This window comes from Vibrio sp. 1151_11 (genome assembly GCF_029478525.1).
GTDB lineage: Bacteria > Pseudomonadota > Gammaproteobacteria > Enterobacterales > Vibrionaceae > Vibrio > Vibrio anguillarum.
The window spans coordinates 230,685-287,047 of record NZ_SHMN01000003.1 but is presented as its reverse complement, the minus strand read 5'-3'; the positions used below and the strand labels follow the sequence as shown (position 1 = coordinate 287,047).

Annotated in this window: 51 protein-coding genes (1 of these 51 only partly in view); 23 read left to right on the top strand and 28 right to left on the bottom strand. The window is 45.2% G+C overall.

The window, feature by feature from the left end:
* Positions 1-196 precede the first annotated feature (196 nt).
* The 5 genes from EXZ60_RS04355 to EXZ60_RS04335 form a co-directional block, all read right to left on the bottom strand.
* Entirely contained in the window at positions 197-625 is a 429-nt protein-coding gene (locus EXZ60_RS04355; RefSeq protein ID WP_277435336.1) for an N-acetyltransferase, read from the bottom strand.
* Between the two features lie 84 nt (positions 626-709).
* Positions 710-1,570 (bottom strand): helix-turn-helix domain-containing protein, encoded by an 861-nt coding sequence (locus EXZ60_RS04350; RefSeq protein WP_277435335.1) that lies wholly within the window; start codon positions 1,568-1,570, stop codon positions 710-712.
* Between the two features lie 78 nt (positions 1,571-1,648).
* Entirely contained in the window at positions 1,649-2,467 is an 819-nt protein-coding gene (locus EXZ60_RS04345; RefSeq protein WP_277435334.1) for a GNAT family N-acetyltransferase, read from the bottom strand.
* A gap of 223 nt (positions 2,468-2,690) precedes the next feature.
* Positions 2,691-3,287, bottom strand: a complete 597-nt coding sequence (locus tag EXZ60_RS04340) for a tyrosine-type recombinase/integrase (protein ID WP_277435333.1) — start codon at positions 3,285-3,287, stop codon at positions 2,691-2,693.
* Positions 3,288-3,558: 271 nt separating this feature from the next.
* On the bottom strand, positions 3,559-4,569 hold the full coding sequence (locus tag EXZ60_RS04335) for a GGDEF domain-containing protein (RefSeq protein WP_088729417.1): 1,011 nt from the start codon (positions 4,567-4,569) through the stop codon (positions 3,559-3,561).
* An 82-nt stretch (positions 4,570-4,651) separates the two neighbouring features.
* On the opposite strand from EXZ60_RS04335, the gene EXZ60_RS04330 reads away from it, so the two are divergent.
* Positions 4,652-5,701 carry a linear amide C-N hydrolase gene (locus tag EXZ60_RS04330; protein WP_277435332.1) on the top strand — a complete coding sequence of 350 codons (1,050 nt, stop codon included), beginning with the start codon at positions 4,652-4,654 and terminating at the stop codon, positions 5,699-5,701.
* A 423-nt stretch (positions 5,702-6,124) separates the two neighbouring features.
* Here EXZ60_RS04330 and ompV read toward each other — a convergent pair whose 3' ends face one another.
* The 18 genes from ompV to EXZ60_RS04240 form a co-directional block, all read right to left on the bottom strand.
* Positions 6,125-6,898: an outer membrane protein OmpV gene (ompV, locus tag EXZ60_RS04325; protein WP_064625617.1), complete on the bottom strand. Its 774-nt coding sequence runs from the start codon at positions 6,896-6,898 to the stop codon at positions 6,125-6,127.
* Between the two features lie 375 nt (positions 6,899-7,273).
* On the bottom strand, positions 7,274-8,503 hold the full coding sequence (locus EXZ60_RS04320) for a beta-ketoacyl-ACP synthase (RefSeq protein ID WP_064625615.1): 1,230 nt from the start codon (positions 8,501-8,503) through the stop codon (positions 7,274-7,276).
* A complete protein-coding gene (locus EXZ60_RS04315; protein ID WP_017045136.1) occupies positions 8,500-9,225 on the bottom strand; it encodes a 3-ketoacyl-ACP reductase FabG2 in 726 nt (241 codons plus the stop codon). Before EXZ60_RS04315 ends, EXZ60_RS04320 begins: the two co-directional genes overlap by 4 nt.
* Positions 9,222-9,686, bottom strand: a complete 465-nt coding sequence (locus EXZ60_RS04310) for a hotdog family protein (RefSeq protein WP_088732684.1) — start codon at positions 9,684-9,686, stop codon at positions 9,222-9,224. The genes EXZ60_RS04315 and EXZ60_RS04310 overlap by 4 nt, the downstream gene beginning before the upstream one ends.
* Positions 9,664-10,899: a beta-ketoacyl-[acyl-carrier-protein] synthase family protein gene (locus EXZ60_RS04305; RefSeq protein ID WP_194568374.1), complete on the bottom strand. Its 1,236-nt coding sequence runs from the start codon at positions 10,897-10,899 to the stop codon at positions 9,664-9,666. Before EXZ60_RS04305 ends, EXZ60_RS04310 begins: the two co-directional genes overlap by 23 nt.
* Before the next feature lie 9 nt (positions 10,900-10,908).
* Positions 10,909-11,529, bottom strand: a complete 621-nt coding sequence (locus tag EXZ60_RS04300) for a DUF3261 domain-containing protein (protein ID WP_277435331.1) — start codon at positions 11,527-11,529, stop codon at positions 10,909-10,911.
* Complete coding sequence (locus EXZ60_RS04295; protein ID WP_277435330.1) at positions 11,526-13,874, bottom strand: MMPL family transporter; 2,349 nt, start codon at positions 13,872-13,874, stop codon at positions 11,526-11,528. The genes EXZ60_RS04300 and EXZ60_RS04295 overlap by 4 nt, the downstream gene beginning before the upstream one ends.
* Positions 13,846-14,457 carry an outer membrane lipoprotein carrier protein LolA gene (locus EXZ60_RS04290; RefSeq protein WP_017048106.1) on the bottom strand — a complete coding sequence of 204 codons (612 nt, stop codon included), beginning with the start codon at positions 14,455-14,457 and terminating at the stop codon, positions 13,846-13,848. The genes EXZ60_RS04295 and EXZ60_RS04290 overlap by 29 nt, the downstream gene beginning before the upstream one ends.
* Positions 14,454-14,894 (bottom strand): acyl-CoA thioesterase, encoded by a 441-nt coding sequence (locus EXZ60_RS04285; protein WP_017050416.1) that lies wholly within the window; start codon positions 14,892-14,894, stop codon positions 14,454-14,456. The genes EXZ60_RS04290 and EXZ60_RS04285 overlap by 4 nt, the downstream gene beginning before the upstream one ends.
* Before the next feature lie 8 nt (positions 14,895-14,902).
* Positions 14,903-16,447 (bottom strand): aromatic amino acid ammonia-lyase, encoded by a 1,545-nt coding sequence (locus EXZ60_RS04280; protein WP_094166007.1) that lies wholly within the window; start codon positions 16,445-16,447, stop codon positions 14,903-14,905.
* On the bottom strand, positions 16,428-18,158 hold the full coding sequence (locus tag EXZ60_RS04275) for a glycosyltransferase family 2 protein (protein ID WP_081244997.1): 1,731 nt from the start codon (positions 18,156-18,158) through the stop codon (positions 16,428-16,430). The genes EXZ60_RS04280 and EXZ60_RS04275 overlap by 20 nt, the downstream gene beginning before the upstream one ends.
* Complete coding sequence (locus EXZ60_RS04270; RefSeq protein WP_017045145.1) at positions 18,142-18,510, bottom strand: 3-hydroxyacyl-ACP dehydratase; 369 nt, start codon at positions 18,508-18,510, stop codon at positions 18,142-18,144. The genes EXZ60_RS04275 and EXZ60_RS04270 overlap by 17 nt, the downstream gene beginning before the upstream one ends.
* 22 nt (positions 18,511-18,532) lie before the next feature.
* Positions 18,533-19,915, bottom strand: a complete 1,383-nt coding sequence (locus EXZ60_RS04265; protein ID WP_277435329.1) for an AMP-binding protein — start codon at positions 19,913-19,915, stop codon at positions 18,533-18,535.
* Positions 19,916-19,922: 7 nt separating this feature from the next.
* On the bottom strand, positions 19,923-20,480 hold the full coding sequence (locus EXZ60_RS04260) for a hypothetical protein (RefSeq protein ID WP_017045147.1): 558 nt from the start codon (positions 20,478-20,480) through the stop codon (positions 19,923-19,925).
* Positions 20,480-20,737 carry an acyl carrier protein gene (locus EXZ60_RS04255; protein ID WP_017045148.1) on the bottom strand — a complete coding sequence of 86 codons (258 nt, stop codon included), beginning with the start codon at positions 20,735-20,737 and terminating at the stop codon, positions 20,480-20,482. The genes EXZ60_RS04260 and EXZ60_RS04255 overlap by 1 nt, the downstream gene beginning before the upstream one ends.
* Before the next feature lie 15 nt (positions 20,738-20,752).
* Positions 20,753-21,013 carry a phosphopantetheine-binding protein gene (locus EXZ60_RS04250; protein ID WP_019282451.1) on the bottom strand — a complete coding sequence of 87 codons (261 nt, stop codon included), beginning with the start codon at positions 21,011-21,013 and terminating at the stop codon, positions 20,753-20,755.
* 190 nt (positions 21,014-21,203) lie between these two features.
* The gene (locus tag EXZ60_RS04245; protein ID WP_029189783.1) at positions 21,204-21,977 is read right to left on the bottom strand and encodes a lysophospholipid acyltransferase family protein; all 774 of its coding nucleotides are present in this window, start codon (positions 21,975-21,977) and stop codon (positions 21,204-21,206) included.
* Complete coding sequence (locus EXZ60_RS04240; RefSeq protein WP_064625603.1) at positions 21,971-22,708, bottom strand: beta-ketoacyl synthase chain length factor; 738 nt, start codon at positions 22,706-22,708, stop codon at positions 21,971-21,973. The genes EXZ60_RS04245 and EXZ60_RS04240 overlap by 7 nt, the downstream gene beginning before the upstream one ends.
* Positions 22,709-22,859: 151 nt before the next feature.
* Between EXZ60_RS04240 and EXZ60_RS04235 the strand changes: the two genes are divergently transcribed.
* From EXZ60_RS04235 to EXZ60_RS04190, 10 genes are all read left to right on the top strand, one after another.
* Complete coding sequence (locus tag EXZ60_RS04235; protein WP_029189785.1) at positions 22,860-23,930, top strand: class I SAM-dependent methyltransferase; 1,071 nt, start codon at positions 22,860-22,862, stop codon at positions 23,928-23,930.
* A gap of 23 nt (positions 23,931-23,953) precedes the next feature.
* On the top strand, positions 23,954-25,198 hold the full coding sequence (locus tag EXZ60_RS04230; RefSeq protein ID WP_277435328.1) for an NAD(P)/FAD-dependent oxidoreductase: 1,245 nt from the start codon (positions 23,954-23,956) through the stop codon (positions 25,196-25,198).
* A 179-nt stretch (positions 25,199-25,377) separates the two neighbouring features.
* Positions 25,378-28,971 (top strand): transporter substrate-binding domain-containing protein, encoded by a 3,594-nt coding sequence (locus EXZ60_RS04225; RefSeq protein ID WP_277435327.1) that lies wholly within the window; start codon positions 25,378-25,380, stop codon positions 28,969-28,971.
* Positions 28,968-30,746 (top strand): EAL domain-containing protein, encoded by a 1,779-nt coding sequence (locus tag EXZ60_RS04220; RefSeq protein WP_017048098.1) that lies wholly within the window; start codon positions 28,968-28,970, stop codon positions 30,744-30,746. Before EXZ60_RS04225 ends, EXZ60_RS04220 begins: the two co-directional genes overlap by 4 nt.
* A 522-nt stretch (positions 30,747-31,268) precedes the next feature.
* Positions 31,269-32,900, top strand: coding sequence for an ABC transporter substrate-binding protein (locus tag EXZ60_RS04215; protein ID WP_141195622.1), 1,632 nt, complete (start codon positions 31,269-31,271; stop codon positions 32,898-32,900).
* A gap of 118 nt (positions 32,901-33,018) precedes the next feature.
* Positions 33,019-33,939, top strand: a complete 921-nt coding sequence (gene oppB, locus EXZ60_RS04210) for an oligopeptide ABC transporter permease OppB (protein WP_013856495.1) — start codon at positions 33,019-33,021, stop codon at positions 33,937-33,939.
* 15 nt (positions 33,940-33,954) lie between these two features.
* Positions 33,955-34,857: an oligopeptide ABC transporter permease OppC gene (gene oppC / locus EXZ60_RS04205; RefSeq protein ID WP_194575538.1), complete on the top strand. Its 903-nt coding sequence runs from the start codon at positions 33,955-33,957 to the stop codon at positions 34,855-34,857.
* Positions 34,858-34,879: 22 nt separating this feature from the next.
* Positions 34,880-35,851, top strand: coding sequence for an ABC transporter ATP-binding protein (locus EXZ60_RS04200; protein WP_010319733.1), 972 nt, complete (start codon positions 34,880-34,882; stop codon positions 35,849-35,851).
* Positions 35,848-36,840 carry a murein tripeptide/oligopeptide ABC transporter ATP binding protein OppF gene (gene oppF / locus EXZ60_RS04195; RefSeq protein WP_010319732.1) on the top strand — a complete coding sequence of 331 codons (993 nt, stop codon included), beginning with the start codon at positions 35,848-35,850 and terminating at the stop codon, positions 36,838-36,840. The genes EXZ60_RS04200 and oppF overlap by 4 nt, the downstream gene beginning before the upstream one ends.
* Before the next feature lie 180 nt (positions 36,841-37,020).
* Positions 37,021-37,971 carry a glutathione S-transferase family protein gene (locus tag EXZ60_RS04190; RefSeq protein ID WP_277435326.1) on the top strand — a complete coding sequence of 317 codons (951 nt, stop codon included), beginning with the start codon at positions 37,021-37,023 and terminating at the stop codon, positions 37,969-37,971.
* Between the two features lie 79 nt (positions 37,972-38,050).
* Here EXZ60_RS04190 and pta read toward each other — a convergent pair whose 3' ends face one another.
* Together pta and EXZ60_RS04180 are read right to left on the bottom strand one after the other, a co-directional pair.
* Complete coding sequence (pta, locus tag EXZ60_RS04185) at positions 38,051-40,195, bottom strand: phosphate acetyltransferase (protein WP_013856498.1); 2,145 nt, start codon at positions 40,193-40,195, stop codon at positions 38,051-38,053.
* A 172-nt stretch (positions 40,196-40,367) separates the two neighbouring features.
* Positions 40,368-41,564, bottom strand: a complete 1,197-nt coding sequence (locus tag EXZ60_RS04180) for an acetate kinase (protein ID WP_013856499.1) — start codon at positions 41,562-41,564, stop codon at positions 40,368-40,370.
* A gap of 348 nt (positions 41,565-41,912) precedes the next feature.
* On the opposite strand from EXZ60_RS04180, the gene yfbV reads away from it, so the two are divergent.
* The 4 genes from yfbV (at position 41,913) to EXZ60_RS04160 (ending at position 45,484) form a co-directional block, all read left to right on the top strand.
* Entirely contained in the window at positions 41,913-42,365 is a 453-nt protein-coding gene (yfbV, locus tag EXZ60_RS04175; RefSeq protein ID WP_017045157.1) for a terminus macrodomain insulation protein YfbV, read from the top strand.
* A 358-nt stretch (positions 42,366-42,723) separates the two neighbouring features.
* A complete protein-coding gene (locus tag EXZ60_RS04170) occupies positions 42,724-43,689 on the top strand; it encodes an ABC transporter substrate-binding protein (RefSeq protein ID WP_017048094.1) in 966 nt (321 codons plus the stop codon).
* 59 nt (positions 43,690-43,748) lie between these two features.
* On the top strand, positions 43,749-44,693 hold the full coding sequence (locus EXZ60_RS04165) for an ABC transporter permease (protein ID WP_013856502.1): 945 nt from the start codon (positions 43,749-43,751) through the stop codon (positions 44,691-44,693).
* Entirely contained in the window at positions 44,690-45,484 is a 795-nt protein-coding gene (locus tag EXZ60_RS04160; RefSeq protein ID WP_277435325.1) for an ABC transporter ATP-binding protein, read from the top strand. The genes EXZ60_RS04165 and EXZ60_RS04160 overlap by 4 nt, the downstream gene beginning before the upstream one ends.
* A 101-nt stretch (positions 45,485-45,585) precedes the next feature.
* Here EXZ60_RS04160 and dusC read toward each other — a convergent pair whose 3' ends face one another.
* Positions 45,586-46,542, bottom strand: coding sequence for a tRNA dihydrouridine(16) synthase DusC (dusC, locus tag EXZ60_RS04155; protein ID WP_088718024.1), 957 nt, complete (start codon positions 46,540-46,542; stop codon positions 45,586-45,588).
* A gap of 62 nt (positions 46,543-46,604) precedes the next feature.
* Here dusC and EXZ60_RS04150 point away from each other — a divergent pair, with 62 nt between their 5' ends.
* The 4 genes from EXZ60_RS04150 to serS all read left to right on the top strand — a co-directional run bounded on the left by EXZ60_RS04150 (position 46,605) and on the right by serS (position 50,828).
* Entirely contained in the window at positions 46,605-47,261 is a 657-nt protein-coding gene (locus EXZ60_RS04150) for an SEC-C metal-binding domain-containing protein (RefSeq protein WP_277435324.1), read from the top strand.
* A 174-nt stretch (positions 47,262-47,435) separates the two neighbouring features.
* Complete coding sequence (gene lolA / locus EXZ60_RS04145; RefSeq protein ID WP_047687948.1) at positions 47,436-48,038, top strand: outer membrane lipoprotein chaperone LolA; 603 nt, start codon at positions 47,436-47,438, stop codon at positions 48,036-48,038.
* A 30-nt stretch (positions 48,039-48,068) separates the two neighbouring features.
* A complete protein-coding gene (locus EXZ60_RS04140) occupies positions 48,069-49,418 on the top strand; it encodes a replication-associated recombination protein A (protein WP_094145614.1) in 1,350 nt (449 codons plus the stop codon).
* Positions 49,419-49,520: 102 nt separating this feature from the next.
* Positions 49,521-50,828, top strand: a complete 1,308-nt coding sequence (gene serS / locus EXZ60_RS04135) for a serine--tRNA ligase (protein ID WP_096036519.1) — start codon at positions 49,521-49,523, stop codon at positions 50,826-50,828.
* Positions 50,829-50,907: 79 nt separating this feature from the next.
* On the opposite strand, the gene bioA is transcribed toward serS, so the two are convergent.
* The gene (bioA, locus tag EXZ60_RS04130) at positions 50,908-52,197 is read right to left on the bottom strand and encodes an adenosylmethionine--8-amino-7-oxononanoate transaminase (protein ID WP_277435323.1); all 1,290 of its coding nucleotides are present in this window, start codon (positions 52,195-52,197) and stop codon (positions 50,908-50,910) included.
* 134 nt (positions 52,198-52,331) lie between these two features.
* Between bioA and bioB the strand changes: the two genes are divergently transcribed.
* Genes bioB through bioD form a run of 4 tightly spaced genes read left to right on the top strand, consistent with a single transcriptional unit; the run spans position 52,332 to position 56,008 of the window.
* Positions 52,332-53,384, top strand: a complete 1,053-nt coding sequence (gene bioB / locus EXZ60_RS04125) for a biotin synthase BioB (RefSeq protein WP_277435322.1) — start codon at positions 52,332-52,334, stop codon at positions 53,382-53,384.
* Positions 53,356-54,519, top strand: a complete 1,164-nt coding sequence (bioF, locus tag EXZ60_RS04120; protein ID WP_170888750.1) for an 8-amino-7-oxononanoate synthase — start codon at positions 53,356-53,358, stop codon at positions 54,517-54,519. Before bioB ends, bioF begins: the two co-directional genes overlap by 29 nt.
* 2 nt (positions 54,520-54,521) lie before the next feature.
* Complete coding sequence (bioC, locus tag EXZ60_RS04115; RefSeq protein WP_064625581.1) at positions 54,522-55,325, top strand: malonyl-ACP O-methyltransferase BioC; 804 nt, start codon at positions 54,522-54,524, stop codon at positions 55,323-55,325.
* Entirely contained in the window at positions 55,322-56,008 is a 687-nt protein-coding gene (bioD, locus tag EXZ60_RS04110) for a dethiobiotin synthase (protein ID WP_038148451.1), read from the top strand. The genes bioC and bioD overlap by 4 nt, the downstream gene beginning before the upstream one ends.
* Before the next feature lie 61 nt (positions 56,009-56,069).
* On the opposite strand, the gene dsbB is transcribed toward bioD, so the two are convergent.
* Positions 56,070-56,363, bottom strand: the 3' portion of a protein-coding gene (dsbB, locus tag EXZ60_RS04105) for a disulfide bond formation protein DsbB (RefSeq protein ID WP_176429497.1). 240 nt of this gene lie beyond the right edge of the window; the window shows 294 of its 534 coding nt (coding positions 241-534); its start codon lies beyond the right edge, outside the window — the gene reads right to left on this strand; the stop codon is at positions 56,070-56,072.

Genomic DNA, 56,363 nt, shown 5'->3' with positions numbered 1-56,363 from the left:
CTCACTGCTTTGTAAGTTGCTGGGTGCCAACTGGTGCCTTCGTGAAGGCTTGAGCCTAGTGCGGTGAAAGTTGCACGCTGGGTTCTTAGAGGGGCGACACTTGGTAACAGGTGTCGTCTACTCGACAAAGACGTGTTTGCCTAGATCGGCGTCAGCACGCCTCTGGACAAAAGTGAGCTAACAACAACTCCAGTGACTAATATCGATCCCACTTCATCATGCACTCAGGATGTCCCGTATGCTCATCCAACTGCTCACTGATGGTGATAAACCCTTGCTTTAGATAGAACTGATAGCTTGCGTGATTGGCTTTATATACAGAAAGAGTTAGAGTATTTCTTTGAGGCTTAACATGAGCGATTAACTCTTTACCAATACCTTTACATTGATGCTCTGGTGCAACAAAAATTGCCGCTAAAATGTCTTCGTATAGCGAGTAGAACCCTACAATCTCACCATTTTTTTCATATACATAAGTCTCTGAGGCAGGGATGTAGATATCACGCATGCTGGGAACTTGTGACTTCCAGAACTCTGGCGATACAAAACCGTGAGCCTTGATGGATGCATTAAGCCAAATTGTTAAAATGCGTTCAATATCTGTTGGCTTGAGTTTTCTAATCATTCCGATATTCCGTTGGTAAATTGTTTGGTATTGCCTGATATTATCCAAATTAAACGGTTCTGAGATTGAACATTTCCGACAATCTCAATCGTTGCTAGCTGTGATACCACCATAGACATCAATTGTTAACCCTCGCTCTTTTTCATAGGTTTTCGGCGTTAATCCTAACTGCTTTTTTAGGTAGCGGATTAAATGGGGTTGGTCACTAAATCCAAATCTGAACGCAATATCTACCCAGTCGAGAGCGTCTGAGTCTCGCTGATAAATATACTCTAACATCACCTCTAATCGATTCATGGATTGGCACTGCTTCAGCGTCATTCCAGTTACACGCTGAAAGCTTCTCTCTAAGGTTCGTTGTGAGCAAAAAAGCCGCTCTCCCAAATCAGAGATGGGGGTATTATCAAGATGCTTCAAAGCTTGCCGAGTAAGTTCACTGTGCTTATCTTCAGAGCACAGTTTGAGCCACGGTGTTAATTTCGTATCGAGTTGATCAACACAATTATTCGGGTCACTTTGAGCAAGAGGAATTAACTCATCTAAATCCAATAGATTATAAAGCCTGTCACCGCTTGCTACCTCTTCAACTTGATCGAGTAACATGGATTGCTCTAAAAGAGCCACTTGCTTCGAAAATTGGGGCAAGCTATACAAGGCTCCAGTATGAAATTTAATCCCAAGATGAACGAACGGATTGGTATGATCTAGTGCAACGGTTTGTTGATGGGGATAGAGCCAATGACTTCCTAATCCTATAGAAGCAGCCGAATTGAAATCATAACGATAGCGTTGATTTTTGGGCGAAATGATTAAGTGAGCACAAGGGTCAGGGTTAAGCTTCGGGAATGGATAGCTCTCGGCATTCGGTTGTTTTTCAATCAGCCAATAGCATTGAACATACTTAGCGACAGTTGGAGCTTTCGGTGATAATAACCAATGTAGCATCTAGAATTCCTATAACTTGATGAGGGCCGCCCATTTCAGAGCAGCCTAGCATAGCCAGAAATAGTTTGTGATTCGTTACTATAGTTCGAATTCAATCTGGACAATACGATTGACTGCCGTGAGACCCGCTCGTTTTATTGCCTTTTGCGCACCTACATTACTGCTCTCGGTAGAACAAATTGGCGTTAAGTTACGCTCATTGGCGCTTTTTACGAGCCAGTGAAGCACTTGAGTAGCAATGCCTTTCCCACGTTGTGACTGCGCGACAATCATGCCCAGATCGGCATATTCCGTTTGAAATTCGTCGAATAAGCGGCATTCACCTGCGGCAAGTAGTTCTGTTCCCTGCCAGTAACCAAATAGTTCTTTGCAATTGATTAGGTTGCTGTAATAGCCAGTTAACCATTCTTTGGGTGCTCCAATGTTAGTCGCAGCAAATTCAACAAACTGCTCCAATTGATCAGTGGATGCTTGCTGTAGTTCAACGTTACATTGGACGTTTTCATCGCTTTTTTCCATCTGCTGATACATCAACGCATTGACTGTAAACTGTGAAGAGTTATCCATGCACAGCGATAGATATTGAGTCTCAGCTGTGCTAACAAAAGCGCCTTTAACGTCACCAATGACAGAGCTGTTTCCATCAGTAATTAACGTAAATAAATCTCTTTGATCAGTGTTCGCCTCGGTGGATAGATAAAATTGCAGCATATAACCATCACCGTTGATACAGCAGTATCCGACAAGAGCACCTTGTTCATAGAACCCGTAGTGAGTCGCCATTGGTACAATACCGAAATGCCACATACCGTCTAAGGGTGCGGTGGATTGAGCAAAGTACACTTGTTTTAGGGAATGAATCTGTTCTAGGTTATCGATTGGTTTAATGTTTAACATCGTTTTTATCCTGCATGCTATACAATGACTCTTCAAGTGAGCATTGCTTTTCGATGTCACACATCATAGTTCTTGCTCTTAGCTAAAGATTGAATAAAAACGACAGTTTTCACTACGTATCATCAAAGCTTTATGCAGCCTTACCTATCCAAAATAAGAGAAGCTCTGAATTGTTTTGGGCCACAGGCTTTTCAGAAGAAAAGCCTGTGGCAGCTCCTGTCTGTCAGCAGTCTGTTTTCTCAGACAACCTCAGAGCGTCTTCTAGCTCAACGCCAAGGTATCGAATTGTGTTATCTAGCTTCGAATATCCAAGTAAGATCTGTACGGCCCTGATGTTTTTCGTTCTGGCATAGATTAAAGTGGCTTTGGTGCGGCGCATGGAATGAGTGCCGTAATAGTCAGCATTCAGTCCCAGTTTTGCAGCCCAATTCCTGATAATTGAACGATAGAATGAGTAGCTGATAGGTTGCCCAGTGCGTCGGCTACTCGGGAATAGAAAACTGCTTGCCTCTAGAGATGCTGCAAAAATCCATCGGCTAATACTTTGCTGTGTTCTCGGAGTAATCTCATAGTGGACATCGGTGCCAGTTTTTTGCTGGATGCACTGAACCCTTTCATAGATAACTCCTTGCGAAGAAACATCGTAAACGTGTAGTTTTAGCAAATCACTCGCTCTTAACTTGCTATCTATAGCTAAGTTCAGTAGTGCGAGCTGCATCAGATCATTTTCAATCTCTAGCCTAGTTCTGATCCGCCAGATCTCTTCAAGCTTAAATGGCCTTTTGATGCCACTGCATTTTCCAGATGATAACTTTCTCATGATGACCTCCTCTCAGTGTTTTTGGTCAACATGAAGTTTGGCAGTAACATTTAGTAGGGTTCAGGAAGATCTGAAACGTCGGTGGACATTTTTGCGTTAGAGATGCTAATAATTTAGTTTGAAACGGATAACTTTTGGTATTGAAAAAATGCTTGGTGAAGCCTCCAGCAATACTAGGGCCCGGTCAGATCTAGCCAAGCTTTCAACGGGCAATAGGATCAATGAATAAAAGTGTACTTTAGCCTCAAGTGACAGCAGAGAAGGTCGATGTTCAATCGTGTTGTGCAACAACCCTATTTCGCCCTTTTGATTTGGCATCATAAAGATTGGCATCTGCTTCACGCTGGATTTCATCGACATAACTCGACGTATGCGCCTCAGCCAAGCCAATACTGACCGTGACAGAGATCGCTCTCCCTAGATAGCGAACAGGCGTCCTATCAATTGCTTGACGAATGGCCTCCGCATTTTTGAGAGCATGTTGTTGAGAGACACCAGCTAACAGAATACAGAATTCCTCTCCCCCTTGGCGAAACACATTTTCTCCTCCCACCAAATGAGCCATCGTTTTCACCACAGACTGAAGTACGCAGTCTCCGCCATCGTGACCGTGTTCATCATTGATAGCTTTAAAGTGATCGATATCTAATACCAATAGAAAGTATGATGTTCCTTGAACTTTTAGCGCTTGGTAACGATGCTTCAATGCAAGGCGATTATTAGCTCCAGTCAGCGGATCAAGTGTGGCTAACTTACTTAGTTTGTTTTCCGTTGACTCGCGGTTGAACTCATACACATGTGCGATCGCCGAAATACTGAAATAACAAAAGGAGAAATTGATCATCATCGTCAACATGTCAAAGTACTGCTCTAGGTAAAATTGATAAATAATGTTGACGATCTGGATGAAAAACAAACATGCAGTCGCTACAAAGCCCACTTTGTAACCAAGCAACAAATAGTAAACAATAGGTAAAACCAGCGACCAAAAAAATACACCATAGACTGTTGGCTTGAGGAAAGTGCCACTAATGACGAGTAACGTCAGGCACAGTGACATAATGTGTTTATGGCCCTTGTATGCATTTCCCCTATCGATTTGGCGATAAACATGCCAAGAGTAAAGCGCATATAAGCCTTCCAACGTGCCGTATAGATAACTCTGGCTAATAGCAAAGTTACCGATAGCCAGCAAGGCGGCTAAACTTCCGATCCCGAGACTCATTCCTTTAAGCACTTTGAGGCGTAGTGTTAAGCTGCCATCGAGCTCGTTTATGTCCATATGTTCGTCCATGGGTTAAATGCCTATAAGTCTCATATATGATAACCTGATTAACTTATTGACAACAAGGATTTCAACGCATATGTGCACACGTATATTCAATAACTTAAACGATAAATTTCCAGTGACAGCGCGCAACATGGATTGGTATTGGCCCGTCAATACTTACTTTTACGCCTTCCCTGAGGGCACGGTAAACCGAGGTCTTAGCAGCGAGTCAGCGGCAAAAATCCATATTGCTCCGCAGCAGGTACTGCAATGGACATCTAAATACGCTAGTTTGACCACCGTCATGGGTAGCGACAAAAAGGGTTATGCCGCCGTAGACGGATTAAATGAAGCGGGGCTTGCAGTAAACGGCTTATATGATTCTCATGTCAGTTATGGTCCCACTGACGGTGAAGGTCAGTTCCTCAGCGCCAATCGCTGGGTTCAGTTTGTGCTCGACCGCTTTGCTAACGTCCAGCAAGCTATTCAGTATTTTGCCACTCACAGTATTACAATTGTCTCGGAGCTTTTACCAGACACCTCTAACACACAATCGCATCTTCACCTTGCTCTTTCCGATGCAGATGGCTGTTCAGGCGTAATCGAAGTGCGCAACGGTCGATTTGAACTCTATGAGAGCCCTCAGGATACCGTTGTCACCAATCAACCGGACTACAAAACTCAACGAATGCTGACGGCCTATTGGCAGTATATTTGGGGCAAAAGACCCAACGCTCCAGTTGAACACCCAGTATTTTCTGCGCCTGGCGGTAATAGCGCCACACAACGCTTTGAGCGCGCCAGTTATTACTTCACCTTTGCTCAGCCTGCAAAAAAACGACGCGAAGCGGTGTATCAAGCTAAATCATTGGTGGCCGCTTGCTCTGTGCCTGTGCACTTTAACCCCTATTGCGCCGAGAAAGCGTCTTACACGATCTGGACAAATCTTGCCGATCACCGCAAGAAAGTTTACTCCCTGTCTAGCACTGTGACCATGAACACACTGTCACTGCACTTTTCTCCCGAACTCACTACGAGTCAACGCTTGCTTCTGCAAAAAGAAAAAGCAACCAAATCAGCTTGCCCTATCGAGTCTGGCGACGTTACAGACCACCTCGTGGCATGCCCCAACCCATTCAGCTAGTTTTCCTTTGCATCGCCCTCACAGATAAAATCTGTGAGGGCGTCCACGGAGGAAAAGGGCAACTTCCAACACCATGTATATGACTTTGATTTACCTGCTCACTATTAGGGGTTGTTGTGTGGTTCGATGGCTTATTTTGGGGCATCTTTGATTCTGACTGATTTGTGCAACAGCCTGTGGCACAAATTATTCTTATGAAGGTTTGCAGCTATCTAAACACATTTCGGGGCAGAGATGAGTTTCATAGAATCGTAGATTTGTACTGCATGAATTACCTCAGGCATGGAAAACTCAGACAGGCAAAAGGCAAGATTCATAGAGAATCAATGCGTGGGTTCATATCGACGCTATTTTGATCGAGAAGGGCAGTTCAAGTAGAAAAATCAGGCAGGGGATACGGCTCCTGCCTGAGGGCGGTACAGCTTAAAAGTGGTAAGCGACGGTTGCGCCAACGAGCCATTGGTTTGCGCTTTCTACGATTGGCGAATTGGCGACATCAGAGCTTAAACGGGTGTAAGAACTGGTTTGGGTGATTTCCCAACGGTCATTAATTGGGTAAGCCAATTTGTAACCTAGGTTGTAAGAGAAGTCGCCACCTGCATGGTAAGCTTTACGCTGTGCGGTCGCTTCTTTGTCTTTCACACCGAAATAGTAGTTGTTGTAATCCGAACTCTGGTAACTAATGCCCGCAAAAGGTACCAAATCAACAGCACCTAAATCGATGACATGGAAGTAGTTAACGCCAGTTTTGTAGCCTTTGTTTTCGTTGAGAATATCATGTTGGAAGTAGGTCGATACGGTACCGTTACCCAGCGCGATATCAGCATTTAAACCCAGATCAATCGTGGCTTTACGCTTATCCATTCCTTTAACGCTGTTTGCCGAATCTTGGTCATAAGTAACGCCGCTGCCCGTCAGGTAAGTACCTAGATTAACGACATCCCCTGTGTTACCAAAGAAGCGGTAGTTAATACCGGTGAGGTCTGCATTCAAATCTTCACCGTGGTAGCCAAAGTTCAGCAAAGCACCGTAAGACTTGTCTTGATCCTTGAGTAGGTCAGTGCTGCCAAAAGCACCCGCTTCCGCAACCCATTGACCTTCGTGGGTATAGATATTGCCGTTACGAATGTACGTTTGGGCAGCTAAAGTGTTGCCCGCGATAAGTGATGCTGTAATAAATAGTGCGATCTTTTTCATTGTGTTCTTCCATTTAAGGGCTTATGTTTGGATATGAACACTGTACAAAATCGATAGGGAGGATAATATCAATAGTTTGTATGGCTATGTCTGACTTTCGTCAAAGCGGCTTATTCTTGCCCTAATCGTTGCAGTGGTTGGCTACGTTCGTTTATCCGAATCACATAGCCTTTCAGGCTTGATTTTGTGTGGGCAGGGCTCTGTTTGCTTGGCGCGGTGTTTTTTATTTTCAGACCGCAAGTCCTCGAAGTACTTGCGAAAAGTATTGGCTGATTGCTGGCGAGTATTTGGCAGGCGACCAATGTTGAAGAGGTAAATGCCGGATAAATAAACTCGTATAAAAAGCCGTTGTGTGGGCAACGGCTTTTTATGGGATTATTCGCTTAATTTCTTAAAAATAATCGAGGTGTTGATGCCACCAAAAGCAAAGTTATTGCTCATTAGGTATTGCACATCCAGCTCACGTCCTGTACCTGTAATGTAATCAAGATCGCCACATTGCGGGTCGATGTTATCTAGGTTAAGGGTTGGATTAAACCAACCGCTGCGCATCATTTCTAAACCTAACCAAGCTTCAACCGCGCCACATGCGCCTAATGTGTGACCAAAATAACTTTTCAACGAGCTGATCGGCACTTTACCCAACGCGTTTGCGGTGGCGTGACTTTCGGCTATGTCACCCCGGTCGGTCGCTGTACCGTGAGCCGAAACATAGTCAATTTTATCTGCACTTAACTTGGCATCACGCAGCGCCATCTCCATGCAGATTTGCATGGTGTCCATTTGTGGTTGAGTGACATGGGCGGCATCGCAGTTGCTGGCAAAACCGATGATTTCTGCGTGAATAACGGCACCGCGTGCGATGGCGTGTTGATACTCTTCAAGCACTAAAGTTCCAGCGCCTTCACCAATCACTAAACCATCACGCTGAGTATCATACGGGCGGGGGGTGGTTTTGGGTTGGTCGTTTTTGAGGCTAGTGGCAAATAAGGTATCAAATACGGCCGATTCGGTAGGGCAGAGCTCTTCACCACCGCCCGCCACCATCACGGTTTGGTAGCCGTGCTTGATCGCTTCGTACGCGTAACCGATGGCTTGGCTACCAGACGTGCAGGCGCTACTGGTTGGAATGACGCGGCCTTTGAGCCCGAAAAATAGGCCTACGTTCACCGCGGCAGTGTGAGGCATCATTTGCACATAAGTGGTGGCGGTAATAGCTCGAGTGGTTTTTTCGTTGAGCATGACACCAAACGCACCGATGGCATCGGTACTGCCTGTTGATGAACCATAAGCGATACCGGTTTGGCCATTCGTCAGCACTTCATGACCAATTAAGCCCGCTTGCAGCAGTGCATTTTCGGTGGCAACGGTCGCCAGTTGTGACACGCGGCCCATACCTCGGACTTGCTTACGCTTGTAGTGGCTAGGCAGTGTAAAGCCCATTATTGGCGCGGCGAGTTTAGTGTTTAAACCCTCATACTGCTCATAGGAAGGCATATATTGAGTGGCATTTTCACAAGCTCTGAGTTTTGGCTCAATACTAGACCAGTCATTACCAAAAGCAGTCACGCCGGACATGCCTGTAACGACAACGCGACGGGTCATACTAAGCCTCCATTAACCGAGATAACTTGGCGAGTGACATAAGCAGCAATATCAGACATTAAATAGCTCACAAGGCCTGCGACTTCTTCGGGTTCACCCATGCGGCGTAAAGGAACTTGTGGCAGTGCGTGCTCTTTGACGTGCTCATCCACCATGCCTGTATCGATTAAGCCCGGCGCAACGCAGTTGACGGTGATTTTGCGCTTAGCCAGTTCAAGCGCGAGCGATTTGGTCGCGCCAATCACGCCAGCTTTAGCTGCGCTGTAATTGGTTTGGCCCCGGTTGCCTGTGATGCCCGACACCGATGCTAAAGTCACAATGCGCCCACCTTGGCGTTTTTGCACCATTGGCATCACACAAGGGTGGAGGACGTTATAAAAGCTGTCTAAATTGGTGTGAATTACACCATCCCATTCTTGTTCTGTCATGGCGGGAAACGCCGTGTCACGAGTAATGCCCGCGTTATTGACCACGCCGTAATAAGCGCCATGCAGAGCAATATCGGCTTCTAATACTTCGCGACACTGAGCTCGGTTGCTGATGTCAAATTGAATCAGTCGGCCTGAACCACCGTTTTGCTCGATGGTCGCTAGTGTTTGCAGGGCACCTTGTTGGTCGCCCATGTAATGGACGGCAATGGCAAAACCATCTTTGGCGAGCGCAATCGCAATCGCTTTGCCTATGCCTTTACTCGCACCAGTCACTAATACGTGTCGGGTCATGCTTGACTCCTCATTTTCATTTCTTCTAATTTTTGTTCTGATGGCACATACACATTTAATTGGCATTCGGCCAAAAGCTGGTGTTGGTGCTCGATTCTTGCCTTAAACACGGCCATGCCATTGTCTTGCATTAGCTGTTCAGCGTAGATATCGAGCGTTTGCCCTTTCAAGAATGCATTGCACAGCGCGCGATAACGGCGACTGCCGAGCAGAAAGCCAATTGGCGGTTGAATGCCTTGGACAAGTGAGTGATACCCAGACCACGCGGCAATGGCTTGTGCCATAAACTCGATACCGACATAGGCCGGTATGCTTTGTGTCGCTGGGTTAAAAAACAGGTGGTGCGATTCAATATCCACTTGGCAGTGGATAGATTCGCTCTGTACCTCAAGCGCGCGGTCAATCAAAATCATCGGCGCTTGATGAGGCAGCAGTTGATCAATTGCAGGAAGCTTTGTCATTAACGTAACCCAAAATGAGGCTAATATTGTTGCCACCAAAAGCAAAGGAGTTGCTTAAAATGGCCTTGTTTTCTAAATATTGAGTGGTTTCCACTAGCGTAATATCGATGTCTGGCGCTTTGTTAGCACAGCGCTGAATGGGCAAAGGCAATTGGTATTGCAGTATGTGCCAAGCAATGGCGGCTTCGGTTGCACTGGCCGCGCCGAGCGTGTGTCCAGTAAGTGGTTTGGTTGAACTCACTGCAACGTGCTGGCCAAAAACGCGAAAAATCGCTTTACTTTCCATGCTGTCATTGAGCGGTGTTGCGGTGCCGTGAGCGTTGATATAGCCGATATCACTGGCGGTTAATTTGGCATCTTGCAGCGCGTTACGCATTGCCTGTTCTGCACCGTTTCCATCTGGGTGGGGCGCAGAAATATGGTGTGCATCGGAACTGTCGCCAGCGCCCAATAGCGCAATGGCGTGAGCGTGTTGCTGAGACGGCGTTTTACCCAGCAGCATAAAAGCGGCAGATTCACCAATGTTGATGCCATCTCGCTGTGCATCAAACGGCTTACACAAACGTTGAGACAACGCCTCTAACCCGTTAAAACCATTGAGTGTTAAGCGGCACAAAGTGTCAGCACCACCGACAATCACCGCATCAACCAACCCAGCATTAAGCATTCTTTTGGCGGTGATAAAGACGCGGCCACTGGACGAACAGGCGGTCGAAATGGCGTAGCAGGGGCCGCTTATTGCAAAATAGCGAGCGATAAAATCACTGCAATTGCCTAATTCCTGTTTGTAGTAGTGGTAGTCGCTTGGGAATTCGCCCTGCTCTAACTTGTGGGCGAGTGCGATTTCGCCATCAGCAATGCCGGATGTGCTCGTGCCAACCACCACTGCGATGCGATCTGCACCATAGGTGGCAATCGCGTGGCGGACACTCGGTTCAATCTGTTTCAGTGCAGAAAGAGCCAGTTGGTTGTTGCGCGTATTGAACGCACTTAAATGCGCTGGGATTTCTGGTAGTGGCTCACTCACTCGGCCTACGATGGTTGCGGTGCCACTATTGAGCGACGTGTTGTCAGCCACCATGTTGTCACAATAGCCCTGCGCTAAACTTTGGTGAATGTGCGACGAGTCACTCCCCATCGCGCAGTGAAAACCGCAGTCTTGGACATAAATAGGTGAGCGAGAATCAATAGGAGAAGTCGTGGATGAGTTCATGATAGCTGTCTACGGTTGTGTGAGCGGCAAAGGGTACTGAGCACTGAGCGTTGTAATCGTAATGGTGTAATTTAATAACTGATTGTGGAAGCGAATATCGCCCTTCATCGCGAAGGGATGTTGATAATCAATAACAATCACTGTTTCACCCAGTTCATTGATGAGTGTTCGTCTATTCTTATCATCAATGATTTGCCACTTTACCTTATTTAACGGGGCTTCCCAAGCATTTCGCGGCCAGAGCGTGATCATCAGGTTAAAGAGTATCTGTTCGGGCTTCGGCAAGGTGTTTTCCAAGCCATTGAGTACGCTGGTCTCAACAGTATCTTGCTGATAATTGAGCGATAAAATCCTCGTTCCCCAAGATGAAAACCCTGCCAGCACAATCTTGTCATCGGTGACCTGCAACTGGACCGGAAGCTGTTGGTTATGCTGGCCGTTATCATCTTGCCAATGGGCGCTGATCAACTGACTTGCCGTGACTTGATACCCAAGTTGCGCAGGTTTGGGCAGAGTAACGAATGTGTTGGGGCTAATTTCTACCTGTGTGGAGGCTTGGTTTGGCACTAAAGAGCAGCCAGACAACATCAGTAACAGCAAGGGCAGCGCACGGCGTATTCTCATCATCATAGTTTTTCCTCATGCGCTTTCATGGCGGCAGGTTGTGATTTGATCGCCATTGGTGAAAGCAACCAAGCCACGAAAATGCCGCTCAGTACCGTCAAACCAAAACTGTGGATGGCGTGAGTTTGGCTAAGAGCAAGCAGACCAAACGAGAGCAAAGTCGTTAGTGCCGAAAGGGTTATGGCAAGCAAGGTACTGTGACTGCGGGCTTGTTCGGCAAAAAAGAGCGTGTAATCAATACCGATACCTATCACTAATACCAGCGCTAATAGATTGAATAAATTGAGCGTAGAGCCTGTTGCGACGGTGACGGCTAACCCAGCGATGCAAGCAATCAGCGAAGGTAACATAATGCGAATGCTGTGTTTCACGCCGTAGCGCCAAATAGTGAGAGCGCTGATCAAGGTCAGAGCCAGCGCAATTAACTCCATCACTTTAAGGCGATACTGCCCAAACAGGGTTGAGATCTCTTCGGTTTTATTCAAATAGGCGTAGTCGCTATTTTGCGCCGCAAACTGCTTAATTACTGCTGCTTGGTGAACCTCTTTCAACAGCACTACCGCCGCCACTTTTTGCTCAACTTCACCTAAATAAAGAAAGCGCAGCGGTTGGGAAACATCATGGGCTAAATAATGCACCAGTGTCATGGGCAAAAATGACGCTTCAAGTTTAGGAGCCGAAGATAGTTTCAGCGTTTGAGCCAGTACTGCGCCTTGGTTTGCGTACAGTGCTTCAACCAGTGCGTAGTTTTCTTGCTGACGCTTAAGCGAGCTGATGTTTTGGCTTAAACTTTGGTAGCCAGAAAGTACGCCTTGTTGTTGCCATTGTGAAAATTGCGTATCTAATTTTTCTAACTGCTGCATTAATGCTTCATCATCGTTGGCACTGACGACCAACATCTGCTGTGATGATTGAATACCAGTCAAGGCGCTGATTTGCAGCTCTTGCTGTTTCAAGTCGCTAGGCATGGCTTGTAATTGTCGAATGTCATCGTTGTAGTGCACTTGCGTCAGGGCAAGGCTGCTGATGATCAATAACGCCGTGGGTAGGCCCCATTTAACCCATGGCTTTTGCCAAAGCGCAAACCATAAAGACCAATAAGTGATGCCGGGAAGCGTTCTCGATGAACTTGGTTTTTTGGCCAAAATCGGATACCAAGCCACGACCGTCGCGTAAGCGGCAACGAGCCCTAAGGCGGAAAATAGCGCTAACTGTTGTAAGCCGGGAAAAGGGGCGACCAGTAGACCGAGATAGCCAATTAAACTGGTGATTAATCCTAAGGTAATGGCAGTCAGGATATGCTTTAGTCCTTGCACGCTGTCCCAGTGTTCATTTGCGGCAAGGCGATCGGTCAGGTAGTGAAAGGCGTAGTCGATTGAAACGCCAATCAGGCTGGCCCCAAACACTAAGCCAAACAGATGGATCTGACCAAAAAACGCGGTGGTGATCACCATGGCAACCACTAATCCAACGGATACCGAGAGCAGTGCCAACAGTAAAGGCATGGCACTGCGAAAAACCAGCATCACCAACAGCACAATGCCGAGTAATGAGAAAAGGCCAATAGTGCTGATTTCTGACTTAGCACTTTGAGTACCAAAATCGGCGTAAAATAAAACACCAGTGTGATAAATATCCGCACCAAATTGTTGCTTGATGCGTTGTTGCCATTGAGCAATATCGGGCACCACTTGCTGCGCTTTGAAACTGTATGGTGAGTCGTTGAGCTGCGCGGTGATCAGCACGTATTTTTGGCCTTGATACTCGCGGGTTAAGTATCCATCTTGCAAACGAAAATGAGACGATAGCTGGCTAAGTTGTGCTAAGTAGTCGCGAAATAGCAGAAAAGGGTCGTGACTGAGCTCTTGCCCTGTTACCCCAGAAAAAGGGTTATATAGGGCTTGCACTACCGTTTGCACTTGTTGTTCGGGATGTTGACTGAGCTGATTGCGTTGCTCGCTGGTGAGCAGTTGTGCTCGATGTTGAAAGTAGTAACTGGCCCAAGCGCTCTGTTGAGTGGCATCGATTTTCCCAACCACATCCTTGAAATAGCCACTCTGCTTGAGCTCGCTTTCTAGCGCTGTAACGGATTTGAGTCGGTCAGCCTCATTGGGCGCAGTGACAATAAAGACCACCTTATCGCTCATACTGGTAGTGACTTTTTCAAACGCTTGCTCGGCGAGCACACTTTGCTGGTTGACCGGCAGTAGCTTAAGGATATCCGTCTCGATCGGTGAAGCCGCCGAAAAGACCCACTGCTTGAGTAGTAAGCCAAGACAAAGGGTCACAAAAGCCAACCAGAACAATGCCAGCCGGTTCGATTTAGAAGTTAAACTGTGCTTGCTCAGCATGGGTTAAACGCTCTGGCTGGTGGTTTTGGTTAGTAAACTGAATCTCGGTTTTGTCGCCTCGTACTTCTTGCAGGATCAAACCATCAATGTCATCTCGCCCCGTTAATGTTATCGAGGTAAACACCGAGCTCAGTGGCGCATTTCTCGGCGTTAAATTTAACTGCCACTGGCCATCTTCGCTGTGCAGCGTCATCGTAAATTGTTCATTCAATTGCTGCGTGTCACCATGAAATACCGACAAAAAGAGATGGCTGAAATAAAACGCCATTGGGTTCTCTTTTTCGGTAATCACCTGTGGTGGTTGGTTAGCAAAAGTTTGGCGAAGCTTATCTTGAGTTAGCACCAAATTAACTGGAAATGGTGAGTTTTGTTGCCAAAGTAAGCCATTTTGTTTATCGAGCAAGAATTTCCCGGCTGACGACAGTGGTTGTTCGAACATCTCAATATGGCGGAGTTGAGTAAACTCTCCGCGTACGATCTGGTGTTTCGCCAACTGCGCTTGCAGTGAAGCAAGGTCGGTCACCTGCGCCCAGAGTAGGGGCGAGAATAGAGCTAAAGTTAGCCAGAGAAAACGGCGCATCATAATTTCCCATAGGTATGCCAGTGCTGCACTTTGTCGGTAAATAGCGTTGGTGAAGCGAAACACATCTCTTGCGTGTCGATGCGAACCGCTACTTGAGTGGTGTGCGCTTTACACATTCGTTGCCCGGTCTGGCTATCAAAAATCATGTAGTCAACACGCAAGCGATTTTCCCATTCTGTCAAGGTCGCTTTGACACGAATCGTATGGTTGAACGGGATCGCTTTCACGTACTTCACGTGGGTATCAATCACCGGCCATAGGTAGCCCGACTGAGTCATCGCGTGATAGCTATAATCAATTTTTTCCATCAGCACGCGGCGTGCTTCTTCAAAAAAACGAAAATAATTGCCGTGGTAGATAACGCCCATTGGGTCGGCATCTTGAAACGAGGTGACTAAAGTCACCTCACTTTCCAATGGATGGAGTACATCGCTCATCGCGCTTCCTAGTAAAGTGTCCAGTGGCGTTGTTGAATGCGGCTAATGAAGTGGCGCAAATCATGTTCTAGCGGACGATCTTCCACCACAAAATCAAACTCTTGTAACACGGCTAAGCGCATCTGCTTGATATTGTGACTCATGTGTTGCTCATCCAGCTCATGATGACGTTTGCGTAATTCTATTGCTTGGGTCGCTGCTAGCAGCGAGGCGGCCGCCACTTGTTCTGTCAGTTCAAGCACACGTAGACAATCACGTGCGGCAATGGTTCCCATGCTGACTTTGTCTTGATTGTGACACTCAGTCGAACGTGAAAAAACGCTGGCAGGCATGGTATGTTTCAAGGCTTCGGCCGTCCACGCTGAAATGCCGATCTGCACGGCTTTAAAGCCGTGGTTGATCGGTTTTCTTTCGCCTTCTGCGCCAGTTAAGTTAAACGGTAAACCGTTGTTGAATTTGTAATCCATCAATTGCGCCATTTGGCGATCGAGCAAATCGGCTAGGTTAGCAACCTGTGTTTTTAAGGTATCCATTGCCATGGCAATGTGGCCGCCGTAAAAATGGCCGCCGTGCAGTACGCGTTCATTATCGCCATCGATGATGGGGTTGTCGTTGGCACTGTTGAGCTCATTTTCAATCAGTTGACGTAGCCACGGCAGCGCATCTTGCACTGTGCCAATCACATGAGGTGCGCAGCGTAATGAATAGCGATCTTGCAGGCGATCACTGTTGCGAGGTGGGCGCTCTGCTTGTAAGTCATCACGTAGCCATGCTGCGATTTGTTGCTGGCCAGGATGCGGCTTGACGGCAAATAGCGCGGCATCAAAATGGAAGTCGTTACCCTGAATACCGACAGACACCATGGCGGTAATTTTGGTGCAGAGTTGAGTTAAATACTCGGCGCGTTTATAGGCTAAACAGGCCAAAGCAGTCATGACTGATGTGCCGTTCATCAGCGCTAATCCCTCTTTTGGTTTTAGCTTGATCGGGCGAATACCCAGCTCGTTAAACACATCTTGAGTTGGGCGCATCTCATCTTTATAAAGCACGTCGCGCTCACCAATCAGTGTGGCCGCGAGGTAGGAGAGTGGCGTTAAATCGCCGCTTGCCCCGACCGAACCTTCTTGTGGAATACGAGGGGCGATATCGTGGTTGATCAAGGTGACTATTTGGTTAAGTAGTTCATGGCTCACACCAGAGACACCTTGCGCTAGTGAACACAAGCGTGTTGCTAATACTGCGCGAGATTGCTGATGGCTTAATACCTCGCCTAAGCCACAGCCGTGAAAGCGAGTCAAATGCAGTGGTAATTGGTCTACTAGATTCGGCGGAATGGCAACGGTACATGAATCACCATAGCCGGTGGTTACGCCGTAAATCACGCCTTCTTCTTTTAAAAGTCGTTCTAGAAAAGCGACGCCGCGATCAATTTTAGCGGTGAATTCCGCTGAAGAATTGAGGTTGGCCTGCGCGCCTTGCGAAATCGCGACAACATCTTCAATGGTGAGGCGATCGACGCCAAAAGTTATGCGGTTATCTGTCTGAATCATCATGCTGCTGTTTACTTAGAGTCCAAAAGTTGAAAAAGTTATACCACTGCAGTGGAGCTTGCAGTGTGTAATGTTCCAGCCGATCAGCGTAGCGTTGTACTACCTGCGCTAGCGCCGCTTGTCGCTCTTTTCTCGGTAAATCTATGTTGTCGCTAAAGTGCTCGAAATAGACGTTAAAATGTGGAGTTTTAGAACGTTCATCTCTTAAGCCAAACAAAAGGTAGACGGGAGCTTTCAACACCGAGGCCAACATAAAAGGGCCTTGTGGAAACGGTGCGGGTTGGCCTAAAAAATCGGCCCATACGGCTCGGGTCTCTTTGCTGGTGGACGTTCTATCTCCGACGATCACCACCCATTCTCCTTGCTCTATTTTCTGTTGAAGCAAAATAGCGGTATCGGGGCCCAAACGGCTCACTTGAATGAGGTTCAGTTCTGAGTTGGGATTGATCGCTTTCATTACCGCATTGAAGCGTTCGGCGTGCTCGGTGAAGACTAACGCATTGATCTTAATATGAGAATGCCGACGTCCCAGAGCGCGGCACAGTTCAATATTTCCAAGGTGAGATCCTAAAAGAAGCACACCTTGTTTTCGTTTTGCTAAAGTTTGGAACGATTCTTGACCATGGATGGTCAAATTTTTTACCGAAAAATCGCCTTTCCATGCCGCCAATTTATCCAGCATAGTGTGGCCAAAAGAGAGCAGATGGTTATAGCTAGAGAGATGATTTGGCAGCGTGATTTGGCGACGGTTTGCGTAGCTTTGTAAGTGCTGTAAATACTGTTCAGAGGCTTGGCGAGCTTGTTTTCCGGTAAGGTAGTAATAGCTCATTACAAGTTTCAGCATCAGGTTAAAAATTGGCCGACCGAGTAGGCTATATACCGCCAGTAACGCTTTAATACCCAGAACCGTTCCTCGTTCTTGACGCTTTGACCAGTGCTGGTTTGGCTCTGCGCCACTTTTGTTGTGCCTGCTTTGGTTGCGTTTCAGAAGTTGAGGAATACGCGGTAACATGCCAAAAAATAATTTGCTGTGCATCCAACTGATTTTGACGTTATCCCACAGAGCATCAAAATGAGAGACGCCTCCTTCAGGATAAATGACGCGAGTTTCCACAAAATCGATATCGACCCCGTGCCAATACATGCGAACTAAGATTTCGATATCGAAATCCATGCGCGTGCCGATCTTATGGTTATTGAGCACCTCAACGGTGAGGTCTACAGGATACGCGCGAAAACCACACATACTGTCTTTGATCGTAAAGGATAGCGTTTCAATCCAAACCCAAATATGCGTTGCGTAACGGCCATATAAACGCGCTTTGGGTACGCTGTCATCGTAAATCGGCTGACCAGAAATTAGGTGGTTTGGATGTTGCTTTGACGCGGCCAGTAATTTAGGCAGCGCTTGTAAATCATGTTGGCCATCGGCATCAATTTGGATGACGTGACTAAACCCCAACTGCTGCGCTTGGCGAATACCAGCCATTACCGCACCACCTTTGCCTTGGTTTTGTTCTAGGGTAATTAGGTGAACATGTGTTTGCTGAGCGACGTTGCTCAACACCTGTTTTGTTTGCTGATTGCTGCCATCATCAACCAGTAAAATGGGAAGTTCAAATACGCTGAGTGATGAGACCACTTCTGCTACTGTGCTGCCGTGGTTGTAGCACGGAATTAAAAAACAAGCTTGATAATCAGCCACAGATTTCACCCAACTTCATTTTTCCTGATGAGTGAATGATGTTTAAACCCTCACGCTGTGAACTATAACTAAACGCGAGTTTCTGTTTTTCCTCATCCCAACTTAATGCCAGTTGAACGGTCATGTCTGGCAAGATAGGTTCTTGGAATTTGATCACTTCCATACCTTGAAAGCTTGTGGGTACAGATAAGTATTCTCGTGCATAGCGCAGTGCCCAATCGATTTGGGTAACGCCTGGCAGCAATGGAAAATGTGCAAAGTGTCCTGAAAAATCAATAATGTCGGCGTCAACGCGCAGCGTCAAATTCACCGTGTGAGGCTGAGTTTCAGCACATAATAATGTGGGTGTTCTTTTGGCCATAATCTATTGGGCTTCGTTATTTTTATGGTTGGAATAGTGTTTCTAGTTCAGCAACAAGGCGCTTACCTTGGCTGTTGAGTGGGATCTCTTTTACCACTCTAAAGCGTCGAGGTACAGCAATAGGTTCTAACCATTGGCGCAGTTCAGAACGCAGCAACAGCCAGAACTTCCCCTTTCCAAGTTGAGCTAATTTTTCAGTGCCGCAGGCTGACAGTACAATCGCTGAGATTAAGATCAAACGTTCACCGTCTTGTTGTGGTAACACGGCTGTTTCACTGATCCACGGCAGTTGTTCAATACGCTGTTCCACTTCAACCAGTGAGATCCGTTTTTCTTCGATTTTGATAATGCGATCGGTGCGACCTTTCAAGGTAAAGTGCCGTTGGTCGGAAAACTCACATTCATCGGCTGTTTGATACCAATGATTCGGATCAATGTGTGCGGAGCGCAAGGCTAAGCAGTTCTCGCTGTTAAGTCTTGCTTCAACAGTAGGAAAAAGCTGCCATTGCTGTGTTGCACTGTGCTGTTGCCGAAAAGCGATGCCGCCAGTTTCCGTACTGCCATACACTTCGATAGGTCGTTGCCCAAACAGGGTTTTTGCGTGACAAGAAGCAGAGTAGGGAAGCGGGCCACCGGAAGAAAATAGTGTGCGCAGTGGGCTTGGATGCTCTTGTGATAAGCGTTTCAATAGCGCAGGGCTACTGATCAGCACAGTGTCCGGATGCGCATGTGCGGTCACTTGTTCTGGAAATTCCAAGTTATGGCGGGCAAATGCTCGGCCTGCACACAGTGGCCATAACACACGAAATAGCAACCCATAAATATGTTGATGAGAAACTGTACTTTCCACTTTTGCACCAATGAGCTGTTCGCCCCAAAGCTGCTCTAAAATAGCGATTTCAGCTTCAAGCTGCCGCAGTGTTTTGATGATAGCCTTAGGCTGACCGCTGGAGCCTGACGTAAACAGCGTCACGGTTTGTGTCTCTAATGAAAGTGGTGCAAAACAAACGGCTTCATCGCGCATGTCGTTGGGTAGCGCTAAATGGTTAAGAGAGAAAGTTGGCGTAGAATTGGGTATTGTTATTGCCTCATCACACAGCAACAACTCAAAGTGTTGACTCAGTTCTGCCAGTGCCGCAGGTTGATAATTACCGGGCAGAATTAATGATTTTTGCGTGTAACAGACGGCGAAAAAACCGACTGAGAACCGATAGCTATCGCCAGCACACAGTGCAATATGATGTTCATTTCGCGATGCCAATTGCCGGCTTAGTTGGCTGACATCGGCGACAAAGTTTGCCCAGCTAATGGTGTTATTGAGGTCAAAAGCAACACAATGCGAATCGTTTCTTGGTGAGGAGAGTAACGTTGCAAGCGAACAAAAATCGGGGTTGCCGAAAGTCATAGCGTACCTAGCCTTTGCGAATCCTTTGCCTTACTAGCCATTCCGTTACAAAGAGGCTGCCAGCAAGGAGATAACTGATCAATCCGTTATACAACGTCCAGATCTCGATAGATTGGAAGCAGGTATAAAGTGCGATGGCTCCATTCATGATGAAGTAGAGGCACCACACTTTAGTGACCGTGCGTGTGTACTCAATGCCACTTTGAGGAAGTTCAGGCTCTTGCAGTCTCGCCAGCCGTTCAATCACTGTTTGCGGTTGCGTTAGGCTCAAGGCAAAAAGAGCCAAAAGACATACATTAACCACAACAGGGTAAAACAGTAGCCAACCATGCTGCTGAAAGAGCATCCCCAAAGTCACCAAAGTGATACCAACGAACCCACTAAGCCAAGCCAGTTGCTTCAGTTCTTGAAGCTTGGCTTGCCAACCAGAAAGAATTCTTAAAGCGAAAATAGCGGCTAAGAAGCCCCCTATAGCTTGCAAACCAAACTGATTAATCCCGAAGTAGACCGCGAGTGGGTAGGTAAGCAGGACGATTGCAGACAAAATCGTCAGCAATCGCCGCATTAGCTTTCCTTAACAAGTTCAATAACCGATTCCACCACATCATTGACGGTGCGAACGGCTTTAAACTCTTCAGGCTTGATTTTTTTGCCAGTCACTTTTTGTAAGTGAACGACAAGATCTACAGCATCAATACTGTCGAGATCGAGATCTTGATAAAGGTGAGCATCTGGTTGAATATCGGCTTCATCAATTTCAAATAGTTCAACGAGAGCTTCTTTAACTTGATCAAATACTTGTTGTTGGTTTACTTCTGTCATAACGCTATCTATTTATTAGTGGCTAGTTTGAGATGAAATATAATTTGCTAAGTTTGCCACTGATGCAAAGTGTTGGCGAGTATTGGAGTCATCAGCGTCAATGACGATATTATACTTCTTTTTAATGGCCAAACCGAGCTCTAAAGCATCGATAGAATCTAAACCTAACCCATCACCAAAAAGTGGTGCGTCAGTTTCGATATCGTTAACTGAGATATCTTCAAGATTTAGTGCGTCGATAATGAGCTGTTTTATTTCTGTGTGTAGTATTTCCACTTCAACCTACTTATATAATGTTCTAGCCGTTTTGAACAAAACCTTGATATACACTTCCTCACTTAAAGTTGTAGCGGTGCTGTCTACGTTCGCTCACCCCAATCATATCGTTATCTATACGAATGGGGACTTACTCACTTTCTGCTTCGCTGTAACTTGACGTTATGGGGCGATAACTTCAATAGTTTTGTCATTTCTGGTTATTGTTTTGGGGGAAAATCACCTCTGCAAGGTGGCGATTTAAACGTCGTGCTGCAGTGGTGGGGTTATCAGCACCTTCAATAAAAGGTGTGACGACAACTTTACCCTTTATCTCCACATGGAAAAAGGGTTTGGTTTTAGGAACTTGGTACCACTTTTGCTCTTTTGTGAGAAAACTCGGAGAAACGGTAATATGTACGATGCGTAAGTCTCTTTGAGTTCGGATTGCGATTTGCGCCGCACCGCGCTGCAATTTGGGTTTAACGCCGGGTGTGGTTCGCGTGCCTTCAGGGAAAATCAATAATACGTTTCCGCGGCTCATGCGTTCCTCGCACACATTTAACAAATCATCAGGTGTTTCATTGGGGATATAACCTGCGGCTTGAACAATCCGTTTCATAAAAGGATTGGCCCAGATAGCTGATTTAACCAAGCAATCGCACTGATGAAGTTGTGATGCAATGAGAACATAATCAATTAAGCTTGGATGATTGGCGATAATAAGGCAGCTTTTATCCTGTTTTAATAGTTCTGCGTTGGTTATTTTATAGTCGATGGCACCTGTTAATTTCATCAACTTACAAAATATATTGAATGAGTTTTGGATTGATTTTTGAACTTTATATTCACGACGATCTGTTTGCGATGAAAATAATGCAATCAGTGGGATAATAATAAAACTCAGCGTTAATCCGCCTAAACCAAATATAAAAAAACAAAAACCTGTAGCAGCAATACGCCAGTAGCGGTTGAACTCTAACATTTTCGTTGCCATTTCCAAGCGCTTTGCGAGCCCTCAATGATCCATTCAGATTTTTCTGACAAATAGTGGTGAAGAAACGACAATGCTTGCGGCTGTTGTGGCTTGGTATCAGACATCTGCATAGAGAGCGTAAAATCTGAACCGTGAGACAGGGTTAACCCTAAGGCATAGCCTTGAAATTGCCACTCTTCGTATTGTTGGTAGTCGCTAGGTAATGGCTCATCAAAATCAACCAACAGCACTTTGTGACTAGGGTGCTCATTTAAATAGAGCCAAGCTTCTAATATGGCACTTTGAAATGTGTTTTGTGCTGCTGCAATCGAGGTTAACGGGATCGGTTGTTTTGAAGCGATGGTTGCTAGGCCTGCCGCTGTATTATGAACAGATTGTGAAAACGCCATTGGTGAGGCTTCTTCGCCAATCAATATCGACTTCACGATTTCAACGCTACGATGAAGCTCGCCATGACGACATGAAAACACCATGTAATCAATATGTTGTGATTCTATAGCAGTCAGTGCAGTCTGCACGGCTAATTTGCTCAAACTACTCATTCTGCGGCGCATCATAGGAGGAATATGGTCTGTGTTGAGCGTATTATCGTCAGGCCAAATCTCTTCTCTCGCCCAATTTTGCCAATCAGAAGGGTGAGATAAGCCTGCAGAATTTGCAACCCAAGTATCAATATTTAACGTGATTATTTGCTGTTGATTTGACATAAGATATTGCATTGTTTTTGATAGGGTTAAATACTATGGCACAAGATTATTCTTCGCAACTATAAACGTTTGTATCCTTGACTTAAATATTGATTTTTAAGAATTGAGTCGAACTTAGATTAAGTGTTTGGATATTGTTCACAAATTAAAGTTAGGTTTTAATGTGTTAAATCAAAAAATAGATCCTTATAACGCTTTAGAGGCAAAAACCGAAGCTCAAAAATTATCTTTTGCCCCCATCGTTTTTCATACGGCGCGTACATTACGTGACTTAGGCATATTGGCTGCATTAGATAATGCTGGCGAAAAAGGTTTAAACGCAGAACAAATTGCTCAAGAAACGAGCGTGTCAGAGTATGGCGTTAAAGTATTACTCGATATGGCCATCAGTGCCCACATTGTTTTATGGGATAAACCGAATTATTCGTTGGCTAATCTAGGCATTTTTTTGCTGCATGATGGGATGACGCAAGCCAATATGGATTTCACGGCAGACGTTTGTTATGCCGCCATGATGCACTTAACTGAATCGATCACCGAAGGCAAGCCTGCTGGTCTGAAAGAACTCGGCGATTGGGATACCATCTACCAAGGTTTATCGCGTTTGCCCCAGCAAGCTAAAGACAGTTGGTTCAAATTCGATCACTTCTATTCCGATCGTTCTTTTCCTATTTTGCTGAAAGAAGTGTTTCGTAAAAAACCGAAACATTTGGTCGATATTGGTGGCAATACGGGTAAATGGGCACTGCAATGTTGTCACTATGATTCAGACGTTGAAGTGACGATTGTGGATCTGCCACAACAGTTGGAAATGGCGATGGCTAACGCGCAGCAACAAGGTTTTACGCAGCGTATTCATCCTTTTCCAGCCAACATGCTCGATAAAGAACAACCGTTACCAAAAAATGCGGACGTGTGGTGGATGAGCCAGTTTTTAGACTGTTTTTCGCCAATGGAAATTTTGAGTATTTTAAAACGCGTTCGCGCCAATCTTTCTGCATATTCGACGGTTTATATTTTGGAACTGTTCTGGGATTCACAGAAGTACGATGCGGCTTCTTATAGCCTCAATGCCACCTCTTTGTATTTTACCTGCCTTGCAAATGGTAATAGTCGCTTCTATCGCAGCGAAGATTTCTTAGAAATCGTTCAAGCAGCAGGATTACAGGTGATCAAACGAACCGACAATATTGGCCTTGGCCACACCTTGTTAGAGCTAAAAGCCCAAGCTTAATTAAAATCGATGCGAGTCAATTCATGAATAAAGAGATAACTCAAGTTGTTATCATTGGTGCGGGCCCTTCGGGTTCGACTGCCGCGGCATTACTCCATGCGCAAAACATACGCGTGTTGGTTATCGAAAAAGCACTTTTCCCACGCTTTTCTATTGGCGAAAGCTTATTACCTGCTTGTATGGAAGTGATAGAAGCGGCGGGAATGTTACCTGATGTTATGCGTGCGGGTTTTCAATATAAAAATGGTGCTGCCTTTCGAAAAAATGGTGTATACGCCCAGTTTGATTTTACCGACAAATATTCGAATGGGCCGGGAACCACTTTTCAGGTACAGCGTAGTCAATTTGATAAAGTATTAGCGGATTCTGCTGTTAAGCAAGGGGTTGAAATTCGTTATCAACATCAACTGACGAATATCGAATTTGAAGAGAATAAATCACAATTATTGGTGACGGATCAACACGGTATAACGTATCAAATTGAAGCCGACTTCGTGCTTGATGCCAGTGGCTTTGGGCGAGTATTGCCTAAGTTACTCGATTTGGAAGAGCCGTCGTGTTTACCTCCGAGAAAAGCCATCTTTACCCATATCATTGATCATATCTCCCCTGAACAACCAGACTACGACCGAAACAAGATACTGATCTCCGTCCATCCGCGTAATCCTGACGTATGGTACTGGCTCATTCCTTTTTCTAACGGCACATGTTCATTAGGTGTTGTCGGTGAACCGTCGTTTTTTGACGGCTATCCAAGTGATAAAATTGCGGCGATCCAGCAGTTGGTGAATGAAATGTCTGAGCTGGCAGAACTGCTTTCGAAGTCCGAATATCCTAATCCTGCTGGTGAGCTAGGCGGCTATTCTGCAAATGTTAAGCACTTGGCCACGGTAAATTATGCTTTATTAGGCAATGCTGGTGAATTTTTAGACCCGGTGTTTTCATCAGGTGTAACGATAGCCATGAAATCGGCTCAGTTAGCGGTGTCTTGTGTTGTACGCCAACTAAAAAAAGAAAGTGTAGATTGGCAGCAAGAGTATTCTCAGCCATTAATGGTCGGAGTGGATACGTTCCGCACTTATGTGGAAGGTTGGTACAACGGCATGTTACAAGAGGTGATTTTTTACCAAACGCCCAATCCAAGAATAAAGCAGATGATTTGCTCTATTCTTGCAGGATATGCTTGGGATCGTAGTAATCCTTATGTCGCTGAGCATCAACGACGCTTATCAAGTTTAGCTGAAATTATTCGTACTTCATCTCATTAATAATATCCGCACCGAAATTATGTTTTGGTGCGGATATGCATCTCACATTCTAATTTTATGGGTTTATTCTCTTGTAAGATTATTCCTACACTACATTAACGTGTTGATAAATATGTATTTTAACCAGTTTTGTTCTGATGCCCTATTCTTGGCAATGACGAGCAGGATCGTTAAACTAGTTGGATATTGGAATCAATATCACGAGAATGAATTTGTTACGTATCTACTTGCTGTTAATTTTAGCAATTAACTTACTTTTTAATACTGTTTGTGCTGCCGATTATTTATCAGATTCGGAACGTACCTATTTAAAAGCAAAAAAAGTCATTGTAATGGGTGTATTGTCTGAACCTTGGCTACCTTATTGGGGCGGCATTGAGAATACAATCGGTATTCAACATGATTATGCGGTAGGGATAGGAAAAGAGCTTGATGTCAAAATTGAATATCGTAGCTATCAATCGATAACTGATCTTGTCACTGCTGTGCATGATGGTGATGTGGATTTTGCTATTGGTTTTAGCAAAACAAAAGAGAGAGAAAAAAACATTTTATTCAGTTTGCCACTCTATAATAACCTACGAGTGATTTGGCTAAGGGACAAAAAATTAAATCAGCAAGATATGAGTCATTTGAAATGGGTTTGCGTACAAGGTTCATCTTATTGTGAAACATTAGAGCAGAGCCATTACCCACACATATTACTAGCACAAAGTTTCTTAGAATCAGCAGAAATGATGAAGCAAGGTTTAGCCGATGCAACGATAACCAACTATATATCACTCAATCATTATATCAGCCCTAATTCTGGATATGACGGTGAGATTATTGCAGATGGTCGATTAGGTGTCGAAATAAATAGAATCATTTTGCCGATGGGAAATAATGAATTAAAAAACATTTTTGATAAACTCATTCTTGCTGAAGCAACTGGAAATACAGCTAATAAGATAGACTCGACTAATATTTATTTTTTGAATAATAAAGACAGCCTAAAATTATTAAGTCAAGAAAATAGCAATCAAATTGTCAGATACACCATAGAAGAAGATATATATCCACTCTCTTATTGTGATGAGGGTGATAATCAGGTGAAAGGATATGTCCATGATTTACTCAAGCTCATTGAATCAAAAAGCTTCCTTAAATTTCAGTATGTACCGGCCAATGGCAGAGATATTAGACAGATGCTTATCGATAATGAAGTTGATTTATTGCCTTCATTAAGTGTCGATGATATCGATAATCGTGATTTTATAGCGACCCCATCTTACACTAATTTGCAATTTGGTTATGTGGTCACTAAAAAGCCTTTTCAACAGAAAAAATTAGCGATATTAGATCGTACTGGTTACTTATATAGCCACTTAAAAATCTATGAAGATAATAAAAAAGTTAAAGTTTATAGAGATCTTAAAAAGGTTATTCTAGATTTAAAATCAGGTAAGATAACCCATGCCTTAATGAATCAAGATATTATAAATCAGCAAATGGCATATCTTGGTGATAAGTTCTTGATACTTCCAGCAATAGATAATGAAGGTTACTCTATTAATATCGGTATGGTCTTTCGAAAGGATGAGTCGATATTGTTTGAAATGCTCAGCCGATCTTTAACTATGGTAACTGAGTCTGAGATTAATGCACTAAAATCACTCCATAAGAAAGTGAATGTGAATTATGGTTATGATAAGCAGCAAGTTATAATCTATTCTTTGATTGCAATGTGTATTTTTTTGTTTTTATTATTATTTGGAATAATTATATTTTATAAGTTAAAAAGTTCCTTAAAATACAGTCAAATCAGTTCAAAACTTTCAGAAGTTCAAGTGCAATGGCTGACGGATTTGCTCGATAAAATACCCAACATGATCTTTATTTCAGATGTGAATGGGAAAGTAGTGTTATCTAACCGTTCATATAAGCAATGTAGCAAGGCTTCTCTAATTAGTGATGATGTGAATTGCCTCATATGTACTGGCATCGGATCTGTCGATCTGTCGAATAAACACTATCAGATTGATGAGAAATATTATGTCATTAATCATGAATCGATTGCGCATCCCAAGAGTGGGGATACTCATTACTTGACCGTTTGCAGTGATATCACAGAACTCAAGCTCTCAGAATTAGCATTACGTGATTCTAATAATAAGGCACTAGAAGCCGTAGATGCGAGGAATCATTTTTTAGCTGTAATGAGTCATGAGCTTAGAACGCCAATTGCGGCCATGCTAGGGTTGATGGAGATTTTATCAACTCGAATTAAAAACGATGAGAGCCGTTTGCTATTGACGAATGCAATTCGTTCTGCCGAGAGAATTAAGCACCATGTCCATGAGATTTTAGATTTTTCAAAAATGGAAGCTCAGCAATTACAATTAGATATACGCCAGCATAATATTTTAGAAGAGTTATGTCCCACCATTAGAAGCTTTGAAGCGAGTGCTAAGTTGAAAGGCGTTGAGTTCGTTGTTGATTGGGTGCCGACAGCTATTATTTACGCAAAGTTTGATGCGTTACGCTTAAATCAGGTTCTTACCAATGTATTAGCCAATGCTGTTAAATTCACTACGGCAGGTACGGTTTCGATCCACGTTGAATTGACGGAAGAACAGATAGTCTTTGCCGTAAAAGATACGGGGTGCGGAATGAATGAAGCGCACTTGGATTCGTTATTTAAGCCATTTATGCAAGCGGATAAAACCATTACTCGCCAATATGGTGGTACTGGGCTTGGTATGTCAATAGTATCGAATTTAGTCAATCTAATGGATGGTCATATCACGGTTTCCAGTACGCTGAATGAGGGGACTCAAGTAACGATAGTGCTTCCCATTTGTGGTGAGCCGCTGTCTGAACCGTTGAGTCAACGTAACTACCGTTGCACTAACGAACGCATTATCGAGTGGCTGAAGTGTTGGCAGGTTTCGGTAAGTCAAGGTGGTGTATCCTTGGTCGATTTTGACGCGATAATGACCCAAAAACATCTCTATCCTGACCTGCTTATTGATAAGATAAAAGATAGTGAACAAGTGCTGGTTCAACCGAAAAAAATGAAACTTTGTGGGCATGTTTTGGTGGTTGATGATGACGCTATTAACCGTTTGTTATTAAAAAAACAGCTGCATGAACTTGGTGTGCAAGCAACCATTGTTGGTGATGGAGAAGAGGCATGCCACCTTTTACAAAGCGAAGACAGCCAGTTCGATTTACTACTAACGGACTGCCATATGCCTAAAATGGATGGTTTCGCTTTAGCAAGATTTGTTAAAAATAATATTCCGCAAGAGAGATATAAGGTGGTTATCGGTTGTACGGCGGAAGACTCACGGTTGATCGCAGAGAAGGCTTACCAGTCAGGTATGGAACACGTGCTGTATAAACCCTATTCGTTGGCGTCGCTGTATACTATGTTGAGTGGTTATCTTTCTATGTATCCTTTAGTAAATGCTGACTCAAAAAGCTGGCTTGAGAGCTTTTTACCGGGTGAAAAAAGTGAAATTGCTTCTGTTGTGGCAGAATCTTTAGCGGCCGAGGTCGATAGACTCGAAAAGCATGATTCTGATTACAAAATGATAGCTCATCGTGTTAAAGGCTCTGCCGGGGCGCTTCAACTGGATTATCTCGCGAGTCTTGCGGTTAGCTTGGAGCGCGAATTAGAACCACAAGCTGTTGTATCTGCAAAACAACGACTGATAATGGAAATTAAAATCGTGATTACACAAGCACAAGAATGGTTAGATAAACAGCAACGAGTAGATGACGAATGAACATTTTGATTGTCGAAGATGATCGAATTCAAGCCACGAGTTTGAAACTGAAACTCAGACAACTTGGGTTGAATAACGTCGATATTGCAGCAAATGGACACCAAGCGTTGGCTTTATGCTTGCGCAAAGAGATATCACTGGTTTTTTGTGATATTCATATGCCGGAAATGGACGGAGTTACGCTTTTGTCGATGCTTGGGGATAAACATCCTTCACTCGGAATTATTATATTGAGTGCTGTTGATGATGCTGTGTTAGACCTTACTTATAACATGTGCTGTTTAGCGAGCTTTAATTTTGTCGATGTTTTACGAAAACCCTATTCTATTGAGCAACTTGAAACCGTGATTCATGCGTTTCATGTGAAGTGTGAACAACAGGCCGCAAGCATTACGCCTATCTCATTAGGGTACAAAGAGATAGAAACAGCATTCAGTGAAGATTGGTTATTCAATTACTATCAACCTCAGTTTGATTTTAAAACGGGTGCCATGGTTGGAGTCGAGGCACTTGTCCGACTAGATCACCCAGTTCATGGTGTATTAAGCCCTGCGCATTTTCTGCCTCTTATTGAAGAGCTGAATTTGATGGATAAGCTGTTTTTAATTGTTTTGGATAAAGCATTATCGGCTTTAGGCAGTTTGTCAGCCGATCTCCAGTTATCAATCAATATCTCCCAGAGTAATTTACAACAGCTGATCTGTGACCCTATTCTTACTCTCTGTCACAAATACGCGTTTCCCACTGATAAACTCACGCTCGAGCTGACGGAAGATCATGTCTATAACGGTACGACAGCATCACTGGCTAATCTTGCGCGTTTAAGAATGCATGGTGTTGGTCTATCCATTGATGATTTTGGCACAGGCTACGCCTCTCTAAGTCAGCTCTCGAAATTACCCTTTACAGAACTTAAAGTAGATCAAAGCTTTGTCCGCGATCTCTCTACCAATTATAAAAACCAGCAACTCACCAACATGTGCTTATTGCTAGCGCAATCCTTAGGCTTGCATTGTGTTGTCGAAGGTGTGGAGGACGAAGATACTTGGCAATATTTACGTCATTTAGGCGTGGATACTTGTCAAGGTTATTATTCGGCGATGCCGATGCCGATTGGCGATCTCGCTGAACTGTATAGCAAAAATATCAGCAAGCAGTTAAGCCATCAAAGTATTGAAGATGGTGTGTATTGCTTATTAGTTGGAGAAAATTCGACTAGCGCTAATGCCCTAAGAAAAATGTTGATGAGAGAAAAACGCGTTACGCAGGTGGTCGTTGCCAGTGATCTCGCTTGCGCTGTAAAGAGATTGCGTGATTTACCTTTTAATTTAGTGGTTGTGGATAGCTACTGTAGTAAAGACGCTAGTTTGCAGTTGCATCAGCATATTGAATCAATGAATTTTAAGGGAAGACTTATTTTTCTCAATGAATATCATGAAGCAATATCTGCAGAACTTGCACATGCGCGCCACATTGTGAAATCAGCTGCATTGACTGACACCATTCAGAGCATAATGGGGGAAGTTGGGCGAACAGTTAATTTTCAACCTAGTTTTCGACTCAATGAAAGACTATCCAGCAGAGAGTTGAGTGTGGCAAATTTGTTGATTCAAGGTTTGACCAATAAGCAGATAGCTAATCAACTGGATATTAATCAGAAGACAGTCAGTACTTACAAAGCGAGAATTCAAAGTAAATTGGGCATTCGTTCGGCCATGGAGCTGATTCGTTACATTGAGCTCGATCATCTTAGTGCCAGTTTGAGCATCGCGTAAACTGAATGTCGATTTGCGTAAGCATTAGATTACACTTTTCGGTAAAAGTGTTTATTTATTATTACCAATCAACACGTTGTTAATTTATTGTTAATCGATTTTAGTGACACTCTTCACGGATTTTATTTTCAGATGGCAGGATTATCCCTTTAAGTTAGATCTAACGTAACTAAGATGTTAAAAAAAGGCTAATTTTCCAGTGAAACGTGCTGAAAATGTACTCAACACTAGATGATTTAGCACTATGGTCTGACCAGATGGCGCTTGATAACTTTAATTCACTGAGTTTGAGTTAATTGTTGGGCTATTTATCTATTCCATTAGGTAAACCATGGAATTATGCATTTTTTTGCTACGATTTTATGGCAAATTACTTCAATGGTTGCTAATGTGTGCCGCTATCCTTAGGAGTTTTTAGATTTTTCTGCTTAGTTTTTGCGCTAAATAAATCTAAAGTTCTAGCGATGCTAGAGAGCTCTCAAGGAAGTCATGGATGCAAAAATAAAAACTTGGAGTTTATGCATGTATAAAAATAAAATCACCCAAGCCCTTCTTCTAGGGGCGGGTATGGCAGTGGCTGCCACTTCTACTTTTTCTATCGCGGCTGATGTTCCAGCCGGAACCAAATTGGCCAAAGTTCAGGAAATCGTTCGTGGTAACGGTACTGAAGTCGCCACACTCGATCCTCACAAATCCCAAGGTGTTCCTGAGTCGCACGTAATTCGTGACTTATTGGAAGGGCTTGTAAACCAAGACGCGGATGGTAAAACCATTCCTGGGGTTGCAGAGAGCTGGGAAACCGCAGACAACAAAACCTTTATTTTCCATTTGCGCAAAAATGCAAAATGGTCAAATGGTGATCCTGTCACGGCTGGTGATTTTGTTTTCAGCTTCCAGCGCGCCGTCGATCCTGTAACGGCTTCTCCTTACTCTTGGTATATGGAATATACCAAGATGAAAAATGCAAAAGAGATTATTGCAGGAACGAAAGACAAAAGTGAACTTGGCGTTAAAGCTAAAGATGACCATACGCTCGTTGTTGAACTTGAAGATGCTGTGCCTTATTTCGTCATGATGATGGGCCACACAACCGTGAAACCAGTCCATAAAGCGACGGTTGAAAAGTTTGGTGACCAATGGACCAAGCCTGAGCATTTTGTTGGCAACGGTGCCTACGTTGTTGATCAATGGGTTGTCAATGAGCGTTTAGTATTAAAACGTAACGAGCAATATTGGGACAATGACAAAACAGTCATTAACAAAGTCACCTTCTTGCCCATAGAAAACCAAGTATCAGAAATGAACCGTTTCCTAGCAGGCGAAATCGATATCTCTTATGAATTACCCACCGAGCACTTCAAGCGTCTGAAGAAAGAACACCCGGAATCAGTATCGATTCAGGGTAACTTGTGTACTTATTACTATCTGTTCAATACCAAAAAGGCACCCTTTGACGACGTTCGCGTGCGTAAAGCGATTTCTTACGCTATCGACCGTAACATTGTGAGTGATGCGATTTTGGGGCAAGGCCAAAAACCAGCTTATTTCTTAACACCTGAAATTACTGCAGGCTTTAATCCTCAAATGCCAGCATATGGCAAGATGACGCAAAAAGAGCGCGATGCAGAAGCGGCAAAATTGTTGGCTGAAGCGGGCTTTAATAAAGACAACCCTCTGAAATTCAGCCTCCTCTACAATACATCGGAAAACCACAAGAAAATCGCTGTAGCACTGGGTTCTATGTGGAAAAAAACGCTCGGTATTAATGTCGTATTAGAGAACCAAGAGTGGAAAACCTATCTAGATTCTAAAGATCAAGGTAACTTTGAAGTGGCACGTGCTGGTTGGTGTGGTGACTATAATGAAGCGTCTTCATTCCTGACCTTGATGGTGAGCAATAACACCACGGGTGGTTTGCACTACCAAAGCGCTGAATACGATGCCATTATTGATAAAGCGTTAAAATCAACCTCTGAAGAGGAGCGTACTAAGCTATATCTGGATGCTGAGAAACTATTAACCAAAGATATGCCGATTGCCCCTATCTATCAGTATGTTAAATCTCGTTTATTATCTCCTAATGTAGGCGGCTTCCCGATGAATAACGCGGAAGAGAAGATCTACTCAAAAGATCTTTATATCACAGCAAAGTAAGTCCACTTACGCTGATAAAAATATAACGACTTAGACACTGCATGTAGCTATCTTCAGATAGTAATTTACATGCAGCGTCTTTCTAATTTTCATTGTCACAGACTGAAAGAGTGAGTTTATGCTTAAATTCATCGCAAAAAGGATATTGGAAGCGATACCAACCATGTTGGTATTGATCACAGTATCTTTCTTTCTCATGCGTTTCGCTCCGGGTAACCCATTCTCAAGCGAACGTCCTTTACCACCGGAAGTGATGGCCAACATTGAGGCCAAATATGGCTTAGACAAACCCGTCTCTGAGCAATACTTCACCTACTTGACCAATATTTTGCAAGGTGATTTTGGTCCATCATTCAAATACCAAGATTATACGGTGAATGAATTGATCGCCGTTGCCTTGCCTGTCTCGGCAAAAGTCGGCTTTATCGCGTTTATTTTTACTGTTATCGCGGGTGTTTCCATCGGTACGATTGCCGCACTAAAACACAACACTTGGATTGACTACACCATCATGTCGACGGCAATGATTGGCGTGGTGATGCCGTCGTTTGTTCTCGCCCCAGCTTTAATTTATCTCTTCTCCTTGCATTGGAAAATATTCCCGGCTGGTGGTTGGTTAGATGGAAGTTTCCAATATTTAGTACTGCCAGTGCTGGGTATGTCGATGCTCTATATTGCCACCTTTGCCCGCATCACCCGTGGCTCAATGATAGAAACACTCAACAGTAACTTTATTCGCACGGCACGCGCGAAAGGATTGAGTTATCCCTATATCGTTGTTAACCATGCGTTGAAGCCAGCTTTACTGCCTGTTGTGTCGTACATGGGGCCTGCGTTTGTCGGTATTATTACGGGGTCTGTGGTGATTGAAACGATTTTCGGTCTACCGGGTATCGGTAAGCTGTTTGTTAACGCTGCATTTAACCGCGATTACTCATTGGTGATGGGTGTGACCATTTTAATTGGTTTCCTATTTATTCTTTTCAACGCCATTGTTGATATTTTGCTTGCGGTCATTGACCCGAAAATTCGCTACTAACAGGGACGTATGGTTATGTTAACGAAAAGAGAAAACCTAGCCGCGGTTGAGAAGTTTTCTGAAAACTTAGAAATAGCGGGCCGCAGCTTATGGCAAGATGCGCGCATTCGCTTTATGCGTAACAAAGCGGCCATGGTCAGTTTATGTATTCTGACGATGATGACCCTTGCGGTGATCGTACTACCGATGATGGCCCCGTATACCTATGACAATACGGACTGGTATTCAATGCACGTTGGGCCCAATGCGGATCACTGGTTTGGCACCGATAGCCTTGGACGTGATTTGTATGTGCGTACCTTAGTTGGTGGGCGAATTTCGCTGATGGTTGGCGTAATGGGCGCGTTGGTTGCTGTTCTGATCGGCACACTTTATGGTGCGGCGTCGGGCTTCATTGGCGGTAAAGTAGACCGCATTATGATGCGTATTTTGGAGATTCTATACGCTGTTCCTTTCATGTTCCTTGTGATTGTGTTGGTCACGTTCTTTGGCCGCAATATCGTACTTATCTTCGTCGCTATCGGTGCGATTGCATGGCTTGATATGGCGCGAATTGTGCGTGGCCAAACCTTGAGCCTACGCAGCAAAGAGTTTATTGAAGCGGCACATGTGTGTGGCGTCAGCAACTGGAAAATTATTACACGCCATATTGTGCCAAACGTGTTGGGTATTGTAGCGGTCTATTCGACGCTGTTGATCCCAAGTATGATTTTGACAGAGTCATTTTTATCTTTCCTTGGTCTTGGTGTTCAAGAGCCGATGACAAGCTGGGGAGCACTTCTTCAAGAAGGTTCACAAACAATGGAAGTCGCTATTTGGCAACTTGCTTTCCCAGCCGCGTTCATGGTGGTCACCCTGTTTTGCTTTAACTATGTCGGTGATGGTCTGCGCGATGCGCTTGATCCTAAAGACCGATAATTAAAAGATTAAGGAAGCAATAATGAGCTTATTAGATGTCAAAGATCTACGGGTCGAATTTACCACTCAAGATGGTATTGTTACCGCTGTCAACGATTTAACTTTTTCACTGGAGCAAGGCGAAACCCTCGGTATCGTAGGGGAGTCTGGCTCTGGTAAATCGCAAACCGTGTTCGCTATTATGGGCCTACTTGCCAAAAATGGTATTATCACGGGTAGCGCAAAATTTGAAGGGAAAGAGATCCTCAATTTGCCAGAAAAAGCCTTGAACAAAGTGCGCGCTGAACAAATTGCGATGATCTTCCAAGACCCAATGACGTCACTGAATCCCTATATGAAGGTCAGCGAGCAGTTGATGGAAGTGCTGATGCTGCACAAAGGAATGAGCAAGTCGGCCGCATTTGAAGAGTCGGTACGTATGCTAGAGGCGGTTAAAATCCCCGAAGCGCGTAAGCGAATTACCATGTATCCGCATGAGTTTTCTGGCGGTATGCGTCAACGCGTTATGATTGCAATGGCGTTGTTATGCCGGCCTAAGTTACTGATTGCCGATGAACCCACCACCGCATTGGACGTAACGGTACAAGCCCAAATTATGGATTTGTTGAACGAGCTCAAAAGCGAATTCAATACCGCCATTATCATGATCACCCATGATCTAGGTGTGGTTGCGGGTTCATGTGACAAAGTATTGGTAATGTATGCTGGGCGTACGATGGAATATGGCTCTGTGGATGAAATTTTCTACAACCCGAGTCACCCTTACGCTGAAGGTTTATTAAAAGCCATTCCTCGTTTGGATACGGAAGGTGAAATATTACCAACAATTCCTGGAAACCCACCTAACTTGCTACGATTGCCACCGGGTTGCCCTTATCAAGAGCGCTGCCACCGAGTGACAGAACGCTGTAAACGTGAAGCACCTATTTTATTGCCATTTGCTGATGGTCGCCAACGTGCCTGTTTTTCTGATTGGGAGGCTTGGGTTAAATGAGCGAACAAAAACCATTATTACTGGATGTAAAGAACCTCAAAGTTCACTTCAACATTGCCTCTAAATCCGCGTGGCCGTGGTCTAAACCATCGAACCTAAAAGCCGTAGATGGCGTTAATGTGCGCCTATATGAGGGTGAAACTCTCGGCGTAGTAGGCGAATCAGGTTGCGGAAAGTCTACTTTTGCGCGAGCGATCATTGGTTTAGTCGAAGCCACCGAGGGTGAAGTGGTGTGGCTAGGAAATGATTTGACGAAAATGCATGAGGTTGAGCGTCGCAAAACCCGTAAGCAAATTCAGATGATTTTCCAAGACCCACTGGCGTCATTGAACCCAAGAATGTCGGTTGGCGATATTATTGCAGAGCCACTTCAAACCTTTTATCCAGAACTTTCGAAACAAGAAGTAAAGGATCGTGTAAAAGAGATGATGACAAAAGTCGGTTTATTGCCGAACGTCATTAACCGCTATCCCCATGAATTCTCTGGTGGTCAGTGTCAACGTATTGGTATTGCCCGTGCGCTCATTTTAAAACCGAAAATGATCATCTGTGATGAGCCAGTTTCTGCTTTGGATGTTTCAATCCAAGCGCAGGTGGTTAACCTGCTCAAAGAGCTGCAAAATGAGCTTGGTTTAAGTTTGGTTTTTATTGCCCATGATTTATCGGTAGTGAAACACATCTCTGATCGTGTACTCGTGATGTATTTAGGCAATGCGGTCGAGCTTGGCACCTCTGAGGCGTTGTTTGCGAATCCATCACACCCTTACACCAAAGCTTTGATGTCGGCTGTGCCAATTCCAGATCCGAAACTGGAGCGTGCTAAGAAAATTCAGATGCTAGAAGGGGATTTACCCTCGCCAATCAACCCGCCTTCTGGATGTGTTTTCCGTACCCGCTGTCCTCAAGCGACGGAAATCTGTGCACAGCAAAAACCGCAGATTAAAGGCAGTGATGAACATGCTGTGTCTTGTTTACATGTCGAGCTCTAAATTTAGCCTGTGACAGGCTTAAGCGCGACGCATTTCTGGGTCGCGCTTTTTTTATCTGTGCGCTTAGCGGGGTAAATCGCACTGTTCAAAATTTCTGAATAACAAGGACAACTTCCTCCGGTTTTACCATTTTCTATCCTACTTATAATAAAAAAGTCATCGGAATGAGGAGTGGAGATCATGGGAAAATTAGTTGAAGGCGTCTGGCACGATGTTTGGTATGACACCAAAAGCAGCGCTGGGCGTTTTGTTCGCGAAGAGGCAGGATTCAGACACTGGGTCGACAGCCAGCCAGACGCACGATTTCAACCAGAATCGGACCGTTATCATCTGTATGTCTCTTTGGCATGCCCTTGGGCTCACCGTACATTGATTTTTCGCCAGCTTAAATCACTCACCGAACACATTGATGTTACGGTCGTTTGCCCTGACATGCTAAGTGAAGGCTGGTCTTTTGGTATTCCTGAACCACTGTTCGGCTATACCAAACTCCACCAAATCTACACCAAAGCAAAGGTAGATTATTCAGGGCGAGTAACTGTACCTGTGCTGTGGGATAAGAAGACCAATACCATTGTTAGCAATGAATCTTCTGAGATTATTCGCATGTTTAACAGTGCATTTAATGAGTTAACGGGTAACCAGCACGACTACTATCCGCAAGCACTCAGCAAAGCTATCGATGAATGGAATGCGTATATCTACCCCAATATTAATAATGGCGTCTATCGATGTGGGTTTGCGACCACGCAAGAGGCCTATGACGATGCTTATGATGCACTCTTTACGGCATTAGATAAGGTCAACAATCATTTAGCGACGTATCGCTACTTGGTCGGTAACCAGATCACCGAGGCGGATTGGCGTTTATTCACTACACTTATCCGTTTTGATGCTGTTTACGTCGGGCATTTTAAATGCAATAAACAGCGTATCGCCGATTATGAGAACTTAAGCGGTTACTTAAAAGAGCTTTACCAAATCGACGGTATCAAACAAACGACCGATTTTTACCACATCAAACGCCACTATTATTTCAGCCATATCGGTATTAACCCAACGCAAGTGGTACCTAAGGGGCCGGATCTTGATCTTGATACGCCCCATGAGCGCGGTTTTATTGGGTTATAACGAGGGTGGAAGTGTGCTATAAAAAAGGCTCTTATGTGATACATAAGAGCCTTTTAATCAGCAAGTTAAGCTAAGAATTTTATTTTGTTTCTTGGCTTGCTTGAATCGCCGTCAACGCGATTGTGTAAACAATGTCGTCAACCAACGCACCGCGAGACAAATCGTTTACTGGTTTACGCATGCCTTGCAGCATTGGACCGATAGAAACAAGGTCTGCTGAGCGTTGTACTGCTTTGTAAGTTGTATTACCTGTGTTTAGGTCAGGGAAGACAAATACCGTTGCTTTACCAGCGACTGGAGAGTTTGGTGCTTTAGAAGCCGCCACGTTTTCCATGATTGCAGCATCGTATTGCAGAGGACCGTCGATAATAAGATCTGGACGTTTCTCTTGAGCAATGCGCGTCGCTTCACGCACTTTATCTACATCAGCACCTTTACCTGATTCACCTGTCGAGTAGGAGATCATCGCCACGCGCGGGTCAATGCCGAATGCCGCTGCAGAATCGGCCGATTGAATCGCAATTTCAGCAAGCTGTTCAGCATTTGGATCTGGGTTGATGGCGCAGTCGCCGTATACCAACACTTGATCAGGCAATAGCATGAAGAAGATAGAGGATACAATCGAGGCATTTGGCGCGGTCTTAATGATTTGGAATGGAGGAACAATGGTGTTGGCTGTGGTATGAACCGCACCAGAAACCAAACCGTCAACTTCATCCGCTTCAAGCATCATTGTGCCAAGGAATACTGAATCTTGCAGTTTTTCACGAGCCACAACTTCCGTCATGCCTTTTGAACCACGCAGCTCAACCAAGCGAGCAACGTAGTTTTCGCGTACTGAGTCAGCATCGATAATTTCAACGCCAGCACCTAACTCAACACCTTGCTGCGCAGCAACACGGCGGATTTCATCAGGGTTACCAAGTAGAACACAAGTCGCAATACCGCGCTCAGCACAAATAGATGCCGCTTTTACCGTGCGTGGTTCATCCCCTTCAGGAAGCACAATACGTTTACCTGCACGACGAGCATACTCAGTTAACTGGTAACGGAATGCTGGCGGGCTAAGGCGACGAATACCTTGCGTGCCCTCAGTGAGCGAATTAATCCAAGGGCCATCGATGTGGCTAGCAACATGATCGCTGATGAACTCGATACGTTCTTTATCGTCAGCTGGAACTTCTAGGCTAAAGCTTTGTAGGTTGAGTGACGTTTGCCAAGTGTTACCTTGCGCTTTAAAAATAGGCAAGCCGCTTTCAAAGGCTGGTTTACATAGGTTCACAATCTCTTGTGGCATGTCGTAACCGCCAGTCAGCAGCACCGCACCAATTTCAACGCCATTCATTGCGGCCAGAGAGGCGGCAACAATCACGTCAGGACGATCGGCCGATGTCACTAAGAGTGACCCTGGCTTAAAGTGCTCAATCATGTGTGGCAAAGAACGCGCACAGAAAGTGATGCTCTTAATACGGCGAGACTTAATTTCACCTTCATTAATGATTTCAGCTTTCAGGTGTTTGGCCATATCAATAGCACGAGTCGCGATAAGATCGATACTCCAAGGTACGCAACCTAACACACGAATTGGGCTGGTGTTGAAGATCTGCATCACTTCTAAATTGGCTTGTTTCGCGCTATCTGCATCATCAAAAATTTCTGATAAGTCAGGGCGAGTACGGCCTGCTTCATCAACAGGGGCATTAAGCTTGTTGATAATAACACCTGAAATGTTTTTATTTTTTGTTCCACCAAAGTTTGAGCACGCAACTTCAATACGCTCTTTCAACTGAGTTGGGTTGTCCGTTCCCGGTGTCGCGACAAACACAATTTCTGCGCCCAGTGTTTTGGCAATTTCTGCGTTCACTTGGTTCGCGAATGGGTGTTTGCGTGTTGGCACAAGGCCTTCAATCAGCGTTACTTCAGAATCTTTATTGATGTGGTTGTAACGCTCAACGACGGTTTCAAGCAACACATCCATCTTTTCGCTACCGATCAACGTTTCTGCCGCTGACATCATCATCGGTTCTGCAATGCTGATGTCGCTGTTGCGACCGATAATCGTTGAAGTGAGATCAGGTTGATCGCCACCCGAGCGAGGTTGTGCAATAGGCTTATAAAAAGAAACGCTAACACCTTTACGCTCCATGGCGCGAAGGACACCCATGCTCACGCTGGTAAGACCAACACCAGCGCTGATAGGGATAAGCATAATAGTACGGGACATGAGTAGAGTACCTCAAACTATTGAAATCAATCTAACCGAAACTAGATTGAAAAAGGAACAAAGCCCAACATGACCTTCTTCGGAAATAAGCCTGCTGACCTAAATCGCTAGAAACTAAGGGTTGAGCCCCGGTAAAAAACTGGCTAACTCAGAGAGTTAGCCAGAAAGTCAATTAAAGACCTGCCAGACGAGCAGTATCTTCAGCAATCACTAGCTCTTCATTGGTCGAGATAACCATAGCTGGAATACGGCTGTTTGCCGTTGTGATCACACCTTCGCCGCCAAAACGTGCTTTTAGGTTTGCTGCGCTGTCGACTTCGATACCGAAGATAGCCAAACGGTTTAGTACCATTTCACGGATAGGGCCTGAGTTCTCACCGATACCACCAGTGAAGACGATAGCGTCTAGGCGACCGTCAAGGCTTGCTGTGTAGCCAGCCACGTATTTTGCTAGGCGATGGCAGAACACGTCCATTGCACGAGTCGCTTCTTCTTTCTCACCGTAGTTATCTTCAACAAAACGGCAATCCGAAGTCACTTGTGTTAAGCCTTGTAGGCCAGACTCTTTGGTTAGCATAGTGTTGATTTGATCAACAGAGTAACCCAGTGCATCGTGCAGGTGGAAGATGATTGCAGGGTCGATGTCACCACAACGTGTGCCCATCACCAAACCTTCAAGCGGCGTTAGACCCATTGAAGTATCAACTGATTGACCGTTTTTGATCGCACAAACAGAAGCACCATTGCCTAGGTGACAGTTGATGATGTTAACTTCTTCAACTGGCTTGTTGAGTAGGCCTGCAACTTCACGAGTGATGAATAAGTGTGAAGTACCATGCATGCCATAACGACGGATACCATGCTCTTTGTATAGATTGTACGGAAGAGCGTATAGGAAAGACTCTTCAGGCATAGTTTGATGGAACGCAGTATCAAACACAGCCACGTTTTGAAGCTCAGGGAAGTTTTTCTTAGCGGCTTCGATACCGATGATGTGTGCTGGGTTATGAAGCGGTGCAAAGGTTGCAGCGTCTTGAATACCTTTCAGTACATCATCAGAGATAAGTGCAGATTGAGTGAACTGCTCACCACCGTGTACGATACGGTGACCGATAGCGCCAAGGTTAGCTTTAAGCTCTGGCTTAGAAGCAAGAATAGTTTCAACCATAAACGCGAGTGCTTCTTCGTGCGCTGCACCTTCGCCTAGTTGCGCTTCGTGTTTACCGTCAAGTTTCCACTTGATACGTGCTTCAGGAAGGTGAAGACATTCAGCAAGACCTGATAGGTGCTCAGCACCTGTTTCTGCATCGACAACAGCAAATTTAAGAGAAGAACTACCGCAGTTTAAAACTAAAACTAGCTTAGACATGTGTGACTACCTGTAATAATCGGTTAGGATAAAAATCATTCACAAGAATAGTAGAACCGTTGTGGAGCGCTACTAATCTTGGTCAATAAAACTTGAATTTCCGTATAATGAGACGGGGCTTTTAACGTAAAGTCGTCGATGCATTCCTTGCAGATTTCATCTCGGAGTTGCCTAAATTGTAAATAACGGCAACAATGAGATTGAGGGCTCGCAAAGAATAGCGATAATGGGCCAATATAACAAAAAAAAATTGAAATAATATTAACTTCTATCAATTTTTTACTAGATTAGTTGAATCATTAAACTATTTTTTAGTTAAATGGGCAGCATCGAGAGTGAGGGCGCGCTATGAATAACAAAGTTGGAATCGTTCACAGCCTGAAAGATGGTCAGAAATATATGGATGTTTGGCCTGTGCGCAAAGAGCTAGGCCTCATTTTTCCTGAGCAACGGATCATTAAAGCCACGCGTTTTGGCGTGAAGGCTATGCCAGCTATCGCCGCAATCAGTGTATTGACACAGATGGTTTTTGAAAATACACAGGCGATGCCCCAAGCAGTGGTAGTGGCACTTTTTGCCATAAGCTTACCGCTACAAGGTATGTGGTGGCTGGGAAATCGCGCCAATACCCAACTTCCACCTTCGCTTGCTGGGTGGTACCGAGAGCTGTACCAGAAGATTGTCGATACTGGTTTTGCTTTAGAGCCAATCAAAGCGAAGCCGAGATACAAAGAGCTGGCTGCTATCCTCAACCGAGCATTCCGGCAGTTAGATGAAGCCGCGTTAGAACGCTGGTTCTAGTCACCCAGTTATCATGTGAATAAAAGGCAAAGAGGGCTTCCGCAGTGAACTCCTCTTTGTTATTCAACTTTCGCCTTATTCTTAGCTCTCTTTTTGTTACTTTACTGTTAAACCTCACTTCCCTTTAGCCTGAGTTACTGGTAATAATGTTGTCAGCGACGCTCAGTGCGCGTACATAAAAATATTAAAAACACAACATCCAACATGTATACCCAAACAATATGAAGTTGTAAGCAATCTGCAATGGGATGAATCCTAATGTGGCACAGGTTAACTGTGTTTAACGGGATGAGCGCATTTGCTAGCACTGCTACCGCTTTAAGTAGGAAGGGTATAATGCTTAAATCAAGGAGTTAAGATGAAAGCAGGCAAAGCCATTGTTACCGCCGTTTTTGCAGGAGCAGTATTACTCTCTTCCACAAGCATCATGGCCAAAACAGCGAAAGTCGCCGTATCGCAAATTGTTGAGCACCCAGCTTTAGACGCAACCAGACAAGGTTTACTTGATGGTTTAAAAGCAAAAGGTTATGAACAAGGCAAAAATCTAGATTTTGATTTTAAAACCGCGCAAGGCAACCCAGCCATTGCTGTTCAAATTGCGCGCCAATTTGTCGGGGAAAATCCTGATGTGTTAGTCGGCATCGCAACCCCCACGGCGCAAGCGCTCGTCTCTGCAACCAAAACTATTCCTGTCGTGTTCACGGCGGTGACCGATCCTGTCGGTGCTAAATTGGTAAAAAAACTTGAGCAACCGGGTAAGAACGTGACCGGGCTTTCTGATCTATCGCCAGTTGAACAGCACATTGAGCTGATCAAAGAGATCATGCCAAACGTGAAATCTATCGGGGTAGTGTATAACCCCGGAGAGGCGAATGCAGTGAGCTTGATGGAACTGCTTAAATCGAGCACTCAAAAACATGGCATTAAACTTATTGAAGCGACAGCCTTAAAAAGCGCAGACGTACAAACTGCGACACAGGCGATTGCCTCAAAATCAGACATTATCTATGCCTTGATTGATAATACTGTCGCCAGTGCGATTGAAGGGATGATTGTTTCGGCAAACCAAGCTAAGACCCCAGTATTTGGCGCAGCAACCTCTTATGTTGAACGCGGAGCGATTGCTAGCCTTGGCTTTGATTATTACCAAATTGGCGTACAAACCGCGGACTATGTTGTCGCTATCTTGGAAGGCCAAGCACCGGGTAAACTGGATGTTAAAGTGGCCAAAGGGTCTGATTTAATGATCAACAAAACCGCAGCGGAAAAACTGGGCGTAACGATTCCTCAGTCAGTACTTGATCGTGCTACGAGCGTAAAATAAAGACCATTCAGAGCTAGAGCGAAGGCTTTAGCTCTGTTTAAGCAGAGAAAGGAGTTGTTATGTCTGCTTTTGCTTTTTTTGGCGCTCTAGAGATAGGGCTGCTGTACGGATTAGTGGCATTGGGTGTTTACCTCACTTTCCGTGTCCTTGATTTCCCCGATTTAAGCGTTGACGGCAGCTTCCCGATGGGCGCTGCGGTGGCCGCAACGGCGATTGTGGCAGGTATTAACCCTTGGGTTGCTACAGGAATGGCAATACTTGCGGGTGCCTTTACCGGTTGGGTGACTGCATTTCTTGCGGTTCGCTGCGGTATTTTGCATCTATTGGCGTCGATTCTCACCATGATTGCCGCCTTCTCCATCAATATTCGTATTATGGGACGCCCCAATATTGCTCTGCTTGGGGAGGAGACCATTCTTACGCCCTTTGAAGCCATGGGTGACTCGGTTTACATTCGCCCGCTGGTCGTGGGTGTATTGGTCTTGATTTCGGCCTGGTTTGTGGTGCGATTATTAAACAGTGACTTTGGACTTGGACTGCGTGCTACGGGCGTTAATGCCCGCATGGTGAGAGCACAAGGCGGAAGCACCTCGTTTTATACCTATTTTGCTCTTGCGTTATCGAATGGTTTTGTCGGTTTTGCTGGGGCACTGTTTGCGCAAACCAACAGTTTTGCTGATGTAACTTCGGGCGTAGGGACGATTGTCGTTGGCCTTGCTGCTGTGATCTTGGGGCAGACGTTGATCCCCGGGCGCCGGATCTGGGTTGCAGTGCTGGCGGTCATCGTCGGTTCAGTGCTGTACCGTTTAGCGGTCGCCTTTGCTTTGAGCTCGGGCATGTTCGGTTTGCAGGCGTCTGATCTCAACTTAGTTACTGCTGTGCTGGTGGCCATTGCACTGATTGCGCCAAAAATGAAAAGGAACTTCAAAGCAAAAAAGGGTAATTCTCCTGCTCAGAAGTCGGTTGTTGCTAAGCAGGATAAAGCGTCAGGAGAAACATTATGATTCGTTTAGAAGATATTCAAGTCACGTTTAACCCTGGCACAATTTTAGAAAATAGAGCGTTAAGAGGTGTTCACCTCGAAGTACCTGAACATCAATTTTTAACTGTGATTGGCTCAAATGGTGCAGGGAAATCGACCTTATTAGGCGCTGTAACGGGCGAAACGCCCATGATGGCAGGCAAAGTACTCATCGATGAAGTCGATGTCACGCGCCAGAGCGTGGATCAGCGTGCACGTTTATGCGCTCGCGTATTCCAAGACCCACTTGCCGGTACATGTGGCGATTTAACCATTGAAGAGAATATGGCTTTAGCCTACATGCGCGGCAAGCGCCGAGGGTGGGGGCTGTCACTTTCTTCATCACGTCGCAAGTTGTTTCAAGAGCGAATCGCTATCCTTGGTTTGGGATTAGAAGATCGTTTAGGCGATAACATCGGCTTACTGTCTGGTGGGCAGCGTCAAGCGGTTAGCTTAGTGATGGCAACCTTATCTGACAGTAAATTGTTACTGCTTGATGAGCACACTGCGGCTCTGGATCCTAGAATGGCGGCCTTTATCATTGATTTGACCAAAACAATCGTCAAAGAATTTAACTTGACGGTGATGATGGTAACGCACTCGATGAAAGATGCTTTAGCGTGTGGTGATCGCACTGTAATGCTGCATCAAGGTGAAATTGTTCTTGATGTGTCTGGTGAGCAGCGTGCCAATATGAAAGTGCTTGATCTACTGGAAATGTTTTCGAAAGTTCGAGGCGAAGAGCTGGCAGATGATAGCCTTCTACTCAGTTAATGGTTTTATTTCGTTATCACAGAGGGTTAGTTAACACAGTGGTTGACTAAGCAGCAACAGGCTTTCTCGGCGTGATGTTGAGAAAGCCTGAAGAAAACGCATTACAAGGTGTTTTGTAACCGATCACGGTAACGCTGAATGTGCTCCACGATAGGTTCCGATTTGGTGAAGGTCCTGATTTCGCGAAATAGCTCGTTAGCTTGAGGATATTCTTGACGTAAGTAGGTAAACCATTGCTTGACTCGGTTGGGATAGTAAAAGCCTTTATCGCCTCTAATTTCAAATTGCGAATAGCGCAGGAGCAGATCAACCACTTCATGCCAAGGCATCACTTTATGGTTATGTTTGACCACATTGCCTAAATTGGGAACGTTGAATGCGCCTCGACAAACCATCAATGACTCTACGCCCGTCGCTTTAATACAGGCTTGACCATCGTCGTAGTTCCAAATTTCGCCATTAGCGATCAGAGGCAGAGACGTCTTCTGGCGTATCTGATTAATGTAATCCCACTTAATTTCACTGGCGCGATAACCGCCCGCTTTTGTTCGGGCATGAACTGTGAGCTCGTTTGCTCCAGCTTGTTCAATCGCATCGACAATTTCAAAGCAGTCGTTAGGGTCTTCCCAACCTAAGCGGATTTTAGCCGAAACAGGGATCGCTTTCGGTACCGCATCTCGGCATGATTTTACCACTTGATAAATCAATTCCGGATGTTGTAACAGCGCCGCACCGCCTTTGTGTTTGTTGACCGTTTTCGCTGGGCAACCAAAGTTCAAGTCAATGCCGTGCGCGCCTAATTCAGCAACTCGTGCGGCATTTTCTGCCATCCAATGTGGCTCTTGGCCGAGCAGTTGAACGTGCACGGGAACACCTGCTTGTGTTTTTGAGCCTGTTTTCAGTTCAGGACAAAGGCGATAAAAAACGTGGTCAGGCAATAATTGGTCAACGACACGCACAAATTCAGTCACGCACAGATCGTAATCATTCATCTGGGTGAGCAGTTCACGCATCAAGTGGTCTAGCACACCTTCCATTGGGCCCAAAATTACACGCATCATCATTTCGCCTTAAAAATTCGAGGCGAGATTGTAGTGGTTACCGAATCAAAAGTCACTAAATGCAAGAGTTGGTATATAATCCCTGGTCAACCATTTTAACTGTACAGATTTTCATGACCTACTCATTGCTCTCTCTACCTCAATCAGCTCCTCAATCCGCTCATTTTTTTGAAGGGGCTATTTTGGCATCCAATTTCGCCACTAAGCCGTTAGAACCCACAACTTGGTTAGAACCTTTAGTGGGGGAGCAAGTCAAAGCACTTGAACCAGCGGTGATGGCGCAAATTAATCTGCAATATAACTTGCTCAAACGTAGCGAATATTCGGCGTTAGCCTTGCTAGATAATGCGACTCAGTGGGCTGATTTTGCTGAAGGGTTTATGAGCGTCTGGCCAGTCGTTGAACCGCAATGGTTAGAGACTCCAATTGGTGATGGCAGCCTGCGCATGCTGCAAGCTTTGTTGACCACCTTCATGTTAGCCATCGATGAAACACAAACACAGCAGCAGATGAGCGAAGCGGGTTTTGCAACACCACCCAGTTTGAGTGATTTTGCTGAGCAGTTGGATGTCATGATCACTGAAGTGGCGTTAATGGCTGATGAATTAATGCTCGGCATGAAAACGCAGCGGGTTAACCCATTTAAAGAGATTGGACGCAATGATTCTTGTCCGTGCGCCAGTGGCAAAAAATTCAAACAGTGCTGCGGCCAGTAAAGTGCGCTGCCTGAGGTTTAATCTCAACAAAACGCTGACAAACCCAAGCCAATAAGCCCTTATAAACGAGCTGTTCTTATAAGCGAATGCTTCTTAAAAGAATGGGGTCTTATCAATAGACGTTATAGAAAACGTTATAGACAAAAAAATTGTTATCCATGGAGTGTGGTAATCATGAAAAGAGTGTTAGCCCTGTTGCTGTGTAGTTTTTCTGTCGCTGTTTTGGCTGCGCCAAAAGACGAGTTGAGCCAACGCCTCGCGCTGAACGCTGGTTTTAGCGCTACCTTTGCCCAGCAAGTGATCAGCCCTGAAGGTGATATTGTGATGGAAGGTCAGGGGAAAGTTGATATTGTTCGGCCAAGCCTTTTCCGTTGGCAAACGACCGCTCCTGATGAAAACTTACTGGTGTCTGATGGTAAAACCTTGTGGTATTACAGTCCATTTATCGAACAAGTGAGTATTTATAATCAAGAACAAGCGACGGAACAAACTCCTTTTGTGTTGCTGACTCGTAATCGCGCCAGTGATTGGGATCACTACAAGGTTGCACAAAACGGTGATGATTTCACCCTAACGCCAACCGCGGTAGATTCAAACCAAGGGCAGTTTCAGATAGCGATTGATGAGAAAGGGATCGTGAAAGGTTTTAACGTGATTGAACAAGATGGGCAGAAGAGTCTGTTTACGTTTAGCGATGTACAACTAACACCGGCCGCTAAAGCGCGTTTCACGTTCCAGATCCCGCAAGGTGTCGAGGTTGATGATCAACGTAATTGAGATAGGGACTAAGGCGTGAGTAACTATAGTGTGGGTAATTACAGCTTAGATTTTTCGGGTGATGAAGATTTCCGTCCGTTGGCCGCGAGAATGCGCCCTCAGACGGTTGAGCAGTATATTGGCCAGCAGCACATTTTAGGCGTGGGTAAACCCTTGCGGCGTGCATTAGAGGCTGGTCATATTCATTCGATGATCTTGTGGGGGCCGCCCGGTACGGGCAAAACGACCTTAGCTGAAGTAGCGGCGAATTACGCCAATGCAGAGGTTGAACGTGTTTCTGCGGTAACTTCCGGCGTTAAAGAGATCCGTGCTGCCATTGAAAAAGCGCGCGAAAACAAAATGGCGGGCCGACGTACTATTTTGTTTGTAGACGAAGTACATCGCTTTAATAAATCTCAACAAGATGCTTTTTTGCCACACATTGAAGATGGCACTGTGACTTTCATTGGTGCCACGACAGAGAATCCCTCTTTTGAACTCAACAACGCTTTGCTATCTCGTGCTCGGGTGTACAAATTAACCTCGCTGGCTAGCGATGAAATTTTGCTGGCGCTCAATCAAGCAATCAACGATGCCGATCGCGGTTTAGGTAAAGTTGCAGCGCAGTTTATGGATAAGGTGCTCGAACGTTTGGCTGAATTGGTCAATGGTGATGCGCGCATGTCACTCAATTATCTTGAGCTGCTGTACGACATGGCCGAAGAGAATGCGCAAGGTGAAAAGCTCATTACGCTCAAACTGTTGGCCGAAGTGGCAGGCGAAAAAGTGTCGCGCTTTGATAATAAAGGCGATATTTGGTACGACCTTATCTCTGCGGTGCATAAATCGATTCGAGGTTCCAACCCCGATGCGGCGCTGTATTGGTCGGCCAGAATGATCGCAGCAGGCTGCGATCCACTTTATATCGCTCGCCGTTTATTGGCGATAGCTTCGGAAGATGTCGGCAACGCCGACCCAAGAGGCATGCAGGTGGCGCTCGCCGCTTGGGACTGTTTTACCCGCGTTGGCCCTGCGGAAGGTGAACGTGCGATTGCACAAGCGATTGTCTATTTAGCGTGCGCGCCCAAAAGTAATGCCGTGTATAGCGCGTGGAAGCAAGCCTTAGCTGATGCGCATAATTTGCCAGAGTATGAGGTGCCGCCCCATTTGCGTAATGCACCAACCAGTTTGATGAAAGATCTTGGTTATGGAGCACAATATCGCTATGCCCACGATGAACCGGGAGCTTACGCGGCTGGCGAAAGTTATTTGCCGCCTGAAATGAGCGATACACGCTACTACCAGCCAACAAATCGAGGGTTAGAAACCAAAATTGGTGAAAAGTTAGATTACTTGGCCAGTTTAGATGCAAAAAGCCCACAAAAGCGCTATGAAAAATAGTCTCTTTTCGTTATCTTTGTCGGGTTCAATTTTCTCTACGCGTCGCTCTTATTAGAAAGGGATGCAGGCGCGTTTTTCATAACTAAAAGCATAGGATTAGCAATGCTGGATTCTAAATTACTTCGCACTGAGCTGGATGAAACAGCTGCAAAATTAGCGCGTCGCGGTTTCAAACTCGACGTTGAGACAATTCGTCAACTTGAAGAACAACGTAAGTCCATTCAAGTAGAAGTTGAAAATTTACAATCCTCGCGCAACTCCATCTCCAAAGAAATTGGCCAAAAAATGGCCGCCGGCGACAAAGCGGGCGCAGAAGCAGTCAAGCTACAAATCGGCTCTCTAGGCAGTGACTTAGACGCGAAAAAAGCGCAGTTGAATGACATCCAAGCACAATTGGATGCGATTACTATGTCTGTACCCAACGTACCAGATGAATCGGTTCCTGACGGTAAAGATGAAAATGACAACGTAGAAGTTTCTCGTTGGGGCGAACCCAAAACTTACGATTTTGAGCTCAGAGATCACGTTGATCTTGGCGAAATGGCCGGTGGTTTGGATTTTGCTAGTGCGACTAAAATTACTGGCGCTCGCTTTATCGTGATGAAAGGCCAATTTGCTCGCCTACACCGCGCCATTGCACAATTTATGTTGGATCTTCACACTCAAGAACATGGCTATACAGAAATGTACGTGCCTTACCTTGTTAATTCAGACAGCCTATTCGGTACTGGTCAGCTACCTAAATTTGGTCAAGACCTATTCCATACTGAGCCACTAACTGAAAAAGTGAATGATGAAGAGCCACGTAAACTGTCTCTTATCCCAACGGCTGAAGTACCGGTAACGAACTTAGTGCGTGACACCATTTCTGACGAAGCCGATCTGCCATTGAAAATGACAGCTCATACACCTTGTTTCCGTTCTGAGGCGGGATCGTATGGTCGCGATACACGTGGTCTTATCCGTATGCACCAATTTGATAAAGTCGAATTGGTTCAGATCACGCGCCCAGAAGATTCAATGGCGGCGCTGGAAGAGTTAACCGGTCATGCGGAAAAAGTGCTGAAATTGCTTGAACTACCGTACCGTAAAGTGGTGCTGTGTGCCGGTGACATGGGCTTTGGCTCTCGCAAAACTTACGATCTTGAAGTGTGGGTTCCTGCACAAGGTACATACCGTGAGATCTCCTCTTGCTCAAACATGTGGGATTTCCAAGCGCGTCGTATGCAAGCCCGTTTCCGTCGCAAAGGCGGCAATAAACCTGAGCTTGTACACACGCTGAACGGTTCAGGCCTTGCTGTGGGCCGTACTATGGTAGCCATTTTGGAAAACAACCAACAAGCCGATGGCCGTATTGCCGTTCCTAGCGTACTGCAACCATACATGGGTGGCGCAACGCACATCGGTTAATCATGATGCGTTAAACACAGTAAAAAAACCGACTTGCGAGTCGGTTTTTTTATGCATCAATAGTATGTGTCGGTTCTATTTAAGTCCCATCGATTTGAAAGCATTGCGAATTTTGCAATGCCACAGCTACAGCGTTGATCAGTTTTTCAATGTCATCTACTTGGCTAATAAAGGGTGGCATCACATAGATTAAACAGCCAAAAGGACGGATCCAGACCCCTTGCTCAACAAATAGCGCTTGAATGACCTCCATATTGACAGGGCGATGCGTTTCAATCACGCCGATAGCGCCCAGCCAGCGCGTCTCTTTTACCATCTCAAAACGGTTAAGCATAGGCAGTAAATGAGCAAATTGCGCTTCAATATGCTGGGTTTGCTGTTGCCAATCGCCCTGTTCGATGAGCTCTAAGCTAGCGCAGGCGACGGCGCACGCCAATGGGTTAGCCATAAAGGTTGGCCCATGCATAAAGCAGCCCGCTTCGCCAGCACAAACCGTATCGGCGACTTGCTTGGTCGAAAGTGTGGCCGAAAGCGTCATATAGCCACCCGTTAAGGCCTTGCCGACACATAAAATATCAGGCGCGATATTAGCGTGCTCGCAGGCGAAGAGCTTTCCAGTACGGCCAAACCCAGTTGCAATCTCATCGGCAATCAGTAGCAAACCATATTGATCGCAAAGTGCCCGCACGCCTTTTAAAAACTGAGGATGATAGATACGCATACCGCCAGCACCTTGCACAATTGGTTCTAAAATCACCGCCGCAAGCTCTTGATGAGCGTGCATGATTTTATCTCGAAAATCATCGAGATCGCGTTCATCCCACTCATCCAAAAAACCGCAAGTTGGCGAATCGGCAAAAATATGCTGCGGCAAAAAACCTTTGTAGAGCGAATGCATCGAGTTATCTGGGTCAGTGACTGACATTGCGGCAAACGTATCGCCGTGATAGCCATGACGTAAGGTGAGAAATTTCGCTCGTGGTTGACCTTTTGCATGCCAGTATTGCAACGCCATTTTTAAACTGACCTCCACGGCGACGGAGCCAGAATCGGCTAAAAATACGTGCTCAAGATTGCTTGGCGCTAATGCCAGTAATTTTTTACAAAGCGTAATGGCGGGTTGATGTGTGATACCGCCAAACATCACGTGTGACATTTTATCAATTTGCTGATGCGCAGCGTAATTAAGGTGTGGATGGTTATAACCATGAATAGTTGCCCACCAAGAGGACATTCCATCAATCAAGCGTCGCCCATCTTCCAAATAAAGATGGACACCTTGAGCGTGAGTGACGGGATAACAAGTCAATGGCGTCAGCGTTGAAGTGTAGGGATGCCAGATATGTTGGCGGTCGAAGAGTAAATCCATGATCAGTCCATATTGCTGGGTTTGTTTAAATATCAATCAAACGTAAACTTATGTTTTCTTTGTTTGTTGACAGTTTATCGCTTGTCAGTAGACTAGCCAAGCAACAAAATAATAAAACTGAATAAGGAAGAGATGTGGAAGTTCGTCATAACTGGACCGTTGCTGAGGTGAACGCACTGGTCGAAAAGCCGTTTATGGATCTACTGTTTGAAGCGCAGCAAGTACATCGTCAATACCATCCCAAAAATTATGTTCAAGTCAGCACGTTACTTTCTATTAAGACGGGGGCGTGTCCTGAAGATTGTAAATATTGCCCGCAGAGTGCGCATTACCGGACTGATGTTGATAAAGAACGGTTAATGGAAGTCGAGCGGGTGTTAGACGCGGCGCAAAAAGCGAAGCGCTCTGGGTCGACCCGCTTTTGCATGGGAGCGGCGTGGAAAAACCCGAAAGCGCGTGATATGCCTCTCTTGAAAGAGATGATCAGTGGCGTGAAAGAGATGGGCTTGGAAACGTGTATGACGTTGGGCATGCTAACGCCTGATCAAGCAAGCGAGTTGGCCAGTGCAGGGCTTGATTATTACAACCACAACCTAGATACCTCACCTGAATACTATGGCAACATTATCACCACCCGAACCTATCAAGATCGCCTTGATACCTTATCGCACGTGCGCGATGCAGGAATGAAGATCTGCTCTGGGGGAATTATCGGTATGGGAGAGAGCGCTAATGACCGCGCTGGCCTGTTGGTGGAATTAGCGAACTTACCAACCCATCCTGAAAGTGTACCGATTAATATGCTGGTCAAAGTGAAAGGCACACCGTTAGAGCAAGCCGAAGATGTCGAAGCGTTTGATTTTATTCGTCTGATTGCCGTTGCTCGCATCATGATGCCACAATCGGCGGTGCGTTTATCGGCTGGACGTGAAAATATGAATGAGCAGATGCAAGCGCTGTGCTTTATGGCAGGTGCAAACTCCATTTTCTACGGTTGCAAGTTGCTAACGACTCCTAATCCTGATGAAGATAGCGATATGCAGTTATTTAAAAAACTGGGTATCAATAGCCAACAAGTGAGCCAAAAACCGGATGAAATTGCAGAAAGTGAGTTGCTTGAACGTGTCGTAAAACGGGTGGCAGATCGTCCTACTAAAGATGATCTTTTCTACGATGCCAGCGTTTAATTCACGTATTTCAGCGGCGCTCAGTGCTCGTCGCGATCTTGGGCTTTCTCGCTCTCTTATCGAGCTTGAGGGGGGTAACCAGGTTCGATTGTGCAAAGATGGCCGCCAGTATCTTAACTTTTCCAGTAACGATTACCTTGGCCTTGCGCACGACTCAGAATTGATTGCCGCTTGGCAGCAAGGGCTGAGTATGTATGGTTGCGGTAGTGGCGCGTCTCCTTTGGTCACAGGCTTTAGCTCAGCCCATCGCAACCTTGAAGCTAACTTGTGTGAGTGGCTAGGTTATGAGCGAGCCATTTTGTTTGGATCGGGGTTTAGTGCCAATCAGGCACTGTTGTTTAGCCTGCTCAATAAAGACGATTTGCTACTGCAAGATAAACTTAACCACGCCTCTTTGATGGAAGCAGGAATGCTTTGCGCAGCCAGTATGAAGCGTTTTCGGCACAACGATGTCACTCATCTTAAGCAACAGCTTAACAGCGATAGTCATACATTAGTGGTGACTGAAGGGGTCTTTAGCATGGATGGTGATTGTGCACCGCTGTGCGAAATCACGGATGCACTGCAAGGTGAAGCGTGGTTGGTAGTCGATGATGCACACGGCATCGGTGTGTTGGGCGAGGGTGGGGCCGGCAGTTGCAGTGCGGCAGGAATAAAACCACAGCTCTTAGTGGTGACCTTTGGCAAAGCCTTAGGGTTATCGGGTGCAGCTATCTTATGCAATCAAGAGGTGGGTGACTTTCTTACGCAGTTTGCTCGTCACCACGTCTATTCTACAGCCATGCCGCCAGCGCAAGCTTATGCAGTAACTCATGCTATTTCAATGGTCACTCAGCAGTCTTGGCGCAGAGAAAAACTAACTGAGCTGCAAGCTTATTACGCTGAATCTATGCAAGGTTTCGATGGCTATGTTGAAACGCTAACGCCAATCAAGCCCTACCTTGTTGGTGAGGCGCAAACAGCATTGAATATCGCCGATCAATTGCGACATCACGGGTGTTGGTTGACCGCGATTCGCCCACCAACGGTGGCTCAAGGCCGTGCCCGATTGCGTATCACTCTAACCGCCAACCACACTATTGCTGACATAGATCAACTAACCACACAACTGCAACGTGCGCTAGAGGAGAGCTGAATATGTCACAAACTCATGCGATAGAGATAAATGCGCTGCATGACAAAGCCGCCATTGCCCATTCTTTTAGCCGCGCGGCAAAGCATTATGATGTACATGCCGCTTTTCAACGTGACGTAGGACACCGTTTATTGGACAAAATGCCGCACAGTCTAGTAGGGAAAAGAGTGCTCGATCTTGGTTGTGGTACGGGCTATTTTTCAGAGCAACTGCGGCGTAGAGGGGCGTATGTGGTATGTGCTGACCTCTCCAGTGAGATGCTAGTACAAGCTAAAATACGTTGTGGTGATGTTGGCGTCACCTACTATCAAGCCGATGCTGAGGCGCTTCCTTTCGCCAACGCCTCTTTTGATTACGTTTTTTCTAGCTTAGCGCTGCAGTGGTGTGATGACCTTGTTCTACCACTGCGACAAATTCACCGCGTATTGAAACCACAAGGGATGGCTTATTTTTCGACATTATTGGACGGTTCGCTGTTTGAACTGAAACAAGCGTGGACAAAAATTGATACACATCAACACGTCAATGATTTCATCACACTCAATCAGGTAAAAATTGCGTTAGCGCAATCTCACTGTTACCACCATCAACTAGACTTGCCTTCGATCACAGTTTGGTATGACAAAGCCTTTTCCTTGATGAGAGATCTTAAAGGAATTGGTGCAAATCACGTAAGTGGACGCTCACAAGGGTTAACAAGCCGTAGGGCTCTACTGCAAGTTGAGCAGGCATACCAAACATTTCAAAACCATCAAGGTCTTCTACCTGCAACTTATCAGGTTTGTTTAGGGGTTATACATCGATGATTGATGCATTTTTTATTGCGGGTACGGACACCGACGTTGGAAAAACGGTCGCTTCAAAAGCGATTCTACAAGCATTAGCTGCCAAGGATTTGGTGACTATTGGCTACAAACCCGTTGCCGCTGGTAGCGAAAAAACGGAATTTGGCTTACGCAACTCAGATGCATTACATCTGATGAAAGCGGCAACCAAAGAGATGCCCTATGGTGATGTGAATCCATATTCTTTAGCGCTCCCTACATCACCACATATCGCCGCAAAACATGAACACGTCGAGATTGATTATGGCGTGCTCAGTAGCAAATTAGCTAAGCATAAAGCGAACGCTGACATTGTGTTGATCGAAGGTGCTGGTGGTTGGCGCGTTCCGATCTCTGATACCGACTGCTTGTCTACTTGGGTTAAACAAGAACAACTACCAGTGGTATTAGTGGTAGGGATTAAGCTAGGTTGCTTAAGCCATGCAATTTTAACAGCGGAAAGTATTATTGCCGACGGGTTGAAGATTGTTGGCTGGGTAGCCAACCGAGTGAACCCCGGAACTGAGCATTACGCTGAAATTATTGCAATGTTGGAATCGCGCATTCCAGCGCCTAAGCTTGGTGAAATACCCTATGTGCCAACGGTAAAACGGCAACAAATTGGTAAGTATATTAATGTTGATCCGCTGCTTGCGTCAGAGTAAGCGATGTGAATCAGCCAAAAGGCATCTCTTAGCGAGGTGCCTTTTTTGATCAAGCAGGTTATTACCGCAGCTTATTGACGGGGGTTTTCGCGAACTGAGCTAAAACAACAAAAGCGAGCACCAGCAAGTTAGCAGCATAGATGACCACTAGCCACTGTGGCATGGAAAGCGTTAAAAATTGCCATACCACTTTCGAACAGTCACCGTAAGCTTCGAACATCCAAGGTGCCCATTGATTGAGTGGTGCCCAGCTGGGGAAAGTGACAAATAAATCACAAGTGGCAAAAGGAGAAGGGTTGAATTGGTAATCCACATGTTGCAGAGCTAAGGTCAAACCTTTATAAGCACTGGCTCC

Excerpts from the sequence above, each read along its gene's own strand:
- EXZ60_RS04355 (WP_277435336.1), bottom strand. The coding sequence starts at position 625 with ATGATTAGAAAACTCAAGCCAACAGATATTGAACGCATTTTAACAATT.
- EXZ60_RS04350 (WP_277435335.1), bottom strand. The coding sequence starts at position 1,570 with ATGCTACATTGGTTATTATCACCGAAAGCTCCAACTGTCGCTAAGTAT.
- EXZ60_RS04345 (WP_277435334.1), bottom strand. The coding sequence starts at position 2,467 with ATGTTAAACATTAAACCAATCGATAACCTAGAACAGATTCATTCCCTA.
- EXZ60_RS04340 (WP_277435333.1), bottom strand. The coding sequence starts at position 3,287 with ATGAGAAAGTTATCATCTGGAAAATGCAGTGGCATCAAAAGGCCATTT.
- EXZ60_RS04335 (WP_088729417.1), bottom strand. The coding sequence starts at position 4,569 with ATGGACATAAACGAGCTCGATGGCAGCTTAACACTACGCCTCAAAGTG.
- EXZ60_RS04330 (WP_277435332.1), top strand. The coding sequence starts at position 4,652 with ATGTGCACACGTATATTCAATAACTTAAACGATAAATTTCCAGTGACA.
- ompV (WP_064625617.1), bottom strand. The coding sequence starts at position 6,898 with ATGAAAAAGATCGCACTATTTATTACAGCATCACTTATCGCGGGCAAC.
- EXZ60_RS04320 (WP_064625615.1), bottom strand. The coding sequence starts at position 8,503 with ATGACCCGTCGCGTTGTCGTTACAGGCATGTCCGGCGTGACTGCTTTT.
- EXZ60_RS04315 (WP_017045136.1), bottom strand. The coding sequence starts at position 9,225 with ATGACCCGACACGTATTAGTGACTGGTGCGAGTAAAGGCATAGGCAAA.
- EXZ60_RS04310 (WP_088732684.1), bottom strand. The coding sequence starts at position 9,686 with ATGACAAAGCTTCCTGCAATTGATCAACTGCTGCCTCATCAAGCGCCG.
- EXZ60_RS04305 (WP_194568374.1), bottom strand. The coding sequence starts at position 10,899 with ATGAACTCATCCACGACTTCTCCTATTGATTCTCGCTCACCTATTTAT.
- EXZ60_RS04300 (WP_277435331.1), bottom strand. The coding sequence starts at position 11,529 with ATGATGATGAGAATACGCCGTGCGCTGCCCTTGCTGTTACTGATGTTG.
- EXZ60_RS04295 (WP_277435330.1), bottom strand. The coding sequence starts at position 13,874 with ATGCTGAGCAAGCACAGTTTAACTTCTAAATCGAACCGGCTGGCATTG.
- EXZ60_RS04290 (WP_017048106.1), bottom strand. The coding sequence starts at position 14,457 with ATGATGCGCCGTTTTCTCTGGCTAACTTTAGCTCTATTCTCGCCCCTA.
- EXZ60_RS04285 (WP_017050416.1), bottom strand. The coding sequence starts at position 14,894 with ATGAGCGATGTACTCCATCCATTGGAAAGTGAGGTGACTTTAGTCACC.
- EXZ60_RS04280 (WP_094166007.1), bottom strand. The coding sequence starts at position 16,447 with ATGATGATTCAGACAGATAACCGCATAACTTTTGGCGTCGATCGCCTC.
- EXZ60_RS04270 (WP_017045145.1), bottom strand. The coding sequence starts at position 18,510 with ATGGCCAAAAGAACACCCACATTATTATGTGCTGAAACTCAGCCTCAC.
- EXZ60_RS04265 (WP_277435329.1), bottom strand. The coding sequence starts at position 19,915 with ATGACTTTCGGCAACCCCGATTTTTGTTCGCTTGCAACGTTACTCTCC.
- EXZ60_RS04260 (WP_017045147.1), bottom strand. The coding sequence starts at position 20,480 with ATGCGGCGATTGCTGACGATTTTGTCTGCAATCGTCCTGCTTACCTAC.
- EXZ60_RS04255 (WP_017045148.1), bottom strand. The coding sequence starts at position 20,737 with ATGACAGAAGTAAACCAACAACAAGTATTTGATCAAGTTAAAGAAGCT.
- EXZ60_RS04245 (WP_029189783.1), bottom strand. The coding sequence starts at position 21,977 with ATGTTAGAGTTCAACCGCTACTGGCGTATTGCTGCTACAGGTTTTTGT.
- EXZ60_RS04240 (WP_064625603.1), bottom strand. The coding sequence starts at position 22,708 with ATGCAATATCTTATGTCAAATCAACAGCAAATAATCACGTTAAATATT.
- EXZ60_RS04230 (WP_277435328.1), top strand. The coding sequence starts at position 23,954 with ATGAATAAAGAGATAACTCAAGTTGTTATCATTGGTGCGGGCCCTTCG.
- EXZ60_RS04220 (WP_017048098.1), top strand. The coding sequence starts at position 28,968 with ATGAACATTTTGATTGTCGAAGATGATCGAATTCAAGCCACGAGTTTG.
- EXZ60_RS04215 (WP_141195622.1), top strand. The coding sequence starts at position 31,269 with ATGTATAAAAATAAAATCACCCAAGCCCTTCTTCTAGGGGCGGGTATG.
- oppB (WP_013856495.1), top strand. The coding sequence starts at position 33,019 with ATGCTTAAATTCATCGCAAAAAGGATATTGGAAGCGATACCAACCATG.
- oppC (WP_194575538.1), top strand. The coding sequence starts at position 33,955 with ATGTTAACGAAAAGAGAAAACCTAGCCGCGGTTGAGAAGTTTTCTGAA.
- EXZ60_RS04200 (WP_010319733.1), top strand. The coding sequence starts at position 34,880 with ATGAGCTTATTAGATGTCAAAGATCTACGGGTCGAATTTACCACTCAA.
- oppF (WP_010319732.1), top strand. The coding sequence starts at position 35,848 with ATGAGCGAACAAAAACCATTATTACTGGATGTAAAGAACCTCAAAGTT.
- EXZ60_RS04190 (WP_277435326.1), top strand. The coding sequence starts at position 37,021 with ATGGGAAAATTAGTTGAAGGCGTCTGGCACGATGTTTGGTATGACACC.
- pta (WP_013856498.1), bottom strand. The coding sequence starts at position 40,195 with ATGTCCCGTACTATTATGCTTATCCCTATCAGCGCTGGTGTTGGTCTT.
- EXZ60_RS04180 (WP_013856499.1), bottom strand. The coding sequence starts at position 41,564 with ATGTCTAAGCTAGTTTTAGTTTTAAACTGCGGTAGTTCTTCTCTTAAA.
- yfbV (WP_017045157.1), top strand. The coding sequence starts at position 41,913 with ATGAATAACAAAGTTGGAATCGTTCACAGCCTGAAAGATGGTCAGAAA.
- EXZ60_RS04170 (WP_017048094.1), top strand. The coding sequence starts at position 42,724 with ATGAAAGCAGGCAAAGCCATTGTTACCGCCGTTTTTGCAGGAGCAGTA.
- EXZ60_RS04165 (WP_013856502.1), top strand. The coding sequence starts at position 43,749 with ATGTCTGCTTTTGCTTTTTTTGGCGCTCTAGAGATAGGGCTGCTGTAC.
- EXZ60_RS04160 (WP_277435325.1), top strand. The coding sequence starts at position 44,690 with ATGATTCGTTTAGAAGATATTCAAGTCACGTTTAACCCTGGCACAATT.
- dusC (WP_088718024.1), bottom strand. The coding sequence starts at position 46,542 with ATGCGTGTAATTTTGGGCCCAATGGAAGGTGTGCTAGACCACTTGATG.
- EXZ60_RS04150 (WP_277435324.1), top strand. The coding sequence starts at position 46,605 with ATGCAAGAGTTGGTATATAATCCCTGGTCAACCATTTTAACTGTACAG.
- lolA (WP_047687948.1), top strand. The coding sequence starts at position 47,436 with ATGAAAAGAGTGTTAGCCCTGTTGCTGTGTAGTTTTTCTGTCGCTGTT.
- serS (WP_096036519.1), top strand. The coding sequence starts at position 49,521 with ATGCTGGATTCTAAATTACTTCGCACTGAGCTGGATGAAACAGCTGCA.
- bioA (WP_277435323.1), bottom strand. The coding sequence starts at position 52,197 with ATGGATTTACTCTTCGACCGCCAACATATCTGGCATCCCTACACTTCA.
- bioF (WP_170888750.1), top strand. The coding sequence starts at position 53,356 with ATGATCTTTTCTACGATGCCAGCGTTTAATTCACGTATTTCAGCGGCG.
- bioC (WP_064625581.1), top strand. The coding sequence starts at position 54,522 with ATGTCACAAACTCATGCGATAGAGATAAATGCGCTGCATGACAAAGCC.
- bioD (WP_038148451.1), top strand. The coding sequence starts at position 55,322 with ATGATTGATGCATTTTTTATTGCGGGTACGGACACCGACGTTGGAAAA.